Origin of the sequence: Paenibacillus sp. B1-35 (assembly GCF_050474385.1) — a bacterium.
Taxonomy (GTDB): domain Bacteria; phylum Bacillota; class Bacilli; order Paenibacillales; family Paenibacillaceae; genus Paenibacillus_B; species Paenibacillus_B alvei.
Window position 1 is genome coordinate 173,014 of sequence record NZ_JBCHVJ010000004.1, and the last position, 57,671, is coordinate 230,684.

The following is a 57,671-nucleotide window of genomic DNA, read 5'->3' on the forward strand; positions in this document are numbered from 1 at the left end:
AAGCGATTGTGCTCATACTCATCCTGATCTACTACCTGAACCTGCCCATCCGTCATGCGAATGACATCCAAATCATAGTCAATATAAGTGAAAATATTGCCACACCGATACGGAGGCGATGCTATATTGCAATAATACCGAACACCGCATTCCTCAATTAGAGCAACTACGTTGAACCACTGCTTCGGGATAAAAAATGTAACAGCAGGAATCTTGCTAACCCACTGCTTCCCATCCGACTCCCGAATCGGCGTCTGACTGTTGATGAGGACATACATGTCTTCCTTCACATGATCAGGATGCCGCATCGTTGCAGGCACAAGCCAATTTTCGAGCCATACCCGATGCAGGTGACCGTCGTGCTTGAAACTTTTCACAAGAGCTTCCTCATAACGATTCATGCTAATTCCTCGGCTTTGCGTTCATTTCGCTTTATTAATAGAAAAGCATATCTTTCACCCGAATGCAACGGTTGAGAAGATATGCTTCCTTGTACAATGTTTGGCTATAATCAATCGTGTATCGCCACTCTGTTCCGAGTGAGGCCAATTGCAACCTCGCAATTCATCTGCAAGTAGAATTGCGCAGCGTTAGCCTGCAACAATACGCAACTGTGAAAGGGAGCGCAGCATATCCTTTGCTCCGTATCCCAAAGCCTCAAACCATGGCAATACGACTTCTGTATGCTCGTCCACAGCAATCATAATGTTTTTGACGCGGCGTTGTTGGAATTTCTGCTCCAATCCCGCTACCAATGCTTTGCCTACTCCGCGATTGCGATAATCCGGATGTACGGCAAGGCGGTAATAGTAGCCGTTGTTACGATCAACGGTTCCGATGACAAGTCCGACAATGGCTTGCTCTCCGCTAGCTTCTTCATGTTCTGCGATGAGCACAAGCTCTCCGTCCAACGATAACTGACGCGCGAATGCTTCCAGCGTCTTCTCACAACATTCATCTGACAGCGATTCCTTCAACAACTGGGTTGCCGGAAGATAATCCGACAAACGAAAGGATCGAACATTCATGACTTACTCTCCCTCATCCTGAGCTTGGTTTCGTGATCGGTTGTCTCTCTGTCTAACACCTTTCTACGCCTTTACATTAAATCTGTATCTTGTGGGTTATCTACAATAGATTGTGCAATACCTTTACAAATACGACAAAAATCGCGAAAATCCTTCTTTATCATGCAACTTCCATAAAAAAGATCGAAAAATCTCCCGAATTCTCTTGTAAACGCTTTATTTAAAGCGTTTACATTACATAAAGAATGAAAACATTATAGAAATTGTAAAGAATTCGCATTCATTTCAAGTCATAATCAACCCTTCCCCAACAGAACATTTGTTTGAAACCACCCATTTTCGGGTAATATGATAGCGGTGGCGGTCAAACAACAACTGTTCGCTATCGAAGGCCTTTTTTTCAACGCCTACTTTTGCAACATTTATGTTGATTTATTCTTCCGGTTCATGTTTAATTAGGTTAGAAGTAGATAAGATGCTACATAATTAATTAGGAGGTATGACACAATGGCACATCAATTACCAGCTCTTCCTTATGCCAACAATGCTTTGGAACCACATTTCGACGAAACAACAATGATGATTCACCACGATCGTCACCACAACACCTATGTGACGAACTTGAACGCAGCTTTGGAATCTGCTCCAGAATTGCAAGATAAATCTGTAAACGAACTGATCGCTAACTTGGATGCTGTTCCTGAGAACATCCGTACAGCGGTACGCAACAATGGCGGCGGCCATGCGAACCATTCCTTGTTCTGGGAAATCATCGGCCCTAACGGCGGCGGCCAGCCTTCCGGCAAATTGGCTGATGCCATCAACAATGAGCTTGGCGGCTTGGACAAATTCAAAGAAGATTTTGCAAAGGCTGCAGCTACACGCTTCGGCAGCGGCTGGGCATGGCTTGCAGTAGATGCTGACGGCAAATTGTCCGTATACAGCTTGCCTAACCAAGACAGCCCGGTTATGGAAGGCAAAACGCCTATCCTTGGCTTGGATGTATGGGAGCATGCATACTACTTGAAATACCAAAACAAACGCCCTGACTACATCGCTGCATTCTGGAACGTTGTGAACTGGCCAGCAGTTGAAAAACGTTACGAAGATGCTTTGAACAAGTAATCGGGAATAAAAAAACAGCCGTCCCCTGGCAGTCTTTTGCCTCAGGACGGCTGTTTTGTTGTCTACAGGAAGCCGACTCAACTCTTAGTTCTCGAACAGCGGCGTTGACAGATATCGCTCCCCCGTATCCGGAAGTAGCACCACGATCATCTTGCCTGCATTCGACGGTCGCTTTGCCAGCTGTGTTGCTGCTGCCAAAGCAGCGCCGGAGGAAATCCCAACTAAGAAGCCCTCCTGCTTCGCCAACTCACGCGCTGCAGCGAATGCTTCTTCATTCGTCACGCGAATAATTTCATCAACAATATTGCGGTCGAATGTATTTGGAACGAAGCCCGCGCCAATCCCTTGTATCATATGCGGCCCCCGATTCCCACCTGATAGAACCGGTGAATCAGCAGGCTCAACCGCTGTAATTCGTACCGATGGCTTGTTTTCCTTCAAAACACGGCCCACACCGCTGATCGTACCGCCAGTGCCGACCCCAGCAACGAAAATATCCACTTCTCCATCTGTATCGCGCCATATTTCCTGTGCTGTTGTCTTCTGGTGCACTTCTGGATTCGCCTTATTATCAAATTGTTGCGGAATGAACGAATTCGGGATGCTTTCCGCAAGTTCCTCTGCCTTCCGAATAGCACCCTGCATGCCTTCTGACCCAGGTGTAAGCACTAACTCCGCCCCTAGCGCCTTCATCATCTTAATGCGCTCTACACTGTACGTATCCGGCAGCGTTATAATAATTCGATATCCAAGTGCAGCCGCGGCACTCGCCAATGCAATGCCCGTGTTGCCGCTCGTCGGTTCGATAATAACCGAGCTGCGGTCGATAATCCCCTGCTCTTCGGCAGCCCTGATCATCGCATAGCCAATCCGATCCTTCACGCTTCCGCCTGGATTGAATGCTTCCAGCTTCGCGACAATTCTCGCCCCAAGGTCATGCTTGCGGTTATAATTGTTTAGCTCCATTAAGGGTGTATTGCCAATGAGCTGTGTAATGTTTGATACGATGTTGGACATGTTCCACTTTTCCTCCATAACAATATAATCGCGATTCTTATGCCGCTACGTGCGACTACGCCTTGTCCGGCTTCTCTCTACGACTCGATGTATTCCATAAATGCCAGCTACATACACGGCATATAGAAGCAAAACGACCGGAATCCTTGTCCAGTCTTGAAGCAATTGCTCCCCGACATAGGCAAACAAGAACATAACGGGCAGCTTCCCCAGTACCGTTGCCACCATGAAGGTTCGCAGCGGGATAGCTAGCATCGCCGCATACGCATTAATTGCCACAGCCGGGATAATGGGAATCATCCGTCCGATAAGCACAGCTGCGAACGCGTTGTGTTCCATTAATTGATTAAAGCTTCGCAACAAGTGAATTCGTTCCATAGCTTGTCTTCCCTGCTTAGACATTCCGCATCGCACAGCCAGGAACATGAATGCAGCACCTAATGTCGAGGCCGCCACATTGATCCAGCCCCCGATCCAGAAACCATAAGCGGCGCCAATAATTCCTGCCACAACACCGAAAGGAATCACAGGAACTAAGGATATGGCGACAGCAGTCAAAAACAAAATGACGAGCGTACCTGTACCAGGCTCCAAATGGCGAAGCATAGCAAGCAGCTTCTCATGGTACATCAAGATGATTACAGCAGCGAGAACATACAGCCCGAGAGATATTCGTTTATCCAATGTACCCCCTCTGGCATCGGCTCCCGCTTCCGGTTGCACACGCTGCCTGCTTTCTTACGTTAATAATTCCATATTAATATATAGAAGCCCCCTGCCACAAGTTTACTGAACTTTCTACAGCCTTCCTTATATACGTAAACAATGAAGGCGGTTACATCAGAATGCAGCAAAAACCTTCATTTTTTAACATGAACGAGAATTACACCCGCATCTCCACATTTCCCATCCCCTAATCGCAAGCCCGTCATCATAATTTCAAAATAGAATAAACTCCTTTTAAGAAACCATTCCCCCTCAATTTATCGCACTCATTACATACAGTCAATTATACATTTTCGAAAAGTTTATTCCAAAATGAAATTAAGTACGATATACTAACGCTATAATACGATTGAAACGAAGGGATGAGGAACTCCATGAACCAACACGATCACCGTCCCGCGCTGCACGTGAACAAGCGCTCTCTTCTCCTTCAGCTATTCTTGACCTTTAGCAAAATTGGGCCGACTACCTTCGGTGGCGGTTATGCGATATTGCCCGTCATTGAGCGAGAAATTGCGGAGAAGCGTCAATGGCTACAAGAAGACGATATGGGAGAGATTACAGCTCTTGCGGGGGCGGCCCCTGGCGGGATAGGCGTTAATGTCGCCGCTCTTGTCGGCTACCGAATTGCTGGGTTATCTGGCTTAGCTGCTGCAGTTATCGGCATCTCTTTGCCTACCATCGCAATTATGCTGCTTTTATGCATAGGAGCAGCTGGATTTCGCGACCAACCGTATGTTCAGGCTGCGTTGACCGGTATTAAGCCTGCTGTCGTTGCACTCATCGTGTATGCAGCGATTCGACTTGGCTCACGCACTTTGCACCATGGCTTCGCTTGGGGAATCACTCTCACCTCACTTGCGCTGCTGTTTTGGACATCGATCCATCCCATTCTTGTCTTAGTCCTTGGCGCATTCGCCGGTATTGTACTTGAATGGGTGAACCGCGGCAGCTTTCTGCGAAATCATCCGCATGACCACTCCAAGCCCCCACGTTCAGGCAGCAGTGCATCTCGCTCCCGCCAGACTAAGCAACGCAGCAATCGAGCGGTATAAGACGCTGTATCAGCCTCCCATATTCGAACGAGAAGGAAGGATGCACCATGCTATGGGAATTATTTTGGACTTTTTTTAAACTCGGATTCGTCTCCTTCGGCGGCGGTTATGCGATGCTGCCCGTCATTGAGCATGAGGCATTGTCCCATCAATGGATGACAGCCGAACAATATACCGAGGCTATCGCGCTTGCCGGCATGGCTCCCGGACCCATTGCCATGAACAGTGCTGTATACGTGGGGTATACTGCATCAGGCTGGATCGGCAGCATCGTCGCATCGCTTGGCGTAGTCTTGCCTTCGGCCATCATCATGCTGCTTATTGCCACTATTTTCTACCGCGTGTATGATAATCATTGGGTGCAGTCTGCACTTGACGGCATGAAGCCAGCCGTAATTGCCTTGATCGCTTACGCAGCGGTCAATATGGCGATGCCTTCCGGGCTTGCAGCAACGTGGACATTGTCTTCACTTCTTCCAGTCGCAATTTTCGCTTGCGCGCTGCTTGCGCTGATGAAGTTGAAGCTCCATCCAATAGCCGTCATTCTATTGTCAGGAATAGCGGGGATTGTTATTTATGGATAAATCTTTGGAACAACATATCGCTTCCTCCAAAGCGAAGGAAGTATTTCAATTCATCCGACGCACTGATGAAATATCAAAGCTGGATTTACTTCAGTACAGCGGGCTTACCGTTAGTACGCTGACGCGTGTACTGGAGGAACTGACTGCGCTCGGGTTAATCGCGGAGTGCGGCTTCGGTGCTTCTACCGGCGGGCGCAGACCCATTCTGTACCGTGTCGTTCCTGACTACGGATATGCCTTCGGTCTGGATATTTCCCGCACCTCTTCCCGTCTTGTCATGCTCAATGCAGCAGGAAACAAAATCGACACGGCGGAATGGCCTATGACTGCCCATATGACGCCGGAATATGTAATAGTGGAAGTAACGAAGCAGATTAAGCAATGGATGAGTACGCATAAGCTCAGCACGGACAAAATTATCGGTCTTGGCATTGGCGCTGTCGGTCCGCTGGATCGATTTGCAGGAACGATTCTGCAGCCAAGCTTCTTCCCGTCTTCAGGCTGGGAGAATGTCTCTATTGTCAGTGAACTGGAACGTCAATTGAACATCCCCATTATGCTCGATAATGGAGCAAATACAGCGATAAAGGCAGAAGCATGGGCCAATCGTTCCAGAGATGTACAGCATATGCTGTATGTGCATGTTGGCATTGGACTGCGCTCTGCAATGATGTCTGAAGGGAAGCTTATTTACGGTGCTGTCGATATGGAAGGCTCGCTTGGACAAATGATCATTCAGGCTGATGGCATTCCCCCTCGTACTGGAGACGGCAACTACGGCTGTCTGGAGTCCTATGCCACTATATATGCCATCGAACGGGAAGCGAATGCGCTCATCCGTATGGGCCGCCGCAGTCTGCTTGAGCAAATAGCCGGTTCAGGGAACACTGTCACCTATGCACATATTATGGAGGCTTTGCAGCGGCGTGATCCGCTTGCCACAGAGATCGTTACGCAGGCGGCTACTTATTTCGGCATCGGGCTTGCGAACCTGCTCAATATACTCCATCCGGAGAAGGTGGTATTAGGCGGGCCGCTCATGAGCGCGAATGATTTATTTTTCTATACTGCAACGCAAACTGCGATTCGCAAAACCTATCATTATCCGCAATATCAGGTCGTATTCAGCAAGGGCAGCTATGGCGATGAGGCGCTGGCCATCGGTGCGGCCTTGATGATACTCGATAAAATTACTGCATAAGAAGACTTGCGGCAGGTATATAAGATACTCTCCCAAAGCTGATGCGGACTAAATAGTTAATTCATCCTTGCTGCTCTTGCAAAGGTTCATTTCACCATTCACCTTGAACGGAGCAGCAAGCCTTGCTCTATCGCTAGCAGCTTGCAAGAACGATACAATAGCGATGTTCCGCTTCTATAGTGGGGCTGCTGCCAACTTCTATCCCAGCTTCAAATTTCCCGTGTATTAGGAACGGATTGAATAATGGGTTACGGTCGGAAATCCCCGTATGTACGAAAAAAGGACAGTGCTCCCGCACCATCCTCACCTCAACCCTTCCGTGCTTCTTTATATATAACCCCGCCGCTTCAATAATGAAAGACACCCTACATAGTACTCGTTATCCAACGTGCATACTTCGGCAATGAGTTTAATCGATGAGTTGCTTGCCGATATTTGAAATGCATGAACGATCCCCTTAGGCATGCTGTTCGGGTGATGCCAGCTTTAATGCATGGAGCAGCGGCAAATGCTGATGATTCGCTCCATGAACAAGATAGTCATCCTCGACCCGATCAATGAACAGCACGCCGTCCAAATGATCCATTTCATGCTGGATGCAGCGTGCGAGGAAATCTTCGCCTTCTAAAGTAACGGTCTTACCGTCTCGGTTCATCGTTGTTATTCTAATATACTGGTATCGCTTTACTCTGCCGTAGTATCCAGGATAGGACAAGCAGGCTTCCATCCCTTCTTGCTCGCCGGCCGTCTCTACCACCTCAGGGTTAATCAGTTCGATCAAGCCATCTCCAACGTCCATGACGATGACACGACGCAAAATCCCGATCTGGGGTGCAGCGAGTCCCGCTCTCCCCTTCTTCGCATATAAAGTATCCTTCATATCATTCAGCAGCGATATCGTGCGTGCATTCAGCTCCGTTACCGGCTTGCACTTTTTGCGCAATATCGGATCTCCGAAAGGAAGAATAATACGCTCAGCCATTTCATGTCGCCCCTTTATCCTCTGTCATTTCATTAATCAAGCTAATCGATTCGATAGAGTGCATCGCCTGCACACCTCGTTGTGCTGCGATCCATTTTCGATTAGTTGCTCTTTCAATTCTTATTTATGTGATGCTTCTCGCTTCATTTTACGCTGTTCATCAAAGTACATGATAATCAGAATATAATCAATATAACATAAATGAAACGTTATTATATTTTAACCCAATTACATTCCTGCCCAGTGCCTTGATAAATCAAACAAACATGGCATAAAAAAAGCCTCCCAACTTCCCACCGACCAAAGTCGGCGGGAGTCGGAAGACTCGATTAAATCTTTGACACCTATTATTGGGCAGACACATTCTTAATGCCTTGCACCTCGAAGCCGTAAATACGAGCTGCTGTATCTCCGCCTTGTGTTGCTTTCTCTACGTTAAGGCGTGCATAGCGTGCTTTTGTTTTGGCAATCGCATGCTTGGATGTACCCTTCTCGTTGTCCGTTACCTTCACAGCATCCGTCCAATTCTCGCCGTCTGTGCTGAGTTGGATCGTAAATGCGCGTGTGTTGAAGGAAGCGGATTCACCGCCTGCTTCCGCATGGTGCACGATAAATTGCGTTACATCGTACTCCTTGCCCAAATCAACCTTCAGCCAATGCTTTTCATCGCCGACAGCACACCATTTTGTATGTATTTCGCCATCAACGGCGAACTGGGGCGCCTCACTATCATTAACGAAGCTGGATGCTTCCGTTTTTGCACCCTTGGCCAAGTCCTCAGCACGGAAAGCTGCATCCTTCGATACCGTAATAAGCTGCGACTTCGTCATCACATCTTCACCGACCGCGTTTTTCGCGATCAACTTCACTTCGTACGTGCCTTCTTTCGCGAAGCTTACCTTCGGATTGCGTTCCTTGCTCGTTTCAGGTGTTCCTCCCGGGAAGCTCCATTCCCATTCTGTTGTCACTTCAGAGGATTTATCCGTCAACTGAACTTCTTCCCCTGGCGCCACGAACGTCTTATCGGCCTCGAAGTCTGCCTTAGGGGACGGGTATTCAGGCCAATCGAACGAAGTCATTGCCATTCGTCCTTCTTCATAGTGACGGTTCACAGGAACAACTGCCAGTTGTGTCGTCTCCTCCATACCGTTGCGCTTCATTTCAGACACATAGTAATAATTGTTGCCTGTTGCGCCCATGAACTCACGGGAGCCGTCCGGCTTCACGCGATACACTTGATAGTACTGCACATCATCGCCAAGCGCTGTCCATGTCAAGCGAGCATCTGCATAAATGCCGTCGCGAACGTCATTTTCGATCACACGAACATCTGATACTTGACCGAGAGCAGGCGCCTTGTCATTCTGATCACGAATTGTAAGCTCTCCTACATTCGCTTCGTATAGATTGTCATTGACCTTGCCCTCTACTTGAACGGATACGCCAACGATTTTTTTGCCAGCATATGGGCTCAAGTCATAGGTAGCCTGAGTCCAGTCGCCCTTCGCGCCAGCAGCCTTCGTTGTAGAAGGCTTCACGAATGTATACGTATCCGGTGCTCCCTCAAACGCAACGCCAATGTTCAAATTAGCAGATTTCGGATCGTTTGACCGATATGTAAGCGACATTTGCAAAGTAGAAGTTGCCTTTACATCCGTCTTGTACAGCTTCACATTGGAGGATGTGCCTTCTGCAACCTTGCCTTGAAGCTTCAAGGAACTGCCGCCATAGAAGGAATCCGTGAAGTCGAAACTAGGTGCAATCTTCTGACCTGATTCATCCACCATCCAGCGCCAAGTCGGTAAAATGTCCTGCAAACTGCGGTTAAACCATTCACGGTCGCGAACCTTCTTGCCAAACACGCTGAACTGCGTTCCGTTACCCGTATTGAAATGCGTCACGAAATCCGATTTCGTAATGACCGTCTTATCTACGATATCATGCGCAATGCCGCGCCAAGCCCAATCATTGGCCTTCGTCTTGGAAGGATCGAGGCTGTCGCCTACCCATAGACGCTGCTCCTTTTGCATGAATTCATCATTCGTCTTTGTCGTATTGAACGCCCAGTCCGGGCGATACAAACCAAGCGATGTCACCGCATCCTGTCCTTCCGGGAACAATACCGGGAAGTTGTACTCGCCTTGATATCCGCCGCCGCCTTCCAAGTCCATGCCCGCAAACAATTCATGGCGATCCCGCTTCAATTGCTCAGCTATCTTCGGCGAGTTCTGGAATGGCGTTATGAAATCATACTTGCCTTCCTTCTTGAACTGCCAACGGAAATCGATGAACATATTGTCCGCTACGCGCTCTTCCCCGTCTTGGAAGAACATTTTATTATTGTCCGTCAGTCCACCTTGCCACTTCACAGGACCATCCTTCACCATGGAGTCATACCAGATAATTTCCATATTAGAAGGCTTAATTTTCTGCAAATATTTCAAAAACTTCTGCATGTTCTGCGCATCTTCCGGTGTGCCGCCCTGTGTCTCCTGGTTAATGAACCAGCCATCGAAGCCATAATATTTTGCAACTTCAATCAGCTTATCTGCAACCGGGAATGTTCCGTCCTCACGCTGCTGGATCAGATCACGCATCCATTCGATTTTTCCGCCGTGCTCCTTTTGTGGAAGAAATACAGTGCCATATACCGGTACACCATTCTTGTGCGCTGCATCAATTACGTCCGCACTCGGAGGAACGATCAAGCCTTCCCCGGCAGAGCCGCCCCACATAATCAGCTTGTCTACATACTGCCAGTAGCTGAACGCATAGCCATGGAAGTTGTCATTGCCTTGCGATGGCGCACCGCTCGTATTTTTGTACATCGAAGCAAGCGCCATAACTTTCGCGTCTGTCTTCGCATTCGGGTTCACCTTCGCTCCCTGCACACGGGAAGTGTCCAGCTTTACAGAGCTGCGGTTGAATGCCGCATCCTTGTCAGTCTGTGCCGACCACGACAAGAGCGTATTCGGATACCAGTATGAGGAAAGCGGCTGCGCAGCCTCCGCCTGACCTGCAAAGCCTACAAGCGACCCGGCGATCATCGCCGTGCTGAGCATCAAGGCAAATTTGCGTTTTATCTGACCTCGGGAAAGTATAGTCGGTTTCAATCGTTTCATTTAGAATCCCCTCCAAAGTGACGATCTTTCTCTTGATGTCGACAAATCCAATGTCTCAACGAGCGTATCCGAAGTATCTCCTAACTTTGGTAACGCTTCCACAATGTTGTCGTGACCATTGTAAACGTTTACGAAATAGAAAAAAAGGGAACTTCCGCCTAAACGGCAAGCACCCTTTAATTTGTCTAGTAAATCTTTAATATTTACACCAGAATATATGCCACGAAAGTAACTAAATGGATTACTGAAAGCGATTTTTTAACAATCGGACGAATACATTCGGAAAAGCAAGTTCCTTCATCTCTTCCGGGCCCGCCCATGTATATACTGTATTGTCCTTCGGCTTCAAGCTACGCAGAGTACAGCGATATACGCGCATCTGCCAATGGATGTGACTGAACGTATGCTCTGCGTCCATCCAATGCTCAATCGGCACAACGTCTAACCCTTCTGCCAACAAAGAATGATGCAGAATCGCGAACGACTCTGTGTCGCTCATCCCGACAATGCCCACCTGCTTCGGCACAAGAATATGAGGCAGCTCCCACATTTTTGCCAGCAAACCGGTATCCGGCCGCTGACGCACGAGCACCTTGCCCTCATGCTCCCCTGTACCCTCGATCAATACTGCATATCGCAGCTCCGGTTTCGGCGGCTTGGCTTTTGTCTTGATCGGCAGAATGAGTTCTTCTCCAGCCATGCGGCCTTCGCAATGCTCCATAACCGGGCAGAGCAGACATGAAGGGGATTTCGGCGTACATACTAACGCGCCAAGCTCCATCAATGCCTGGTTAAAGTCCGATGCGCAGCCTTCCGGAATAAGCTCCTGCGCTAAATGCTCCATATGCACGCGCGTAGATGGCTTCGCAATATCGTCATGCAGACGGAAATAACGCGACAGCACCCGCATCACATTGCCATCCACGGCCGGCTCCGGCCGATTGAAGGCGATGCTCATAATCGCACCGGATGTATAAGGCCCAATGCCTTTTAACGCGGACACCTTTGCTTTGTCATCGGGGACTTGTCCGCTGTATTTTTCCTTCACTTCCCGTGCCGCAGCCTGTAAATTACGCGCCCGGGAATAGTATCCGAGCCCTTCCCATGCCTTCAGCACTTCCTCTTCAGGCGCATCCGCCAATGCCTCGACGGTAGGGAATTTCCCGATAAAACGTTCGAAATACGGCTTTACTGTCTCTACACGCGTCTGCTGCAGCATAATTTCAGATACCCATGTGTAATAGGGATTCGATTGACGCCGCCAAGGCAGATCCCTCTTATTCGCCCGATACCAGAGCAGAAGCTCGCGGCTGAAATATCTCTTTTGCTCGTCCATGACGGCCTCCTGTCTCTTATCTCTTTTCTATACAATTTCTAGCAGGTCTATATGGTATATTCGTAGTCTCCCTGCCCATTATACATGAAGGGAGCCAGTTGTGAACGTTCTGCCAACAATCCACATCAGAGCTTGCAGGAGGGGTACTGGAATTTCTATACTTATAGTAAAGAAATGTCCCAATAGAAATGGAGGGCATCGTTCGTGCCAAAACGTCGAATGTACACACGCTTCATGCCAATCATCGCTGGTATTGCCCTGCTTGGACTGCTTGCCGGATGCGGCGGTGGAGCAAGCGGCGGCAATGAGAGCAGCTCAGGAAATGCCAAAGAATCAGCGGCGCTTGAAGGGCCGGAAGAAGTTGTCACGCTATATAAAAACAATTGCATGCAGTGTCACGGCACTGAGATGCAGGGGATGATGGGGCCAGAGTCAAACCTGCAAAAGATCGGCAGCAAGCTGACGAAGGATGAAATTGCAAATACGATTGAAAATGGCGGAAAGCTCATGCCTGCACAGGGCGGACGTCTGGAAAAGGAAGAGATCGACAAAATTGCCGATTGGCTCGCCAGCAAAAAGTAGTTCATACTTCTGCACTAGAAATATCTTGGCAATGTAACAAGACGGCGGAAAGCCGTCTTTTGCTTTGATTGGCCTTTATTTCCAACTATAATAGTAAAGAGGCCAAGACGGCCTGCCTCCCCACCCCGCTCACGATGAGGTGATACAGCTTATTCGCGAAGGCAAGAAAGTATCCGCCATCAAAAAAGCTCGAGAACGCTCGGCATGTCACTCGTTGAAGCGAAGCAGTATGTAGACAATCTTGAAGCGAAATGATAAAGCATAGAGCATTACTTGTATACATAACATGATGAAATTAAAATAAAGCAAGGGAGGCTCCTAAGGAGGCTCCCTTATCTATTGATTCTCAATTGTTGCCCTGATTGATCAGAATGGCCAGCCTCTACCTGTTTAGAGCTCATCGCAAATCTAGCTGCTGCTGCGGCATCCTCCCTGCCAATACCATAAACGAGATACTTATCATGCTCACAATGAATTCGATTTCATTTATTCTTTATAATTGCTGCATTGTTATACAATTGCTTTGGTGCACTGCATCACGTTCTGTTCCTGATCATGCATGCTTGGTATGCTTGAGTTCTACGCTTTTCCAATCATACAAGTATAAATCCTAGGTAGCTCTTGTGCTCGCCAATGGATTGTCTCATATCGTTCAAAAAGTGGGTCTGCTTGTCAGTTAGTTTGCTGAAATCTGCATAGGTACAATGGTATATATAGGAATATACATGCCGAAAATCAATGAAGTCATTCAATCGTGGTGTAATTAGGTTTGTGGAGCGAAATCGTGAATAGCCTTCCATCAATGCGTGATAGAACTGTTCGGCGAAGTTTCGCCTCTCTTCTGGAGCTTGCACAGTGGAGACTGCATGATAGATGGCAATTGCCACATCATAGGCGTACCAATGATACTCGCTGTCTCCGAAGTCTATGATTACCGGGGAGTTCCGTTCGACGAGAAGATTATTCTGATGAAGATCCCCGTGAATTAATCCATATTCGGCTGAGGTAACAGGCTGCTCAGACATCCATCTGCAGCATTCCTTCCATTTTGCCAGTACAATGGGATCGACTTGCAGATCCTCCTTCTTGTACAGTTCATGCTCATGCCAATGCGGGCGTACAAGAGAAGGCCCTTCATAGGCTTCTGCAGCCGTATGCAACTGCGCTAGAGCTGCTCCCCAATCTTTGAAAAAGCGTTCGTTCCACAATTGTTCGTTCTGGTGATGGATAGGCTGGCCTAAGGCTTTTTCATATATAGTAAAAAAATGAGTCGGCAAAGAATGAACAAGCTGGCCTCGCAGCAGCACCGGTGGAGCAACAGAAATGCCGCGTTCATGGAGATATTGCACCCATTCGACTTCAGACTGAATTCGCTCTGCATGATGAGTGCCATACTCATACACCTTCACAATAACGGGACTACTCCCCACTATAGCGGCCTCAAAGACGTTATGAAAATATCCTCCAATTTGACGCAGCTCCGATCTGTCACATCCAATGTAGTCGCATACCTCCAGAAGCACTTCTTCCTGTATCATCATCTTGCCTCCCCCATTTTCACTATGTATCAGACGTACGCCATTCTACTATAGCCTGTGCCGACGCAATGCTCGGCTGATGCGAGATGCTGAGGTGAATTCGATATTCGCTGCTGGACAAGCCAAGCCGCTGCCATGCAGCCTTACTGAGACGGGCTATCGGCTTGCCAAGCTGATTCGGCAAAATTTCGATATCCTGAAAGGAGATCACTTCCCCGATACCTGTGCCAAAAGCCTTGACGATCGCTTCCTTCGCAGCAAAACGACCAGCGGCAAATTCAACCTGACGTCCACCCTTAGCCGCATAAACTGCCTGTTCCCGCTCTGTTAGTATGCGAGCAATAAATCGTATACCTATATGATCATGCAGCAGCTTGTTTACACGCTCGATTTCGATAATGTCATGCCCCAATCCATGTATCATCCTGAACCTCTCCTTCCATGCAGCTTCTAGATTTAATATTCATCGCAAAACATGCACTTCCAAATCTATACACAACATCATCTATGCGGTAATTGTATCACATGCAAGAGGCGCTGCCCAACCTATAACGGTCGTCAGCGCCTCTTGCGGAACAACATGTGAATCCTATTCTCCGACACGCCATTTCACTAAATAATGAATGGCAAGAATCGATGCAATGCTGTACCCCAGCAATACGATGCTGTTCTGCATGACATCTGTCGTCCAGCCTGTCAAAAGCACGCCCCGCATCGCCTCTGCCGCATAGGTAGTCGGGAAAATATAGGACGCCCACTGCAACATTGATGGAAGCTGATGCATTTCGACCATGACAGGCGACAGAAATGTAACGAACATCATAAGTACCTGAACAAGCATATTGGTCAGTTGATGATTCGGCGACCAGAAGCCGATGCCTACGCCTACGCCGACAACACTGGTCAAGGACAATAACACAACAATCGGCAGCGCCCATGTAATTTGAAAATCAATGCCGTACCCCCATTTTCCAACTGCTGCAAGCAATACAAAGGAAGGAAGGGTGCTCATTAAGCCTTTCAGCATATTGGCGATTACGAAGTTCAGCTTGGATATCGGCAATGAAGAATAGTACGTAAAATGACCTTGATGCTTCTGCCACGATATCTCCTGCCCCATGGAGTTCATCCCCGTGACGATAATACCGAAGATGAGGTTGCCGGCAACGATTCGAACCAACGCTTCATGACTCGGATTGTCTGTAAAAGAAATCATGAAAAGCATGGTCGTAAATGGGAATACCGTTGCCATCAAAAGAACCCACGCCCACGAATCGCGAATGTTGGCGTATTGAATTCGGGTAAGGATCATGAACTCTGTCAATTGCCGACCAATTCCTCTTGTGCCTTCCAACGGGACTGCCGCTTTGACCGCAGACTGGCTGACGATATCAGGTCTGCTTGCTGCTTCTGATTTCATACTTTCTGCACCTCCTGCTCTGCTTGACGATCTATATGGAAATATACATCCTCCAAGCTTGGCGGCTTTACCGCGTACTCTTCGATCGGTAAGTGAGGAGAACGAACAATATAATCAAGCACAAGGCTCGCTTCTGATTTGTCTACGAGCAAACGAAGCCGGTTCTCGCCATCAACATGAAGCTGCCCCCATTGTCTCAAAGCCTGCTCAGCAGCCTCACGGCAGCCGAATTCCGTGGTCAGCTCGAATTTGAGCCGCTGATCGACCTTCTGCTTCAGCTTCGCAACCGCATCAATTACTAGCAAGCGTCCATGATTGACCACTGCAACTCGATCCACTACCTGCTCTGCCTCAAGCACGTTGTGTGTAACGAGGATAATGGTTGCTCCTTCACGATTGCGCTCCTTAATTAGATTCCATACGAGGCGGCGGTTCGTGGGATCCAATTCATTCGTCGGCTCGTCGAAAATAAGGATTGGCAGGCGGCCGATCAATGCAGTTCCGATGCCAATCATACGCCGTTGCCCGCCAGACAAATGCTTTAGCTGCTTATGGCGAGAGTCAGACAATCCCATCATCTCCAGCAGCTCCGCTGACTGTCTTAGGGCTTCCGATTTTGTCATTCCCCGCAGACGTCCAGTAAACTCCAGCGCTTCTTGTGCTTTTAGCGCAGACAAAACATGCGGATCCTGCGAAAAATAGGCAACCTGCTGTGCCACATGCTTCGTATGGCGCGATACATCCATACCCTTGAATAGCACCCTTCCTTCCGTTGGCTTCAGGTGCCCGATCATTTGCTTAATCAACGTCGATTTACCTGCTCCATTCGGACCCAGCACGCCCAAAATTTCTCCGTCCTGTACTTGCAAAGAAATATCTATATTTGCTTTTACCTTGCCGCGTTTATACATTTGACTCACATGGTCGAGTTCGTAAATAACAGGGTTCACGATTCATCCCTCCTCATATGTCAAATAATACCTAATCATCTCTACGACAACAAGCGCCCCCCGAATGATCTTTCATTCGTTCTCCAGGTGAATAAGCTGCTCCGTCTGTAGATGTAGTCTAGTCTGAATTGATCTTTCTTCCTCAAGGGCATTGCTATGAGGGGTTACTTTTGTTAACCTTTAATTTATATAATAGGTTAACAATTATGGGCGCTGCATGAACATTCGTTGCTAAGGAGCTGGTAAGAAAATGGAAAATGAAAGAAGGAGAGCGCTTCTGCACAAGGATCGAATCTATGTCTGGCATCCATTCACCCAAATGAAGGAGTATGCCGAACGCGATCATGTGCTGATTGAGCGAGCTGAAGGCATGTACCTGTATGATGCGGAGGGGAGGCGTTACTACGATACCGTGTCTTCATGGTGGTGCAATTTGCACGGACACGGGCATCCCCGCATCAAGGCAGCTATTGCTGAGCAGTTGGAGCAATTTGACCACATCATGTTCAGCGGATTAACGCATGCCCCTGGCATTGAGCTTGCGGAAAAGCTGGTGCAAATCAGCCCGGAAGGACTCAATAAAGTGTTCTATTCGGATAATGGCTCGACTGCCGTGGAGGTGGCCATTAAGATGTCCTTCCAATATTGGCAGCAGATCGGACGCTCGTCGAAGACGAAGTTCGTCTATTTGGAAGGCAGTTACCATGGAGATACATTGGGTGCGGTAAGTGTAGGCGGCGTACCGCTCTATCATTCGCTGTTCAAGCCGCTTCTGTTCCATGCCCACCGTGTGCCTGCGCCGGATATGCGCGCCGCGCGCATGTCCGGGCCTGCTGGCGAACAGGAGGTCGCAGAAGCGGCACTCGCGCCGGTGCGCGAGCTGTTCGAGCGCGAAGGAGATACGATCGCGGGCATTCTCGTTGAGCCGATGCTGATGGGTGCAGGCGGCATGATCATGACGCCTGCAGCTTATATGCAGGGCTTGCGCGAGTTGTGTTCGGCGTACGATGTCCATCTCATTGCGGACGAGGTCGCAACAGGGTTCGGGCGAACAGGCAGGATGTTCGCCTGTGAGCACGCCGGGGTCAGCCCCGATATTATGTGCCTCAGCAAGGGGCTGACCGCAGGCATCATGCCGCTCGCGGCTACGCTGTGCCGCGACAGCATCTACGCCGCGTTCTATGATGATTACGCGGCGCAGAAAACATTTTTCCACGGCCACAGCTTCACCGGCAATCCAGTGGCGTGCGCCGTGGCCCTTGCCTCCCTGCGCCTGTTCGAGGAGGAGCGTACGCTCGAACAGGCGCAGGGCGCCATAGCCGCGCTCAGCGAGGCTATGCGCGGCATTGCCGATCTGCCCCACGTGGCAAATGTGCGGCAGATCGGCCTCGTTGCGGCGTTCGACCTGTACGAAGACGCCGAACGCCGCAAACCATTCCCGCACGAGCTGCGCATCGGGACGCGCATATACGAGGCGGGGTTCGAGGAGGGACTCATCCTCCGCCCGCTCGGGGACACCCTCTACTTCTGGCTGCCGCTATGCGCCACGCCAGACGATGTCCGCGACATTGTCGCACGAACGATCCGTGTGCTCCACCGCGTACTGCAGCCTGCTTCCTTCTAGGATGCATAGCTACGTCGGATAAATAGCTACATCGGATAGTTTCACGAGCAGACATAGCGGAAAATCGCCTTAAAATGAACGTAAATAGACATCGATTAGAAACCATAGACGGTTACGCGATTAATGTACAAAATAGATGCCATCGACAATTACACCGTTAGTATGCAGAAGAGCACCATATACTCTATAGACGAACATGCCGATAATCATCCGAATAGGTATGCAGACAGTTACGTGGTTAGACACGATTACCGTGTCGAAGCAATTGAGCATTTATTAACTATGCGAACATATCTAGTTATACCAAGATAAGTAGGTATTCATTTTGTTTGTGCTATGTATCTATAGGGAGGACAAACCACAAAATGTCCATACAAAGGTGGACATTGTAGCATATGTTATTTGAGTAAGGAATTTTTCTATATATTGCGCATAATTAAAACAAAAACACTATATATAGAAGTCAAACTGTAAGGAGAAGTTTATCTCTTTTCTAAAAGTGTGTCCACTTTACAATGGACATTCCGCCACTTTTTCCATCAAATGAGGACAACGAACGGAGAACAAACTTCATTACACATGAAGAGCCCTATAGGTGTGCCAGAGATATTCCATTCAAGCTGAAATTGCACTCTGGTGTCCCATAGGGCTCCATCCATTTAAGTATTCAGTTCGCGATGCCGTACCTCTTCTGCTGTTTTGGCTGTTTTGGCTTTTGGGTCTTTGCAACTCTTTGCAACTCTTTGCAACTCTTTGCAACACCTTGTAACATCTTGCAACACCTTGCAACACCTTGTAACATCTTGCAACAGAAAAGGGGCGAGATACTGTTTACACACAATTTATCGACTGATCGATCTATTCGTCTTCGCCGATAATGCGCACTTCGGTTTCGAGTTCGACGCCGAACCGTTCGTTGACTGTTTTCTGCACGTGGCGAATGAGCGAGATATACTCACTTGCAGTCGCGTTGTCTACATTGACGATGAATCCAGCATGCTTAGTTGATACTTCCGCACCGCCAATGCGCGTCCCCTGCAAACCGGATTCTTGAATGAGCTGACCGGCATAATGCCCTGGAGGACGCTTGAATACACTACCGCAGGACGGGTACTCAAGCGGCTGCTTAGACTCGCGCAAAAATGTCAGTTCATCCATCTTTGCCTTAATTGCATCATAATCCCCTGGCGTAAGCGAGAATGTCGCTTCCAGAACCATATATCCATTCGGGCCGATGTTGCTGCGACGGTAACCCAGTTCGAGCTGCTCCTTCGTGAGTCGAACCAGTTCACCTTCAGGAGTAAGCACTAATGTACTTTCCAATACATCTGCAATCTCACCGCCATAGGCTCCTGCATTCATGTACAATGCTCCACCTACGGAACCCGGAATGCCACAAGCGAATTCCAATCCAGACAGATGATGCTCTCGTGCCGCACGCGACACGTCGATAATCGCCGCACCACTTTGCGCAATGATCTGATCTCCACTGCGCTCAATCTTGTTTAACTTGTTCAAATTGACGACAATGCCTCGAATTCCTCCATCTTTGACGATTAGATTGGAGCCAAACCCAAGAATCGTCAACGGCAGATCGTGCTGTCGCGCATAGTCAATGACAACCTGCAGTGACTCATAATTATCTGGTGTTACATACAAATCAGCCTTGCCACCCATTCGGGTATAAGTATGTTCCTTCAGCCATTCACCTTGTTTGATCGAATCTTCCGCAATCCATTTCCGTAATTCATGATACCGTTCTATGAGGTTATTCATGCGATTCCATCCTTACCTATCTTTTTCATACAGCGTTCATATTTCATTCATTTACTTTACTTCCATTATAGCCAGTAACATCACTAGAGCGTTCATTGATGCCAAGCTCTTTGCCATTAATAATCTATACTTATCCTTGCATACACTCCAGTATAACAAATTTTCGAAGACAATTAAGATGGCAAAAGTCACCCCTTGTCCGAACCTGTATTTATGTCCCTAGTCTTATGAAATGGAGCTTTGCGGGATGCCTCTGCTTCAGCATATGCACGGACATGGGCGAATGGCTACAACAATTACTGCTGGTATCACACAAAACCAAGGGGCAGCAAGTTGAAGCAACCAAAATATGCACCTATAAAAAAACCGCCTATCATATAGGCGGACTTGATAATTGCAGTTGCTTTATTATCCTGCTACATCTCTCTTGGTAAAGGTGAGCCATGAAACGACATGGAAAACAACAAAGTAAACAAGCAGTACGGCTATTGAAAATCCGAGCGTCATATCCGGGCGAAGCGGCGTCCCCTCGAAATACGGTCGTAAATTGATGTTTGCGAACAATATATATTTCCCCCAATTGTAATGGGCGAACAATGCCGCCATATTGCCTCCAACGATCAAGAAGCACAAAGAAAAGGCGATAGCCATGGACGAGCTGCGGAATGCGGCAGATATCATAAATGCCAATGTCGTGAACATCACTAGCTCAATGATACCGAAGCCATAATCTTGCACCAAGGCAAGCAGCCTTGAGTTTTCCACAATCGCACCCTCTTGTCCGATGCTGATGAGAGGTTGAGAGAATTCGCCGAATCCCTCAATAACGCCGCCTACCAAGAAGGAAAACGCAATGTTAACGATAGTAAGCATTACTGCGAATAGGAGAGTCGCTGCATACTTACTACATAATATGCGAGTGCGCGAGGCGGGCCCGACTAGCAGCAGCTTGATTGTCCCCCACGAATACTCTGCGGCAAACATGTCTGCCGCGACTACAACAGTGAATAAAATGACAACAAACATCAGCTTCGAAGAGAGATTCACGATGCTCCATATGTTCAACGCATACGGATTGCTCTGATGCTCCAAATGGTATTCATTAAGGCGAATCTGATTCGCAATCTCCATCTTCGCTTCTGGATCTATCTCTCCACTATTATCCGCCAGCTTCTGCTTCAAATGTTCATTTGTTTGAATCAAATTTTGCTGCCAGCCCTCTCCCCTGCGCGGATCTTGGTCAATTTCCATAATGGACGTCAGCAGCACAATGGCTGCCATTAATAGCCCAATCATGACCCACGTACGCGGACGGCGATAGATTTTCATATTCTCGTTCTGAATGAGGCTGTAGTAGCTAGACAATATGCTCTCCTCCTGTCAGCTCCAAGAATTGATCTTCCAGTGACTGATTCGCCGCATGAATGCCATAGACATCGATGCCTGCATGCACAAGCGCCCTTGTCAGCTCTGGAACTTGCTTGCGCCCCGCTGAAACGTGAAGCTGCCCGCCATCGATCTGCATACTTAGATCGGCCATCATCATCGACAGCAGCGCTCTGGCTTCCTTCGGATTGTCGACATCAATCACGATATGTTGATTGTTCGCCTGCTCCTTTAATTGCTTAATAGATCGAACATCAATTAACTTGCCCGTCTGAATTATTGCTACTCGATCGCACATCAGTTCCATCTCAGACAATAAATGAGAGGATACGACGATACTGATGCCTTCCTTATGCGCCAAGTTGCGCAAATAATCACGCAGTTCGCGGATTCCCGCAGGATCCAGGCCATTTGTCGGCTCGTCAAGAATTAGAATGGAGGGCTTGTGCAGCAGCGCTTGAGCAACCCCAAGCCGCTGACGCATGCCGAGTGAATAGCGCTTAACTTTTTCATGAATGCGATTTTCCAACCCTACGAGCTTCACTACTTCATGAATCCGTTCGGTTGTTACGCCAGAGTGCCGTCTGCCGTAATACACAAGATTTTGATACCCTGTTAAAAACTTGTACATTTCTGGATTTTCCACAATTGCGCCAATATGGGTCATCGCCTGCTCGAATTGCTTATGTACAGGAATTCCTTTCACATAGATTTCGCCAGATGTCATTGAGATTAAGCCTACAATCATACGAATTGTTGTGGTCTTGCCAGCACCGTTGGGCCCGAGAAATCCAAATACCTCTCCTGCCGGGACATCAAAGGACATCTGATCTACAATCGTGCGCTTGCCAATTCGTTTGGTAACATTGCGGAGCTGAAGGACTGCTTCTGTGCTCATACGATACGAACCTCCTGTCAGTGAATCTCTTTTATGGAATTCTGCCGCGAGATGGAAGTGTAAAGAACTTACCATCTCATTCCCTCCAACCTAGAGTCTAACTCGCATATGAGTAAGGGTACGAATGATCAGGTAACCAATAGCACCACCAAGTGCTGCTCCAACTATATAACCGGTTCTCCCTGGCGACAGCGCATCATATCCGATACTACCGCCAAGCAGTAAAGCACACAGGACAAAGCATAAAATGAATGCTTTCTCAATAAACGGGAAAATAATGAGTTTTCCGTTATTTTCAAGTCGATTACGCGAATAAAACAACGTCCCTATGATAAAAAGGACGATACTGATAGCCGCCACTACTGTGTAAGGGTAGTTACCATTTTCAAATAAAATCTTACCATTTTCATGTAAAACCCAGTTTGATATATTGAAATTCTCCCACACCGTACCTCGAGTCTTTAAAGTGGTATACGACGGAGTAATCATGAAAATAAAAAGGAGTTGCTGCAGCATCATTTTGAAGAATTCAAATAGGAACAAGCTAATAATTGAAAGTGAAGCCTGCATCGTCCATGAACCTGTAAACGAACCAATAAACATTGAAAACGTAAACGTAGACACTGCAACAAAAACCATATGAAATCCGCGTATAATGAAACTTCCAACGTTCACATACTCCCCTATTTCCGACAGCTTGATTATGGCAATATCGAGTGCAAGGATAATCGCGACAACAAATACAATATATGTGCAGCCAACCATCCATTTCGTTATATACTGCAACCATCTTGGATAAGGAAGCGCAAAAACCTGTTCACTGGCATAATTGCGTCGTTCATAGCCTAATTGCCAAATTGACAATAAAAATCCTCCAAATACTAAGAACAACAACATGGTACCACCATAATCTCTCAATAGGTCCCAAGCAACGTCATCAGGATACCTTTTTATAAATCTTACAAATGCATCCTTTTCCTTAGGTGTAGAGAACCACAGCATCCGCATGTGTGGATATACAATTGACATAAAGCTTGCCAGCAGCATGAGCCACAGCAATACCCGCGTATGGCGATACTCCTTCCACCAGAGCGCCTTTACGAACAGCCTATGCTTCATCGTCGTTACCTCCCGCCTTTCCGATAAACCAATCCTCTAATGTCAATGGGAGTTCATCGACGAGAAGCGGATTCAATTCCTGCAATGCGGCCATCGCCTCATCGGTTTCCAAGATGACCGTATTTACCCGACCAACCTGCTGTAAGACGAACACATCCGGTCGATGCAGCCACATTGGAGGCTTATCTCCATTGAATACGACCTGCAGCTTTTTCATCCGCTCACGCAGTCGCTCCAGCTCCCATACATCATCCGTTCTTCCCTCCTGCAGCAGCACTACAGTATCCGCCATCCGGTCGAGCTCACCAAGCATGTGTGAGGAAATCACAATGGAGTTATGTTCATCAAGCGAGTTCACAATTAAGCTTAGCAGCTGCTTTTTAGCCACAGCATCCACACCATTGGTCGGCTCATCAAATAAGATTAATTTCGCCTTGGTCGCCAGTCCAAGCGCCGTACTGAACAGCATTTTCATCCCTTTGGACAAGGTGCGAACCCGCTTATTCATCGGCAGCTTGAATCGTTCCATTGCCGACGTGAAAAAGAACAGATCGAAGTTCGGATAGATCATTCCATACCACGCAGCACATTCACGTATCGTATACATTTCGAGCGCAGTGGGGGCATCGGGTACGAATACCACCTCCTGCTTGCATGCTGCGTGTTTATGAATATCCATGCCATGAAACAAGACACTGCCATGATCCGGATCGTAAATCCCGACCAAGGTACGCAGCAGCGTAGTTTTTCCAGCACCATTGCGTCCTACTAATCCAGTGATCTTTCCAGGTTCTATCGTAAAGCTTGCCCCGCGAAGGATCGGTTTCCCATCAATCGCTTTATGGACATCTGTCACTTGCATCATGATTCATCCCTCCACCATTCCACAGAAGCTTGCTCCACCATCTCTATAAATTCTTTCCGAGCAAGCCCCAAATGCTTTGCTTCAACGGCAATGCGGTTCAACTCATCCTTCAGCTTCGCCATTCGTTCATGAGCCATGCGAGGAGCAGGTGTATCCGCAATGAAAGTGCCCTTGCCCCGAACCGTTATGATGACTCCTTGGCGCTCCAATTCTTGATAGGACTTGCTTACTGTATTTGGATTCACTAACAGCATTGTTGACAACTCCCTTACGGACGGCACCTTGTCTCCACTTTGCAGCGCTCCCTGTGCAACCAGAGCTTTCATCTGTTCGACGATCTGCTCATAAATAGGGGTAGCGCTGTGTTCTTGTAATCGAAACATGGCGGCCTCCTTTCATATATTCAATCGATCCTGATTAAATTTTAGAGTGTACTACTTAAACTAGTACACATAGTACACTCTTCAGCCTAAAAATGTCAAGACATATATTGGAATGACATGCTCCATTCTTCTAATTTTGTGTTACAATATGGCTGGATATAGTCAGACCAAGGGGGTCGGATTAATGAGACATTCATTTACGCTCACATGGGAAGGGCAAGATCGCATATTGCGCGGCGATGCCTTCGTTCCTGGCAGCACCTTCGTTCCGAAGGAGAAGTCAAAAGCAGGTGTACTTCTTGTAGCCCATGGCTACAAGGGATTCAAGGATTGGGGCATGTTCCCTTACGTCGGCAAGCAATTGGCTGAACGCAGCGGACTTCTGACCCTAACCATTAATTTTACATATAACGGTGTGGGCCCCTCACTCGATCGATTCGATGAGCCTGAGCGGTTTGCTGTGAACACCTATCAGCGAGAGCAAGAAGATATAGACGTTCTTTTCAACTGGATTCGTTCAGAAAAATTTGGCCAGTGGATAATATCTGAGGGGATTGAATATGATGTATTGCCAAATACACCTATTTACCTGCTCGGCCACAGTCGTGGCGGCGCCACCTGCCTGCTCTATGCACTTGATCATCCCCATGCAGTTAGCGGCGTGATTTCGTGGAACGGAGTTACGAATATGGATCTGTTCACGGAACAGCAGAAGCAGGAAATGAGGCAATCTGGACGTTCTGCCGTAATTAATGCCCGCACTAAAGAGGCTTTGCCATTAGATCGAGCTATGCTGGAGGATTTGGAGTCCAACGTGGAAAGATACGCACTGATAGAACGTATCAAGGATGCTGATTTTCCGCTTATTCTTGTCCAAGGTTCCGATGATCTGCCTGGATTCCGTGAAGGATCGGCGAAGCTTGTTCAGAACTATACCGGGGCAAAATGGATAACCATAGACGGCGCCGGGCATACCTTCAACACCGTCCATCCCTTCCAAGGCACGACCCCAGCGCTTGAAGCTGCAATCGAAGCCACTGTGGAATGGCTTCACCACTGTGTATCCGGCCAGCCGGCAAGGAACGACAGTACAACTTGAACGTAATCTGCTAAAAATCATTGTGATGTATGATTTGGTTGCATCATTGATGCAGCATTAGAGTGATAAGACAGGAGTTGCCTAATAGCCATGTTATCCAAACAACAGCTGATTACGGTCATTATGACTACTATTGCAGGACTGACTGCAGCTTACTTGCTTCATATTCCACTCCTTATTGGATTTGCACTCGGCTTCATCGTTCTTACATACTTATCTCGCCGGCAAGGCAACGCATGGACATCCCTGCTTCGTTATATGAGAGATGGCGCCAAGCACACACTGGGAGTAGCCTGGATTCTTATTATGGTTGGTCTCATGATCCCGGCATGGACCATAAGCGGAACAATTCCTTATCTCATTGAACAAGGATTGTCTTGGATTGAGCCTGCTTACATGATAACACTTACGTTCTGGTTCTCCACGATCTTCTCCATGCTGCTCGGGACATCAACTGGAACACTTAGTGCCGTGGGCATTCCTATGATGGGTGTGGCTGCTATTGCTGGCGTTCCCTTACCGCTTATGGCAGGGGCACTCATTTCAGGTGCATTTGTCGGAGACCGGACTTCGCCATTCTCCAGCACGCACCGTCTTGTTGCGGATTCAACAGGAACAAGTGTCGGTCGGCAATATTCAGCTCTCGTGCCTACTACGCTGCTTGCGTTGGCTTCAGCTACCGTATTCTTCATGTGGTTCGATACCCAGGGCAAGTGGACTGTACCCGAACAAGCTCTGCGCATGGAATCATTCCACGGCCACTTCACCTTTAGTCCGTGGTTGTTCGCACCTGCTGCTGTCTTAATTATTGCGATCGTATTCCGACTGCAAGCCCGCATCGCCTTTACCATGTCCATTATTGTCGCGCTCGTGATCGGTACATGGCTGCAAGGCGCGACGCCTGCAGAGTGGCTGAATGGATTCTTGTTCGGATATGAAAATGCCAAGCTCCCTTCTCTTCATACGAAGGGCGTGCTGCAAATGATAGAGCTTGTCCTATTTATTATGATCGCTGGCGCATTCAATGGCGTTTTAGAAGCTACTCGTTCATTAGAGCCATATATCGCCGCCTTTATCGGCCGGAACAGCTCCCTGCCAGGAGCAACCGTCCGGGTCGGCTTATTTGGATTGTCATTAACCCTTGTATCGTGCACGCAGACACTGCCGATTATGATGGCAGGACGGAGCGTGATGCCGCTGTGGTCGGAGCGTTTTCCCAAAGAACAACTGGCAAGAGTGATCGCGGACAGCGCGCTCGTCTTTGCCGCAATTATTCCTTGGAACTTGCTTGCAGTACTGTGCGGTACAATATTGGGCATTCCTGTCCATGCTTATGCACCGTTTGCAGTCTTCCTTTGGGTTACTCCAATTTGGACTCTGCTCGTGTCATGGATGATTCGGCACAAACGTCCACGCAAGCTGACGTCCGCACCTGCTTCAACGGTGCAAGGATTACAACCGTGACTCTATTGTAAGATCATGGCGAAGAGAATTGTCTAAAAAGCGACAACAATACAAATAAACCGGTTCTACTATGCCAGTAGGAACCGGTTTATTTATTTCTGCTTTTATCAGTTCAATACAGTGTGATATCGAATATGTGACTAAGCTTGCCTGCAGCCGATGTTCACGCTCTCTTGTCTTTCAAGCCGCAATTCCGAAGCTTCCCAATGTTCGCCAAGCTTATTGCTTGCCATGAGTAACCTGAACGGGATCCGAATTATTTCTTGCTCCGACCGCCTTAATAACAAAGCGGTAGCTTTGTTTAGAATCCACCTTCTTAAGCACATAACTATAATCGGCTTGACTTGGAAGGGCAGGGACATACAGACTCCAATTTTTCCCCACCTTATCATCCTGCTCATAAATTCGAAAACCTCTTACATCCGACGTAACAGCAGGAAGACTCCACGACAGAATTGCATTTCCGCTTTCGAACTTTAGGCTCGCTTTCTCTACTTTGGCAGGCTTGACGTCCGTTCTCTTGATGCTGTACTCATCGTACTTCTTAATTCCCTCGTTCTTTGCCGCCGTATAGGACGTGAATTTCAGAACATCATTCGATATCGAAACATCAGTGAACATCTTTTTGAACGGTTGTGCGTCAATGACTGCAAAATAATCGTCATACCCCGGATGTTTTTCGTAAAATTTTCCCCCTACTGAGTTTGTCATGAGGTATACGGTGCCTTTTGGATCGACAACATTTCCCTCTTTGTCCTTCACCACGTTTTTGATCGGCTTATCATTGAGCATTTGGTAGGATCGCATATACATATGGTCATGGGCTTCGAACACAATATCAATTCCCATCTCATCCAAAACGGGGATCAAGTATTTTTTGTAGAATCGGATACGGCCGTCTTCCCACTGTCCCGCATTGTCACCTGCCGAGTAAGGACCTTTGTGGAGCGAAACGAATTTCCATTTCTTATCGGTTCTCGCAACCTGATTTCTCATCCAATCCAATTGGGCGTTGAATTCGGGATCTACCCATTCCAATTCTCCTTTTTTATTCAATCCTCCCTCAAATTGAGAGTTAAATTGCATGAAGAGCGCGTCCCCGTATTCGAACGCGTATACAGAACCGTCATGAGTACCTTTTACAACATCCTTCGGCAAATGAAAATGGTTGTAGAAGTTGTTATTGTCCGTAGTTTCGTCTCCATCGTAGTCTTTCACCTCATGGCCGCCAAGCACAGGCACGAACGGCACTCGAGCAAATTCCTGTTGAGGGAGACCCAGAAACCACTGCCACTGCGATTCCAAATCACCATTGTCGACTAAATCCCCAGTTAATAGAAAGAACTTCGGATCCCCAATATGCTCGATCGCTCTGCGGAATGTATCCTGCCAGAGCTCGAATGTCGATTTGCTGGAGGCTTGCGAATCCGATCCTACGATAAAATGAAATTCCCGATTATCCGCTTGATCCGTCGTAAATGATCCGAGAGCCCCCCATCCATCCGCATCTCCGTTGCCTGCCCGATAATGATATAACGTTCCCGGCTTTAGATTATTGGCAATGACCTTATGGCTTGCGAATTTCGTTTTTTTATTGGAGGATCGATCGCCTTTTACCATGAATGTCTCGATAATGTCGGAACTTCCGGTATAAGTAATCGCCTTTGCTTCCGGAAATGCGCCGTTCACCATTTCGGAGGCTTCGACCACCTGCAGCTTTGTGCCGGTTATCTCCTTCGGCGTATACCAAGCAAACGCCAAGCTTGTCTTGGTATCTCCGTTAAAAGTCATGCTTAATAACTGCGGCGCCTTGAAAGAGCTGTTCGTTTTGGGTACCCCATAAACAACGATATCCTTGATCCGGCTTGAACCGGTGTCGCCGATCGAGCCGCTGCCTGCTACTCTGGAGTCGGAGTTTACAACCCAACGAATATATAATTGCTCCTGATCGGCTGCTCCGCTTGGCAGCGCAATACCGTTTAACGATCCGGCAGAACTGTATTCCGTGCTAAGTACAAGCGCTCCTTTTTCAACGTCTGTCCATTTGGCCAAATCCGTGCTGATTTGAAGCTTGAAGTCCTTAGGCCCAGTACTGGAGGACTTCTGTTGCGAAGATACCGTAATTTGCTCCAATCCTTTCGTCGACAAGGAGGCTAACCAAGCCTTCTTGCCTTTGCCCTTGTCCCATCCTTGATAACGGATGCTCTTTTCGCTCTCATCAAATGTAAATCCTTTTCTGGAGCTCCCGCCAACCTCTTGGAGCGTAGCGGAGCCTTTGAATAAACCGGACGATGCATAGAAGGTGCCCGGATCGTTCTTTATGTTCGCAAATTCCCATTTGGCCGCAATCTCTGCACTTGCGGACGCATTCAATTCTTCCTGTGCGTAAGCAGAGCCCATGCTGGAAACTACCAGCATAACCGCTACCCATACCGAAAACACGCGATAACCATTCGTTAGCAAAAAACGCTTCCCCATTCCATCGCCTCTTTCCATTCAATAAATGAAATGCCTCGATATTGAATAAACAACAGGAAAATGCCAAAGCCAGTCACTTATATTATACATATTATGGAATAAATGGGCTATTGATTTATTCACTGTGCTGCCACACCGACACATCCTGTTCACTTGTTTTTTCGGTTCAATCTGATAGAATACGGGTAATTCTCAGATAACGCTCTTCATCGCAACAGCGCACAAACGCTGTATGCAGACACAGTCAGCAAGGAGGATACCTATGACTACTCTATATTCGGACACACGCGCGAACGCTAATGTCAAACAATCTATTTCCACACTTCAGAATCTTCTGGTGTCACTCACTCATCAAGAAGTCATTTCATGTCATCTCCCATTCATCGAGCATACGCTTTATCCTGAAAATTCGATTTTTATATATACAGAACAGCAGCTTCTTCATCCAGAATCCCCATTTCGTCTGAAGCGCAAGCTTCAAGAAGATGAGATCGTCATCGCCTATCTGGAATCCCGCGGATTGCTCGTAGCCGCAGGCTCAGAATCTGCATTGTCTAAAGCTTGCCTGAAGCTAGGCAGCTTGCTTGCGGAACAATGCGCAGCACTGACGCAGGCCGCGCGCCCTCGCTTAAAAGGAGTATTCTGGCGGGGTGTATCCCAAGATGTACATCCTCGCGCGATATAACCGGAAGTGAAAGCGCAATAAAGTTGGCATGCCGTATATCGTAAAGTCCGGAAAGCCCAATAAATACAAGAAGGCAAGCATCCAGAGCGATGCTTGCCTTCTATACGTAGGTAACTGCTTATCAGCGGTTTGCCTGTTATTCCGTTAGATGCCCGGAATCGGAGAGCGCTTGTGCTCTGTCTTCCGGTATTGGCGCTCGATTTTTTCACGTACGTCATCTGGAATTGCTTTGCCTTCGAGATAATCGCTATTATGCTCGTACGTAATGCCAAGCTCTTTCTCATCAGTTTGACCTTCCCACAAACCTGCTGTTGGCGCCTTGTCGATCACACTTGCTGGGACACCGATATGCTTGGCAAGCAAGCGAACCTGACGCTTGTTCAAGGATGACAATGGCGTAATATCCACTGCGCCATCTCCCCACTTCGTATAGAAGCCAGTCAGCGCTTCAGATGCATGATCCGTACCTACTACGAGCAAGTTCATATCAAATGCAAGCGCGTATTGAACCACCATTCGCGTACGAGCCTTCATGTTCCCTTTATTCGGAACACTCAGTGTACGTGCATTCGGCAACTGCTTAAGCGCTGCTTCTACCTCTTGAGCGGCTTCATCTACCGCTTTCGCAATATTCGTTTCTACCGTGTGCTGCAAATTGAATGCTTTCGCAGTAGCGTAACTGTCTGAAATATCCGCCTGCGTGCCATATGGCTGGAACACGCCAAGCGTCATGTATTCCTTGCCCGTCTCCGCAGTCAATTCATCTGTCGCCTGCTTGCACAGTCCAGTAGCTACCGCACTGTCAATCCCGCCGCTAATCGCGATTAGAAGCCCATTCGTCCCTGTATTCAACACATACTGCTTCAAGAAGTCGACCCGCTTGCGCACCTCGGCATCTGGATCGATCTGTGGCTGTACATTGAAACGCTTAATAATCTCTTGCTGCAAACTCATGATTCCGTCCCCTTCCTACAAGCATCAGTGCTTGGCCTACAATTCTATAGAAATCCCCGCATCAGCTAGATGCGGGGCATTGTGAACTTAGCGGCAGAACTTATCGTACGCAGCTGTCAGATCAGCAGCGATCTCTTCAGCAGAACGATTCTCCACATTATGACGCTCAATAAAATGCACCAATTCGCCGTCCTTCATCAACGCAATCGATGGAGAAGAAGGCGGATACGGCGCAAAGTATTCGCGAGCCTTAGCCGTCGCTTCCTTGTCTTGCCCTGCAAATACCGTAAACAAGTGATCCGGTACAGCATCGTGCTCTAGCGACTTGCGCACACCTGGGCGGCACAGTCCAGCGGCACAACCGCATACTGAATTGACAACAACAAGAGCTGTTCCCTTCGCTGTAGCAAGCTTCTCTTCCACTTCCTCTGGTGTACGCAGCTCAATGCAGCCGATGGAAGTTAACTCGTCACGCATAGGTTGAACCATATCACGCATATATTGCTCAAAAGACATGGACATCCTTACTTCACTCCTAACTCTATAAATAATTCCGTTGCCAGTGGATGAGTACCATCGGACACTGTCGCTACTATTGTAACCACTTGTAGGGAAGTAAAGCAAGGGAAAGCCGAAACCGATATCGGTTCCGGCTCGCTGACTTCTGCCAGTTAGGCCCTCATTGCTGAGGAAGCTTGAAGCCCTTGGACATATCCTTTCTACGTAGAAGGACGGTTCGGGCCGTTCAACTTCTTATCGACTCCGCAGGTATCATTTGCAGCGCTGTTTTGCTTGTCTTGCTTGCGCTGTTCCTTTGAATCTTGGCTCATCGCATAGGCCTCCTTTTCACAAAGTCGGTTCTATTATGCGCAAGCTGGAATCGACCTATCCTTGTGAAGCTGGGGGCTCTCTCATTTCTGCCATCTTAGAGGCTTCATCCTGCACATCCTGATGCTGTATTTCTCGTTCCCTATAGCGAGTTACGAAGTATCCTGCCACTAGCATCGCACTGAAAATCCATTGATCCACAGTCAGGAAAAGCCATGGCGTTCCCTCCCCGTATGCATAACTTCCAAGCATTCCTACCACTCCACACACCACTAAGGTGATTTGCGCGTCAATTAACAAGCCTAACTTTCGCTGACGGGCCCATAGCAAGGCAAGGAGTACAATGCAGCCGAGTGTCTCTGCCGGCGGTATTCCCCCCACTTCGAAGCCGCTAATTTGCAGAAGCGGTGTAAATCCGGGAGCATGCCCGCCATTGATCGTATAGATCCAGCCATAAGCTGCAACATAAGTCAACATACTATGCGCAAGCAGATCGATCAGAACAGTATAAGACAACTGATGTTTGCGTATGTATAAGGTCGTCCACACGATGATGCCGAGGATAAGCAGAATATTCCCCTCTGTGGAAGTGCCTGTTATGTACAGCAGCGAACGTGGCTGCTGCCACAAGATTGAAGGCGTATCCCACAAAAATCCGAATTTCTCATTGAGGATGATGACGAGGATAACTGTCATTGTCCAGTCTCCATAGCGTCGAGAGATGCCGCCTTCCGCCCGAGCCCGAAGCGTCATAGCCCCAGCTGCCAGAAGCAAAGCCAGCAGGCTGACGAGCAGTCCCCAATGAATCGTAATATTGCCAAGCTGCATGACGCTCACCTGATCCACCTCCAAGCTTCATATTAACGAAAGTCTATACGGGGTTCAATGCCTCTTCTTTATCCGGCTGCTGTAAATGATTCATCTGCACCTGTTGACTCCTGTTAGCGGTCTGTTCTGCTGCAGGAGTATGAAGGAATGAGCGAGCCTTCTCTGCGAGGCTAAAATTCACCTCAAAAACTGTTCCACCCTCTCCCGTATTCACCTTAATCGTTCCATCATGCTGCTCGACGATGCTCAGGCACAACGGCAGACCGAGACCAGTTCCTTTCGATTTCGTTGTATAGAATGGCTCGAACAGACGTCCGACGATATCGGCTGGAATACCCGGCCCTGTATCCTTGATACGAAGCTGTACGTGGTCTCCGTCTAGCCGCGTTTCGAGCGTAAGCACGCCTCCGGACATCATTTCCTCCATAGCTTCCATCGCATTGCGGGACAAATTGAGGATAAGCTGCTTCATCTCCTTTACATTTACTGGGAAAATCGGCACATCCTCTGAAAGCTTCAATGCTACTTCTTGCCCCCTCATATTGGCATCCGCCCATAGTAGCGGCGATAACTGACGGATAATATCATGAAGATGAACATGCTCTTTCTCTACAATTCGGTTCTGTGCTAATGCAAGAAAGTCATTAATAATGCTGTTCGCTCTATCGATCTCCTCCATAACGATTCGATAGTATTCTCTAAGATGGTCTGGACTTTTCTCTTGCAGCAGCTGCATGAATCCACGAATTACCGCCATTGGATTGCGAATCTCATGAGTGATGCTTGCTGCCATCTGCCCGACCAGACTCAATCGTTCCATTCTGCCCAGCTCTGCACGCAGCTTCGACAGTTCTGTTATATCATGCATCATTCCGACAGCACCGGTAATCGCTCCAGTTGCTTGACTACGAATTGCGCCGGCGCTCACTACGTATTCCCTTTCATCGAACCTAACCACGATACCTTCTACCTTCTCACCGCCGAGCGCACGATACATGCCTTCATATAAGGATGGAAAGTCTCCCACCTGCGTGACTAGACAGCGGAACGGACGACCAAGAATATCCCCCTTCGTCACGTGAGGCGCGGTATTCCGCATGCTGCGCAGCATCATATCATTAACTGCTGTAATATTCGTTTGTGCATCAACCGCAATGACACCGAGCGGTGTTGTATTAATCAGTTGATTCATCTTCTCTGCTTCCTCGCGGTATTTCGCGGAGACGATTTCATACCCTTGTTCAAGGAACAGCTTCTCCCTTGTTTCCTCCATATAATACACGACTAAGTAAGCAGTAAGAATAAAAGCCGCTCCCAGCATAATCATCAACAGAAGCACGCTTCCATCTATCACTCTTTCATGACTCCATAGCAGAACACCATAAACCACTGAATATAGAATGATTCCTGCAAAGGAAAAAGACAAAATAATAGCGACGCGTTGACGGAAGCCGGAATGACGGAAAGAATTAATAAAAGCAAACATTAGAGGGATCATATAAATGAGCGCATCGCTCCATAACTTCTGAGGATGTCCATCTTGATAAAAAAATCCAAGCATGCTCAAATAGAGCCCGATCATGAGCAGTCCAATTCGGTGCCCGCCATACATTACACCAAGCATAAAGGGTAAAAATCGAAAATCAAACGGCTGGGGTGTTTCCGTATAAAAGGAAAATACGATACAAAGCAGCATGGACACGGCAGAAGACAATCCAATGACGAGAGGAGCGCGTGGCACTCGCTCCGGCTTCATGGAGCATACTTGATAAGCAATCGCGGGTATGCAAGCAATAAGGCTTTGCAATAAGATTTCCTTAAGTGCTACGTACATACAGTTCTCCTCTTGATATGATAGAGATGGTAGGATTGGCTTGATTAAAGCATAAAATATTTGTCTTTTCAATGGAGCTGTTGAACGTTTTAGCGAAGTTTTAGTTTTTGCGATACAATAGGCTTCAGTACCCGAATACGCAGAGCGTATTTTAGACCTGTCAAAGGAGTATGAAATGGAAAGAACCGATGTTATCGTCGTGGGCGGCGGCCCCTCTGGTCTTATGGCTTCCATCTCCGCTGCGCGCAGTGGAGCCAAGGTGGTTCTCGTGGATAAGGGAGATCGACTTGGGCGCAAGCTGGCCATATCCGGCGGAGGACGCTGTAATGTGACGAACAATAAACCACTGGACGAGCTGATTCAGCATATCCCTGGAAACGGGAGGTTTTTGCACAGCGCGTTCAATCATTTCAATAATAAGGATATCATTGCGTTTTTTGAAAAGCTCGGGATTGCTTTAAAGGAAGAGGATAACGGCCGCATGTTCCCTGTGTCAGATAAAGCCAAAACGGTCGTTGAGTCGCTGCTAGGCGAAGTACGCCGATTAGGTGTATCGATTCGCGTTAATCAGCCTGTAGCCAATTTGTTATTCGAGGATGGTGCCGTCCAGGGGGTTTTCTTCAAGGATGGAACAACACTATATGCGAACGCAGTTGTATTGGCTACCGGAGGCAAGTCTGTTCCACATACAGGCTCTACAGGAGACGGCTACGCGTGGGCAGAAGCTGCCGGTCATACAATTACAGAGTTGTATCCGACAGAAGTACCGTTGACCTCCAACACGTATTTTATTCGCGAGAAGCTGCTGCAAGGCCTATCCTTGCGCAATATTCGCATTGCGGTATGGAACAGCAAAGGGAAGAAATTGATCGAGCATGAGGGCGACCTCCTCTTTACCCACTTCGGTATATCCGGCCCCGCTGCCCTTCGCTGCAGCCAATTCGTAGTGAAGGAATTGAAGCGCTCCGGACTTCAGACAGTCCAAGTCACTATCGATATAAAACCAGAGCTGTCGTTGGACGAGCTTGTCCGTGATTCGCTTCACATCTGTGCCCAAGAGCCGAAGAAAGCAATCAAGAATGTGCTTAAGCATATACTCCCTGAACGCATGATTCCACTGCTGCTTGAACAAACCGGTATCGATGAGGGAACAACCTATGACCACATTCCGAAGCAGCCATGGCAGGATATGTGTCGATTGATAAAGGCTTTCCCTGTGAAGATAAACGGGACGCTATCTATAGAGGAGGCCTTCGTAACTGGAGGCGGTGTGCATCTTAAGGAAATCGATCCGAAGACAATGCAATCAAAAATAATGCAAGGACTATACTTCTGTGGAGAAATACTAGACGTGCATGGTTATACGGGCGGCTATAACATAACAGCAGCCTTTGCAACCGGATATACAGCCGGTATGCACGCTACCGTTCAAAACATGCATCAGTTCTAATCATGCGAACAGCCTGCTCAAGGGAGCAGGCTGTTCATCTTCTATCAGATATGGATGCCGCCCGGAAAATGATTCGTGGGCTCATCATCAAACATTCCATAAGCTTCCTCATCACGATGCGACAAGTCATCATGACTCGGGTTGCGTCTAACGGAAGCATATCGATCATCATCCGCCCAATCCTCATTGACCATATGAGCGGGGATTGGAATGTAATTCATACCATAGGCTTGATCCATCACAGACATCTCCGTCATATTCGCTTCATCTACAAGCTGACCGCCATGCGCCTCTGCTATTTCGAGCGCAGAGGTCAAATCCTGTTTATCGACATGAATATGCAGTACTGTGCCGCTGGCACTGTCGTAAGCAGGTGTGTAACCCAGCTCCTCCAGCGTATCAAACGCCAGTCTTGCACCTGCTGGATCCGAGAATCGGAACCGAATTGCAGTCGTATCTTGCATCCTCGTTCCTCCTATTCGAATATACTTCCTTTAATATACCCGTCCGCCAGAAGGAACATGCACATAATCTGGCTGCAATTGGCTGAACTCAGAAATGGAGGTAAATGGCGTCTATTCCTTAGAAAATACATTTCCTTCCGCTTCTTTCTCCTCCGCCAGCTTTTTCTTCTCCTTCCAGCCACGCATCATTACAATTACGGAGCCGATATAGGCAGCCATTAGACCACCGCCCGCAATATATAAAGGCAGCATAATCGGTGAGGCGGCAAGACCTGCCGCAAGCCCCCACAGCGCACCCGGCACCGCGCATAATACACGTGCCATATGTGCCGATGCCTGCTGCAGACTCTCCGAGCGAAAACGGAACATCGACGCAACGTCACCTTCTATGAACTCCTTCCAGTACAGACTTAGCCAGTATCCAAGGATGACGCACAATACTGGTCCAATCAGTATGAACAGTCCATGAAGCGATGTGATGAAGGATGCCGTTACTCCAACCAACAGCAGCTGCAAATAAAACTTGCGCTTTGTTCCGCTTCGAAGAAGAGATTTGACGGCAATTGCCCCAATGAGGCGCCCTGAATCGTTGGTGCTCATGATGTAGCCTGATTTCGGAAACAGCAATGGTCGTGTCCGCTTGCGCCGCTGCGGCTTCTCCACACTTCGCGATAGCAGCAAGGCAGTCAGGCGCATTTTGGCCTCCCCTTCCCGCTCGACATCTTGTTCGAATGTATGCTGGACATGGATACGCCAGCGAACTAACGGAACGCTGATGAACAAAAGCACCACACCATAAACGAATACGACACTGATATTAAATTCCAGCGAGTACAAGATGATTCCAAACAATACGATAGCAACTAAGGCTATAATCAAATCGATCAACAATCGCTTCCATCCTGAATAGACGGCATTATTATAGTTGCGTATAAGTCCAGCTAAGAAGGACAAACAGCAGACCGTAAAGCCTATCACGATTAAGTCTATAGGGAGGAAAGCATAACCGCGAATGAGCCAAGGTGCAAGCAGCAATAGGATAGCTGCGGTTATGATTGCACTTCGCAACAGATATTGACATAGCCCAAAGCGAACAAGCGGGTACCACCAATGAGGACGCTGTCGCAGAAATAAAATATCTCCACCCTCAACCCATGTACGAAGTGTCCCGCTTAAGATGGGCAGCACAAGTGGCAGCAGCCAGACTACAATAGACAGCTTCAACCACGCGGCGTCCAGTGGTTCAACCCACCAGCCCCAATAGAATTTCATCCCAAGCAGCAGTATCGGAACAACAATATATAGCCATACTGTCCAATCCAATGCGATTCGCAGCGCTCTCCACTGATACACTGTATTCGCGCAAAATCGACGGAAGGCAAGCGTTCGTGGTGATGTTACCTTCATCGTAGACAATGGGCGAGTTGGAAGAATCCTTTCCTCATTGTCCATTATGTCAACACCTCAAAACAATCGAATAATGTCCCATCCGGCAGGCCGCTCATTTGCCGCACTTCTTCAAATGTTCCCCGTGCCACAACACTGCCTTGATGCAGCAGAATGAAGCTGTCACACACACGTTCTGCGGTGTCGAGTACATGCGTACTCATAAGCACACCCGCTCCACGCTTGCGCTCCTCCTCCAGCATACGTAGAAATTTCCTTGTTGCACGCGGATCCAAGCCAATGAAAGGCTCGTCTACGATGTACAAAGAGGGTTTCAGCATGAAGGCGATTATCAGCATCAACTTCTGCTGCATTCCCTTCGAGAAGCTCGTCGGAAACTGATGCTTCACCTCTGTCATCTGAAATTCTTTCAGCAAATACTCAGCCTGCTTCTCAAACTGTTCACGCGGCAGATCATGTGCAGAAGCAGCAAGCTCTATATGCTCCCATAATGTCATAGAATCATAAAGTACGGGTTGTTCCGGCACGTATGCATACGTGCCATTGCCATCCCCTATCCGTACAATCCCTTCGACATCCCGCATAATGCCTAGCACAGACTTGATAGTGGTGCTTTTCCCCGCTCCATTAGGTCCAATAAGACCAACTAATTGTCCCGCTTCTACTTGAAATGCAATGTTATTTATTTTGGATTCGCCCTTTTCATATCCTGCAGATCGTATCCTTGCATCAAGAACAACCATGGGATCCCCCCCTTATTCTTAGATCTAGCCCTGTTCCCCATCATATCTTACTCCTAGCCATCAGTTTACTCTATCAACGAGAATCTTGCACATATCCATATCTCGATGAAATGCCATAAAAATTCATTCAAAATGGCCCTCAACAACCATTTTGAAGTCTGAGCATACCTGAGCAAGGAAAAACGCCCACCCTAAATTTGAACAATTCAAAATTTTTTTGTTCAGTCTTTCACAAGTGTGACAAATGACATTTAATCTCCCGTCACCTTCGATATACGATGATAGGGTAAACCAAGTAATGAGGGGGATTCGTATGTCTGAACGAATCGATCACGAGACCGAAGCTGCCTTGCACCTATTCCGTGTCTTCTCCAAAGCATTCAAAAGCGTTACGGATCACTCAGCCGCCGGGTGCAAAGTCGAAGGATACAACCCAACTGATTTTGCTGTACTTGAAATGCTTTATCATAAAGGGCCTCAGCCCATTCAACAAATCGGTTCTAAGCTCCTGCTTCAGAGCGGCAACGTTACGTATGTCATTGATAAGCTGGAACGCAACGGCTTGCTTCGCCGCCATCCTTGTTCGACTGATCGACGTGTCATTTTTGCCGAGCTGACAGATAAAGGACGTGAGGAAATGCGAGGGGTATTCCCGAAGCATTCCATACTGCTGAAGCGTGCCATGAGCGGTCTGACACTTGAAGAAAAGAACGATGCTATTCAACTGCTCAAAAAGCTTGGGATACAAGCTGAACGGCTGAGTCTGGTCACAAAGAAGGGGTCATAATCACCCATTGCAATAATGGGCCACAACAACAGGCAAAGGCGGAAGAGATTATACTCTTCCGCCTTTGCCATTTATGACGTAATGTCCATTGTTTTGAACAACGCACGTGAATATTGTAATATGACACGCCTCTCTTGCTGCAGTCCCTGTTCAATCAATTTCTCAATCTGATTAAGAATCACATCCGGCAATGTATTATTCTCAATTCCTCTCTGCTTTACACTGCGGTACCATTCGGCTGCCTGCTTATCGAGAGGGGTTGGTCGGAACTCTTTCATCTTCGAAGCCAGCTCCATATATAATCGGTCTGCCTGCTGCCCACCTAGAAACTGACTATGGCGTTCTTGATCCAGCAATACCTTGCGAGAAGGCAAATAAGCAGCCACTGTCGAATCATCTGTCACTCCGTAAAATACACTCTTCATGAACGACCATGCCAGCTCCTTATTTCTAGCCTGTTCAGGCATAATGAGCGACGAGCCTGTGTAATAGCCATACAGTTTCATTGGCAGTCGTGTCGCTCTCCACAATCCTTTCGTATGCGGAGCCCACTCCTCCAATTGCCGCTCCCCCCAAGATCCTAAGTACACCATGGCCAGTTTCCCTTTCCTAAGCGCTTCGGTTCCCGCTTCTGTCCACACCCCTACATTGGCATCCAGCCCTTGCACATTTACACGCTGTGACAAAAGCAACCCTTGGGCAATCATTGCATTGTTTCGATTAAATTGAAGGCGGCTGTTTAATAGCGGGAACATCGACTCATACCATTGCAGCGGCTCACGATCCCATTGCAGCAGGTAAATTCCATGCTCCTTCAGCCGCTTCGCCATTGCAAGCCATCGATCTGGATCCTCCATGTAAAGAGCTAGCTTTTCTGGCTCTGAAGGGAACCCGTAACGCTCCATAATATCCTTGCGATAAAAGGTGACGAGCGGCGAAGTTGTAATCGGAAGGGCAATGAGATGCTTGTTATCATAGGATAATCCCGTGTCCCATAAGTCTGGAGATATATCAGGCTTCAATTCGCTCGCTTGAAAAGGGGGGGCGTTTAAGTCAACCAAGCCCTGTATCCCATTGAATTCCCCCAGAAATTCATGGCCTACCTCCATCACATCCGGTGCATATCCCTGCTCCAAGGCGTCCAAGTAGGCTTCCGCATGATCCTTATATGAGAACCGCTTCACATTTACGGTTACCCCTGGATGCGCGGCTTCAAATTTCTTGGCATAGTCGGCGTACTGTTCTTCGAAGCACCATACCGTAATCGATAAAGGCGGCTTAGCCTCCGCGATGTGCTCATCATCAGCCTGCACCTGATGCATAATCGAAGGTTGTTCATCACACCCGGAAGCCGTAAATAGAAATAGGATCAAAAATGATAACATCTTAATTTTATGAAATGATAAGCCCTTTCTTTTCACGAATCAACCCCCATATGCTGCAATTGAGTCTGGGCGACTTCTTAGCTGGCTAGAAAAGTCAGGGAATCTGGCAGCGAACTCATCGGCCGCAAGAGGAGGGCTAATATAATAGCCTTGAAATTGCTTGCAGCCTAGCGCTATCAACTGATCGAGCTCTTGGGAGGTTTCAATTCCTTCAGCGGTTACTTTCAGATTCATGCTGTCTCCCATTTGAATGATCGCCTGTACTATCGAGGCGTTCACTTTATCGGCGAATAGATGCCTTACGAAGGAACGATCAATTTTCAGAACATGCACTGGCAATGTTCTTAGACGATGCAGCGAGGAATAACCGGTACCGAAATCATCAATTCCAATCTGTACGCCTCGCCTCTTCAAATTGCTTAATACCTCATTGACCTGTTCAATTGATTTACTCATATATCCTTCGGTTATTTCTAAAATCAAATCACTCGGATAAAGTTCATAGTCTCTAATAATTCGATCAATGGTACTTACAAAGTCCTGTACGAGCAACTGCCTTAATGAAACGTTAATCGATAATTGAAAGCTGGGCATGCCCGCATCCATCCACATTCGATACTGCATGCAAGCAGTCCGCAGCACCCATTCGCCAATCGGCACAATGAGACCTGTTTCTTCTGCGACCGGAATGAATTGTGCCGGCGAGATGAAGCCGCCCTCTTCAGGTAACCAGCGAAGGAGCACCTCTGCTCCCGTGACTTCTCCAGATACATCAACAATCGGTTGATAGTGAAGCAGCATTTCTCGACGCTGCAAGGCCTTATACAATCGAGTTTCCATAAACATGCGCTCAGGATGCAATTGCGGCTGCAGTTCATCATAGAACACTACTGAATGGCCTCCTCCGTCTTTGGCCGTATACATGGCTGTATCAGCCTGCTTCAGCAGATCCGTATAGGCGTGTCCATTATCCGGGTATAAGGAAACACCGATGCTGGCGGAGACGAACAGCTCATGACTCTGTACGTGGAAGCTTTCCCGAAGCCGGTGCAGGATCCGATTTGCTACTGCGCTGATCTCCTCCCTGGAGCTGTCCTCCAGCATAATGATGAACTCATCCCCTCCATATCTCGAAGATAAATGACGTCCGGACAGCTTGGACAGACAATCAGACAAGCGCTGCGCAACTTGTACGAGCAGCATATCCCCCACATTGTGGCCAAGCGAATCATTAATATGCTTGAATCGATCAATATCGATGAACATCAGTGCCAGGGAGCTCGCCTTGTTCTCTGCAGCGTCCAAAGCTCTCTCCACATTCATCGTAAAGAAATGACGATTGGGAAGCTGGGTCAATGTATCATAATATGCGATATGCTGCAGCCTCTCTTCCGATAGTTCCAGCATCTTTGTTTGATCCAGCAGCTTCTCATTCATGCGCAGCAATTCCTTGAACACTTCAGTTAAGCGATCACCCATCGCGCGGAAGTTGAGTGCCAAGGAGCGAATTTCCCCGATTCGAATACACGGCCACTTAACAGAAATATCTTTCAGCAATCGATGGTGCATGCCCGCTGTCGCTTTTTCCAGATCACCGAGTGAACGGACAATGAAGCGGCTTACAGCAAGAGATACCCCGGTAGCAAGCAGGCAGACCATGAACAGCATAAGAAATTTGCGCAAATACACATCTATCGTCGTTTGCAAAAAATAGGAGATTGGAATAAAGCCAACCACCTTGGCGATCGGATGATCTGTCAGCCTATCCTCCAGTACATAATAACCGTCATTCCACCTCCTTGTTCCATAATCATAATTTCGATCCGGAGGCAGTATGCGGGAAAAGGAAGATCTCACTCCATAAGCATCTGTTCTCATCTGCGAATGATTGGCAGGCACGCGGACAGGAGACTTGTTAGGGACATTGTCACCCACATACCCACCATTTCGTTCGAACCATACCTCATCACTAGATGCGACTAACTGACCCCTTTTATTATAAGCAGCCAGCTTCAACAATCCGTTCTGGGAATGGAGCTTTAGGTTATCGCGAAGCTTTCCCGTCTCCATAATCGATCCGAGGTTAATGCCTTGGCGCTCCTTCTTCCCCATCCCCAATAAAGTATCCGTAATTTGAGCGGTCTGCAATTCGATTCTTGTGATGGAATCCCGCTCGATATCTCGCTGCATATCACGGCTATCGATTAACATATTCAGCAGGAATGGAATAAATACAATTGCGACGGAGAGATGCATCAACAGTTGATTGAGATACACTGACTTCGTTCGCAAGTCAGGCATCAGCCGCTTCCATGGCATGTAAGTAACGACCACATCTGCGATTAAAGCATTCAATAGTCCGCTCATCGCGAACATAAAATATTGAAGCAATGCCTCTGCATTGAATTCGTTCGTCTGCAAGTAAAATAACATCACTGCAAGCGGAGCACCGATTCCAAACCAAAACAGACTGTCCCAAAGGAGAAGAAGTCCTCTCTTCCGTTCATACATATATCCAACCAAAATCATTTCCAATCCAATAAGCAGCAATATAAATGAACCATTACCAGAAAAATAGAAGCCTAGTCCAACAATAAGCGCCATAATTGCCGCCCAATGCGAACCGTACAGAACAAGCATAATGAGCAGAGTGGCTCCGCACAGCATGAATTCTGCACCGTATGAAAATTCGAGCCCAATGACAGAGAACACTGCAGTGAGAACGGTCAGTATCACGAACAGCATACTTGTGCGCAGCGAAGCCAACGGGTGTAACGTACGTGACATGGCAGAGTGACTCCTTTACAGTTGGAAGCAGTTCATTTCTCCTATTCCGAAAATACTTCGACACAAATCCAAAATTTCCTACTTTTATGGAGAATAATGTAGAATGATTTATTTGCAACGTACAACAAGCACATTATTCTTGGCTACCGCCGCGATCAATAACCGCGTATGATCCTTTAAATAACAAATCTTAAATAAAAAAATCCGCCCTCCCATACAGTTCAAGCTGCAGGAAGAACGGACTTATTACCGTTTTTGACTAAAATGCCTGGGAGATCAGACCCATTGAATTTAGTATCAACGCATTCACTCTAGTGAGACGGTGCAGAAGGTTGGTTATGCTTGGATGACCCCTCCGATGCAGCTGGCTTTGGCATGAACAGCATGCACACGAGGCAGATCACAGCAATGACTGCCATTAAGAGAAATACTTGACCTAGACCCGTTTCTAAGAAAGATCGCAGCGTACTCATTAAATCAGAGGACAGCGAGTGTGCGCTTTCTGGATTCAACAGTTTGCTCAAATCATCACTTGAGACACGCGAGGATATGTCTGAACCTGCACCCGATACCATTGACGCAATACTCGCGTTCAAGAATGTACCAAAAGCAGCAATGCCGAGTGTCTGCCCCAATGCCCGCACGAACGTGTTCAACGCAGTAGAAGCTCCTCTCATACTCCAGTCCACAGATGACTGAACGATAATCGTGAACACCGTGAACGACAAACCAAAGCCCAGACCCGCCAATGACATGATTACGACAATAATGAAGATCGATGTCTCTCCTGTAATCGTTGCAAGCCATATCGAAGCCATTACGATCAGGATCATTCCGAGCGTCGAGGTCACACGTGCGCCAATTTTGATCAGCATACGGCCGCCTACAATAGAGCCAATCAACCAGCCAATCGACATAGGGGTTAACGATAATCCCGAGCTGGAGGCATTTTGCCCAAGTACGCCCTGTGTCCACAACGGCATGTAGGAGCTAATTCCAATCAGCACGGCACTTACAAGGAAACTGACGAGATTCGACACTGCAATGTCGCGAATGCGAAACAGCTTAAGCGGAACCATCGGCTCCTTCGCCTTGACTTCAATTCGGAAGAAGAGAATAAGGAACACTGCCGCTACGCCAAGGAGCACGAACATCCAAGGAGAATTCCACGCAATCCCCTGACCTCCTGTAATAATCGCAAACAAAAACGCCGTCATTCCAATGGAAAATGTCGCTGCACCCGCATAGTCAATTGGCTTGTCCTTGCGTTCCACCTTCTCGTGGAAGCATACGATGATCATCCACACCGACACGATGCCGAACGGAACATTGAAGAAAAAGATCCAGTGCCAGGATAAGGAATCGACGAAAAATCCGCCAACTAACGGACCGACCAGCCCCGCAATCCCCCATATCGAGCTGAATAGGCCTTGGATTTTGGCCCGCTCCTCATAGGTGTAAATGTCTGCTACCATCGTAAAGGTAACAGGAAGCACAGCCCCCGCCCCTATTCCTTGAAGAGCACGGAATATGATCATTTGCGTCATATTGCCCGACAATCCACACAGCATCGATCCGCCCACAAACAATGCGGAGCCAATGATAAATATGTTCTTGCGGCCATACAAATCAGCCAGCTTGCCGAACAGCGGCGTTGAAATCGCAGTCGTGAGCAAATACGCTGCATATACCCAGCTAATCAAGGAAAGTCCACCTAAATCAGCAACAATCTTCGGCATTGCTGTACTTACTACGGTTACCTCAATTGCCGCCAAAAAGGTCGACAATAAAAGCGCGAGCGTGACGAGCTTACGACTTCGTCCCGCTTGCATAGAAGCCTCGTTCCCCATGAATACCCATCCTTCGTGTTCTAAATCGTACTGCTTTTCCGAATAAATAAAGTTCCCTTTATACGTCAATATGGAGCGAACCCCGATCCATCTTAGCATGCACCAACCGAGGGTGATTTACGTCTTGCCAAATGCCATCATGTGTTGCAACAAGCAGCGCTCGCCCCCGCTCGGCTTGACTCAGACACCAGTCGCGAACGAAGGCTGCATGCGCTGCATCCAGTGAAGCTGTTGGCTCGTCCAGCATAATAATCCCCGGTTCGTGCGCAGATGCGATCGCCAGACTCAGCAGCCGCTTCAATCCAGCAGGCATATCATGCGGATGCACATGCTTCACATCCCATAAATGATATTGCCTCAACCGGTACTCCACTTCCCGCTCAACCTGTTCATATGCATATACGGCTTGCCCTTCCATCATCTCTTCCTCAATCTGCAATTGCCCGCACTGATTCGCTGTAAGGAGTGCATCTCGCAGCTCCTCCTGTACAGATGCTGCAAAAAATCCGGATTCCGGCTGCTGTGCGGCAAATCCTATAAGCCGCGCCAATTCATAGGTACGAAGCTTCGATACAGCTTTCCCTACTATTTGAATTTTTCCCTCTATCCTTCCCGAGCGTTTCAACAAGCTGCCTGTAAGGATGCGGAATAACGTCGACTTCCCCGATCCATTCACTCCGGTCAGCAGCATGCACTGCCCTGCCTTTAGTTGGAAGGAAACCTTATGGAGCGCGTTCGTTCCGGAATCTTTCCTATTCTGGTCCGCATTTCGATGATAGCAATAGTTCAAGTTGGATACGGACAGTACCACTTTGTCCTCGCATGCTGCGCGATGATATGTTTCTATCTTACGATCATGGCAAAAATGTTCGCCTTCATCTTTCTGTATACCACATGGCGCCTGTATCGTTATATCCAATGTAGTTGCGCTCCGTCCCCACTGGGGGGGAACAATTCCTGCCTCACGGCAAAGTTTCAGGATACGCAAATCATCCTTCATACGTGGTTGATCATTCAAGCCAGTTCCTGTTGGATACGCAGGCATCTTTCCATCATACACCATTCTCCCATTGTGCAACAGTAGCAGATGTGCCTCCCGAATCCAACCATGCTGCCATTCCGCAGCAAGCTCATCCAAACGTGACACGGCTAATATAATTGTTCTGCCTTGGCCATGCCAAGCTTGAAGCTGCTCCGACAGACGATTACGGGATTCCTTATCCATCTGGCTCCATGCATCATCAATAAGAAGCACATCTGGCTCCATTGTCAGAACAGACGCTACGGCTGTCCTTTGCTGCTCACCTCCGGATAGCTGCTGTACCTGACGCAAGCGGAGATCACGTAAATCAGCCCTTTCAAGCTGCTCCTCCACTCTATTTACAATGACTTTGCGCGGCAAGCCAAGATTTTCAGGAGCAAAAGCAAGCTCATCCTCAACGATCCCAATGACGAACTGCTCCTTGGCCTCTTGCAATATGAAGCCCATCATAGGCGCCGTCCCATCTTGATTCATGCCATAAGTGATTTCACCCTGCAGTTGGCCCTCATGAGACTGCATTGTACCTGCCATCAGCTTGAGAAGCGTTGTTTTGCCGCTCCCATTTCCTCCTGCCACCAACACAACCGAACCCGACTGAATACAAAAACTGCATGAATGAAGTGCAAGCTTAGACTCGCCAAAATAAGTAAAGGCCACACGCTCAGCGCGCATGACCTCATTAGACTGTTGGATTCCCATTACAACTGGCCTCCTCTACACTACTGCCCACGATACGCTCTTCCTAGCGCATATGGACGCAAAGCTCTCGTCGAGGCTAATCGGTCACCAATGATTTTGGTCAGGGCGCCGCACAGCAGCATACCACTAATACAACGGATTATAAGGGTAGCAATAAGTACCCACGTCTCATAGTGGATATAACCGAACATAAAAGCCGACACGACGAACCACAGCGGCACCGCGGCCGTACCTACGAATAGCATGGATAACCAATTGTACTGACGATATCGGAATAAATAAAACAATGGCTCAATAATAACTGCATAACAGGCTGCTGCGGCAATACAAGACCATGCCCCATATGCCGAACCAATCAGTATTTGAACACACGCTCCAAGTGCATATGTTACCAATGCTGCCCCTGGCTTGCGGATAACATATATAGCAAGAAGGCCATATATCATGTACAGTCCTACAATCGTAGAAGTCAGCATTGGTCCTCCAACGGAGTGAAGCAGCTTATTAACCCAGGATAATCCGCCCGTCATAACACCATTCACTGCTGCGAGGAGTGCCATAAGCACCCAGTCCGCCAATGTAAGAGAACGCAGCGAGAAGCAATCATTCACTGCGGTTGTTCCATTTTCCATCTTCATAGATGACTCATCCCCAATTCTTTCTTCAGCTTATGTAATGCTAATGTTAATTATATGTTAACCCATAACACATGAATCATCATTAACGTTACAAGGGATAGCCCGGAAATGCAAGTCAAATCTCTCAACTCTGTGAATGATATTTTTTGGAGTTATCCTATTAAGATAGTCACAGTCATTGCAGCAACTGATAATGCTGCAAAACAAATGCCAAGCCCAGTAAAACGCAAGGTTCGCCATGACGTTCGTGCATATTTCGATCCGAATTGCTTCGCCTCCATTGCCGTTGCTACATTTTGCACACGACGCATCGCTCCAGAGATGACAGTCGCTGCATAACGGTTCGTTAGGCGCAAGCGTTCACCGATTCCCTGAGGTGCAGCAAGCTGACGTAGACGCTGCGCCTCGCGGATGCTGCGCGCCTCTTCAGCCAGCAGGGGCACAAATCGTAGAGCAATCGCGACGGAAAATGCGAAACGATCCGGCAGGCGCATATGGTGCGAAAGCGCAGTAACAACATCGCGTGGTGCAGTTGTTGAAGCGAACAGCAGCGATGACAAGAACAATGTCATTGCACGCAGTGTGAGCGTCAGGGAATTACGGTACGCTTCCTCGGTTAACGTCATACCGAAAATCTCCAACTTAATACTCTCCCCCGGCAAAACAAGACATTGGAAGATGAACAGCGGTAGTGCGAAGCCAATCAGCAAAGTTATTACCATTCTCCAGCGAGAGATTGTCCAACCAGATCCTGTCAGACCGATAATTAGCAATGATGAAAACCAGCCACATTGCCAAGCCAGCTTCATACTCACCATCACTGCAAGGCCTGTCCCGAAAAGCCATATTCCCTTCGTAATCGGGTCAATTCTGTTCAACCACGCTTGCATGTCCGTTCCTCACCCTCTGTACTGCAGGTGCGCTCCAACAAAACGAGAATTTCCCGTGCGGCCTGCTCAATGCGGGCATCCGGCATCGAACACAGGAACAATGCCATCGCTCGAGCATTTACCGTTTTGCTGCCTCCTCTTAATATTTCCGACTCCAAAGCCGTATACGCCTGCTCGGCTTCTTCGCGCTGCTTCAAATTGAAAGGTGCGCTCATCACCACTTCCTTCAGTACCCATACCTGATCCAATAATTGCTGCTGGGAGGTGGACATGCTTACATGCCCAGAACGCATAAAATCATTCATGAGCGCCATCGTGAGTACGGGTTCGGACTGTTTGTGGACAAGTGCTTCGGCAGTCGCATCCAGAATATTCACAATAAATGTGCATACTCGATCAAAGTCCACATTTTTCCGATCAAATGTCGCATAACTCATGAACTCGATGGTCATACCACTAATAATTGTTGCTAGGTCCATCCAATACGGTTCTGCTTCCTGGCCGTATACTTCAGCTACTACTTGGCGGAAGGTAAAGAAGCGTTTAGCACGAAAATCGAACACCATATCCCGAATTTCACGCTTCTTGTACAAATGCGCCTCCTTGCGCTGCAGTGTAACGAACAGCTTGAATCTGCCGAACTGTTCAAGTGAAATATGGATAAGCTTGCTGAGTTTTTGACGAGCCGGCAAATTATCTGCCAGCGTGTCGCGTGCAAGTTCGTACATCATCTGATGATAATGGTCAAATATCGTGAACAAAATTTCTTCCTTTGAACGAAAGAAGGAGTAGACCGATCCTTTGGCAATGCCGATTCGCTCAGCAATTTCTTGGATTGATGTTTCATGGTACCCTTTTTCGGCAAACAGCGAGAGCGCTGTTTCCATAATGAGTCGTTTTTTCTCTTCCATGTTCCGTCCTCCGTATGTCATGACTTTCGGTTCAATCTTTTTTGACCGTCTAGTCAGCATCGTGTGATACGTTATTCCTACCATACCACAAACATTATATTATGAAAAATATTTTAGTTCCAAAACAATTGACTTCGCGGTCAAACCGATTTATAGTATCAACATGCTATTTTTTGACCCGAAGGTCAGTCACTCAAAAAATAATAAAAGGGCATGAAAGAAAGGTGATAATAAATGGCCACAGTGAAAGACCATGCGGCATCTCGCCGCAATATGGTGTTATTCGGTCTGATCATGGGGATGTTCTTCAGCTCCCTAGAGCAGACGATCGTCGGCACGGCCATGCCAACGATCATTAAGGATCTCAACGGATTCGCTATCTTCGCTTGGGTAACGACCGCCTACATGATCTGTTCAACTGCAGTCATTCCGTTAGCCGGGAAATTAGCGGACTTATTCGGCAGCCGGTTCATTTACTTGACCGGATGGCTTATTTTCGTCGTCGGTTCAGGCTTGTGTGCAACTGCCGTAAATATGGAACAATTAATTATTTATCGGGCCATTCAAGGTATTGGCGGCGGTATGCTGATGCCAATGTCCCAGACGATTATCGGAATGATGTTCAGCCCGCAGGAACGCGCCAAGTGGCAGGGAGTATTCGGTGCTATATTTGGTCTTAGTTCCGTTATCGGTCCATTCTTCGGCGGATTTATTGTTGATCATATTAGCTGGCACTGGATCTTCTTGATTAATGTCCCGTTCGGCTTGTTGTCAACAGTCTTAATCTTTATCGGTATGAAGTCACTTGATGAGCCGCGAGATAAGAGCAAAAAGATCTCGATCGACTGGCTCGGCATTTTCACTCTTATCCCCGGTATTGTCTTACTGTTGCTCGGGCTTTCGCTCGACCATGACAAATACGCTTGGGATTCTCCTACGAGCATTCTAGTCTTTGCAGGTGCACTGCTTCTGTTCGTTCTGTTCGTATTCATTGAACGTCGCGCAGCAGAGCCAATTATCGATATGTCGTTATTCAAGAGCCGTATTTTCAACGTATCTGTCGCACTCGGCTTCCTCGTAGGCCTCGGCATGTTCGGTGCTATTATGTTCGTGCCAATGTTCATGCAAGGAGTGCTTGGTGTAACTCCAACGCAAGCAGGATCTACGATGACGCCAATGATGATCGCTTTGATTATCGCCAGCATCTTGGCAGGACAGCTGGTTCTACGCATGCGTTACCGTGTGGTAATGGCGACTGGTATGGTTATTAGTGCCGTTGGCTTCTATCTCATGAGCACGATGGGGGTCAGCACTTCAACTTGGATGGCATATTCGTTCATGGTCGTACTTGGCTTCGGTATCGGAATGGTTATGCCAATCATTACACTGGTTGTGCAAAATGCATTTCCACGCGAGCAGCTTGGTACAGTAACTTCCGCTACGACGTTCTTCCGTTCTATCGGATCAACAATCGGGGCGACATTATTTAACGTTATCATGAATAGTGTTATTGCCACAAATATTGCGGATGCAACAGCGAAGGCTGATCCAGGAACGCAAGCAGTTTTGAGCAAAACCGGTACAGATTCGAATACACTGTATCAAATGCTCATTAACAGCGATATGCTGAAACTGCCTGAAGACTTGAAGTTGAATGTGTTGAATACGATCAAGGATGCTTGGTCTTCTTCCTTCTCCACGGTGTTCCTGACAGGCCTTGGCTTCATCGTGTTCGGTATCTTTGTTGCACTGCTTATCGGCAACGGACGCATTTCCCGTGAGGCGATGCAGAAGCGCAAACCAGGCTCCACTGGCGAAGGATCGGATGACACATTAAGCGCACAGCCACAAGCTTCTTCGAATTAATCATAAGATGCAAATAAAAAAGCAGCAAGCCTTTCCCGTCAGGGATCTGGCTTGCTGCTTTTTTGCTTGTGGCTAAATAGAGCGCCATTAGTTATACAGAGGGTGACATTGTAAATATTTCTTGGTAATACACAGCATAAAAAGGACAGCCCCTTTTAATTGGGAACTGCCCTCGATAATTGACTGATTTATTGCTGCTTCATGTAAGTGCGGTACCATAAAGCGAATACGTGCAATGTCCATATTTTACGGGAATAATCGCCTTGTCCATTCTTATGGCGGCGGAACATATCCTCTACCGCTGTCAAATTGACGAGGTGGTCAATGCCGCTAGCGGACAGCTCTTCCCACAAAATATTCGCACGATCCGTGCGCAGCCAGTCGCGCATTGGAACCGGGAAGCCGAGCTTCGGACGGTTCAATACCGAATCTGGGATAATGCCCTGCATCGCTTTGCGAAGCGCATATTTTGTCGTGCCTTCCGCGATACGATAATGTGCGGGAATGCTGCGGGCAACGTCGAATACTTTGCGATCCAAGAATGGAACGCGCAGCTCAAGCGAATGCGCCATCGTCAGCTTATCCGCCTTCATCAAGATATCACCAGGCATCCACAGGTTCATATCGATATACTGCATCCGTGATACCGGATCCAGGTGGCGTGTACGGTCATAATAAGTACGTGCGATATCGAACGGCTTCGTAAACCCGGCAATCTCCGATTGCGTTGCGCGCAGAAGCTCTACCTTCGCATCATCTGTCATAATATTCGCGTTGCCAAGGAATCGCTCTTCAAGCGGCGTCGTTCCACGGAGCAAGTAGTTTTTACCGTAGAAGCTGAACGGAACTGCCTGCACCATCTTGTGTACGGCGCGCTGCATGCCTTCAGGCATCCAAGACAAGTAACGAAGCGAATGCGGCTCGCGGTAAATGCGGTATCCGCCGAACAATTCATCCGCACCTTCACCGGACAATACGACCGTGACATGCTCTTTCGCCAAACGCGCAACCTCATACAACGCGATTGCTGACGGATCCGCTACCGGCTCATCCAAGTGCCAAATAGCACGCGGCACAGCGTCGAAGTACATCTCCTGTGTAATGATGCGGTCATAGTGATCCGTGTCCAGTTGTTTTGCCGTATCACGCGCAATAATCGTCTCATTGTTCGCGCCCTCAAAGCCGACACTGAATGTCTTGATCGGTTCCATCGAACGCATCAAAGTCGACGTAATCGTCGAGTCAATTCCACTGGACAGGAAGCAGCCGCGTTCCACTTCACTATGAAGGTGGTGCTCTACGGAATCACGCATAACATCGCGAATTTCCTCGATTATTTGTGTCAATGGACGATCCACAGGCTCGAACATTGGATCCCAGTACTTCTCGATAACCGGTTGTCCGCCAAAAGGAATCGTAATGCAGTGTGCAGGCGGCAGCTTATGGATTCCTTGATACATCGTGTTCGGATCCGGCACGTACTGGAACGTCAAATAATTATAGAAGCTGTTCATGTTCACTTGGCGCTGAACACCAGGAACCGCGAGCAAGCTCTTTATTTCCGAACCAAAGACGAACATCTCGTCATTTTGATAATAGTATACAGGCTTAATTCCAAAATGGTCGCGCGCAATAAACAGCTCCTGCTTGTTGCGATCCCAAATGGCGAAGCCGAACATCCCCCGCAGATGATGAACGCACTTCGAGCCGTGCTCTTCATACAAATGAAGAATAACTTCCGTATCCGTATGTGTTTTGAATTGATGTCCGCGATGAATGAGATCCTCGCGCAGCTCTTGATAGTTGTAAATTTCTCCGTTGAAAATAATCCATACCGAATCATCCTCATTGCTGAGCGGTTGCGCCCCAACAGCGACGTCGATAATGGACAAACGGCGGAAGCCTAGTCCAACACGATCGCCAATCCATAGCTTCGCGTCATTCGGCCCGCGATGGTGAATCAAGTCCATCATCGAGCGGACTACTTGTTCAGAAGGTTGTTGATCATGAAAATGATATATTCCAGCAATGCCACACATAATTGTTCCAAATCCTTTCGCTCGTTGCATATGGCGTGAAACGTCTCAAGTTCCCGCTCAGAACAAGGCAATACCCCGCAAAAGGCGGGGCTTGTCCATGCAATCATTATAAACGTTTTTGACGAAATGCGACACAGGCTTACAGTCAATTCGACGCATTTCTATGTTCGATACTTATGAGGATACGATATAACCGCTTGGAGCAGCTACCGGCTTTCATATGTATACAATTTCAAGTTAACCACGACATTTGCATTCGTTACTAATTACCACGTTCCATTGTAACGGACAATGGACTCAAGTACAAATAAAGAACAGTAGACAATACCCATTTAATCACAGCTCGAATCTGTATCTGAATCTGACCCTCACCATTCAAATGATATTTTCGACAACCTGAGCCGTCAATTTTATCCTACACCCTCTATGCACATCCTACATTCCTTCGTAATGATTGCTCCAGATTCGGTTAATAAAAATCCATAATGCACATCCTAGATGTATCCGCGGACAACCTGCTTGAACCCAATGATACGTGATTGGAGGTCTGCCAGCAATGCTGACGCCGATTGTATCTGGAATTATCATCTTTTTAGCACTATCTGCCTGGCTCATTCCGCATTATGCCGTTCATTATATGACGCGTTCCAAATGTTCCACCTATGAGCGATGTCTGGAGATGCTTGAGCAGCAAGGCGTACTTACCCGTCAACAATTCGAAGCCTGCAACAAGGAAGAAGTCAGCATTCGAAGCCATGATGGCATTATGCTGTATGGTTGGTATGTGGAAAAATATCCACATTCACGTCGAATTGCTTTAATTGTTCACGGCTACACAGGAGCCCTTCCTTGGTCGGCGCAATTCATGGATATGTTCATCGAGCAAGGATTCAATATTTTGCTCGTCGATCAGCGGAGGCATGGTCAGAGTGAAGGAAAATATACCACTTTTGGCTACAAGGAAAAATACGATTTACAAATGTGGGTGGATTGGCTCATTTCCCGGAAGGGGAAAGATTGCATCATTGGATTGCATGGTCAATCGCTTGGTGGAGGCACTGTGCTTGAATATGCGGCAATCCGCAGGCCACAAATACAATTCATTGTCGCAGACTGTCCTTATTCCGATCTGACGCAGCTCATTCATTATCAAGTAAAGATACTGAATCAAATGCCTGCTTGGCCAACCATGGCTCTTATCAATCGATTACTTCAGCGGAAGGCAGGATTCCGTATGGAGCAAGTCAGCCCAATTCGCATTATGAGAACATGCAACTTGCCCGTCTTATTCATTCATGGTAAGGAGGATCGCTTCGTGCCTACATGGATGAGTGAGCAACTGCATGAAGCGAAGCGCGCTACTTCCTCCCTGATTCTCATTGAAGGCGCTGGTCATGGTACTGCTTATGCTACGAATAGAGAACGTTACTGGCAAGGAGTGACGAGCTTTGTTCAAGCAATAATCGGGTCGCCATCTCCTGAGGAATTGACGCAGCCATTCCATGAAGTGTATGAGACAGTCGACGTCATCGAGGAGCCCGACCCACAGCCAGAGCTCGGAGTTGATCTTATTCCTGATCTAGTTCCTGCAGAGTCCGAGGGGATGATTCCTGTAACGTAAAACAAAAGAGAGCAGCCTTTCACTTGTTAGAAGGCTGCTCTCGCTTACCATCGCGATTGAATGAAAATTAACTTATAAAGACGGTTCTGCCACAAAGCTAATCTTGTCACCTGGACAATGCAGTTCCAACACGACAATGTGATTTTCACCCTGACGAAGAATAGGGGCTGGCACATATAGAGTCTGCTGCGGCCCTACCTCCCAATAACGCCCTAGGTTAAAACCATTAACGAACACAACGCCCTTCTTCCATCCATCAAGGCGAAGGAAGGTATCTTGCGGCCCATCCTGTATCAACAATGCTGCCTCACAAAAGACAGGCTGCTCACCCTCTAAGCCGGTATTAGTTGCCTCGAAGTGCAAGCCATCTAATGTATCCAGTTCAAGATTACGTACTTCCCAATGGAAAAGAAATTGACCGTTCAAACAGACACCATGTGTAATCCCTTTCCGATCAAGCAGCTCCGATCCATAGTTGATTCGCCCCATATTCTCTACAAGAATATCCAGCTGTGCTCCGCCTTCCGGTATCATAATCGATAGCTGCTGCGGATCCCAACGCTCAACAACCCCGACCAGCTTCCGATTAAGGAATACATGGGCACGATCACGGACATCCTGAATCGTTAAGAAGCATTCTGAACGAGGACCTGAAACCCGTGTGGAATAAAGAATGAATCCCTGATTTTGCCCATACTTCTCCATTGGCTCTGGGCAGACACTCGTCTTCACATCAGTCATCGAAGCAAGCGTATCGAACAGCTTCACAGAGCGGTTCACCTTCACCTCTCCATAAGCTGCCTTCGGCGTATTTTGCGGCATATCATCTTCCGAAAGAGACACATATTTCCCAATCACTTTTCGGAAAAGTTGATATTTAGGCGTAATATCACCTGCTTCGCTAATCGCGCTATCATAGTCATAGCTGGTTACAGTTGGCTTGTATCGTCCGCCATGGTTAGCGCCGCTGCTAAATCCGAAGTTCGTTCCGCCATGCAGCATATAGAAATTCACAGACGCCCCCATACTAAGCATTTCATCCAGCACCTGCGCCGCATCTTCCGCACTGCGGGTATGATGTTCCTCGAACCAATGATCAAACCACCCGTTCCAATACTCCATACACATAAGCGGTGCATTCGGCTGGTATTCCTCTAGCTTGCCAAAGGCTTCCTTCGGTCTGGAACCGAAGTTGACGGTTGCCAGCACGCCCTCTGTCATACCTCCCTGCAGCATATCATCGGCAGGGCCATCTGAAGTGAACAGCAGGACATCAATGCCACGCTCTACGAGCATATTGCGCAAGGCTTGCAAGTAAGCCTGATCGTTACCGTAGCTGCCATATTCATTCTCAATCTGCACCGCAATAATAGGCCCTCCAGAAGTCGAAAGCAGCGGCTTCAACTGCGGTATAAGCGCATCATAGTACGCGGATACCTTCTCAAGGAATCTGGGATCACTGCAGCGCAGCCTTATGTCTTCCTTTAGCAGCCATGCCGGCATGCCACCGAATTCCCATTCTGCACATATATAAGGGCTTGGACGAACAATGACAAGTAAATCAACCCGCTGTGCAATCCGGATAAATTCAACAACATCCGCGATTCCATCAAAGTTGAACTGCCCTTCGCGCGGCTCATGCACGTTCCAAGCAATATATGTCTCTACACAGTTACAGCCCATCGCCTTCACCTTTCGGAGTCGGTCTTCCCAATATTCGGGCACAATGCGGAAATAATGAACGGCACCAGATATAAGCTGGATAGGCTTTCCTTCAAGCATAAAATGCTGATCCTCGTACGAAAGCGCTGTCATGAAACGTTCTCCTCCTGCCTTTTACCGTGAATTAAGAACCAAACAATTAAGCATACTTACCTCCATCATACCGACTTCTCTCCAAATGAACATACATTTAACAGACCTGTTTATGAATAAATGTCACAAAAAAAAGACTTGCATCAATTATTGATGCAAGTCTCAATCCGATAATCTATAAACTAGCTTTTAAATGCAGCTGTCTGTACCTGTAAGCGCTGCGCTTGGTCACGCAGCACGTCAGATGATGCAGCCATTTCTTCCATTACGGCTGTCTGCTCTTGGGTTGCACTTGCTACTTGACGAGTTCCTTCTGCCATTTCATTGACGATGGAAGCCATTTTGCGCGTTTGCTCTAACGTGGAAGCGAAGCGCTCCGTCTGCTCCTCG

The 57,671-nt window shown here is 47.8% G+C and carries 49 protein-coding genes (2 of these 49 only partly in view); 13 read left to right on the forward strand and 36 right to left on the reverse strand.

Features of this window, described 5'->3' with window-relative positions:
• Window positions 1-401 carry the 5' portion of a DUF402 domain-containing protein gene (locus ACQ5BJ_RS15055; protein ID WP_005543328.1) on the reverse strand. The gene continues 157 nt to the left of window position 1, outside the view, so 401 of the gene's 558 nt are visible here — the first part of the coding sequence; its start codon is at window positions 399-401; its stop codon lies beyond the left edge, outside the window.
• Between the two features lie 189 nt (window positions 402-590).
• A complete protein-coding gene (locus ACQ5BJ_RS15060; protein WP_005543330.1) occupies window positions 591-1,028 on the reverse strand; it encodes a GNAT family N-acetyltransferase in 438 nt (145 codons plus the stop codon).
• 507 nt (window positions 1,029-1,535) lie between these two features.
• Between ACQ5BJ_RS15060 and ACQ5BJ_RS15065 the strand changes: the two genes are divergently transcribed.
• Window positions 1,536-2,153, forward strand: coding sequence for a superoxide dismutase (locus tag ACQ5BJ_RS15065; RefSeq protein WP_171416668.1), 618 nt, complete (start codon window positions 1,536-1,538; stop codon window positions 2,151-2,153).
• 84 nt (window positions 2,154-2,237) lie between these two features.
• On the opposite strand, the gene cysK is transcribed toward ACQ5BJ_RS15065, so the two are convergent.
• Window positions 2,238-3,170: a cysteine synthase A gene (cysK, locus tag ACQ5BJ_RS15070; RefSeq protein ID WP_430111248.1), complete on the reverse strand. Its 933-nt coding sequence runs from the start codon at window positions 3,168-3,170 to the stop codon at window positions 2,238-2,240.
• 45 nt (window positions 3,171-3,215) lie between these two features.
• The gene (locus tag ACQ5BJ_RS15075; RefSeq protein WP_157266553.1) at window positions 3,216-3,854 is read right to left on the reverse strand and encodes a TVP38/TMEM64 family protein; all 639 of its coding nucleotides are present in this window, start codon (window positions 3,852-3,854) and stop codon (window positions 3,216-3,218) included.
• Window positions 3,855-4,270: 416 nt separating this feature from the next.
• Here ACQ5BJ_RS15075 and ACQ5BJ_RS15080 point away from each other — a divergent pair, with 416 nt between their 5' ends.
• The 3 genes from ACQ5BJ_RS15080 to ACQ5BJ_RS15090 are packed head-to-tail and all read left to right on the forward strand — an operon-like array spanning window position 4,271 to window position 6,736.
• The gene (locus ACQ5BJ_RS15080; RefSeq protein ID WP_171416670.1) at window positions 4,271-4,951 is read left to right on the forward strand and encodes a chromate transporter; all 681 of its coding nucleotides are present in this window, start codon (window positions 4,271-4,273) and stop codon (window positions 4,949-4,951) included.
• A 47-nt stretch (window positions 4,952-4,998) separates the two neighbouring features.
• On the forward strand, window positions 4,999-5,535 hold the full coding sequence (locus ACQ5BJ_RS15085; RefSeq protein ID WP_268598965.1) for a chromate transporter: 537 nt from the start codon (window positions 4,999-5,001) through the stop codon (window positions 5,533-5,535).
• A complete protein-coding gene (locus ACQ5BJ_RS15090; protein WP_197266280.1) occupies window positions 5,528-6,736 on the forward strand; it encodes an ROK family protein in 1,209 nt (402 codons plus the stop codon). Before ACQ5BJ_RS15085 ends, ACQ5BJ_RS15090 begins: the two co-directional genes overlap by 8 nt.
• A 457-nt stretch (window positions 6,737-7,193) precedes the next feature.
• Here ACQ5BJ_RS15090 and def read toward each other — a convergent pair whose 3' ends face one another.
• The 3 genes from def to mutY all read right to left on the reverse strand — a co-directional run bounded on the left by def (window position 7,194) and on the right by mutY (window position 12,176).
• A complete protein-coding gene (def, locus tag ACQ5BJ_RS15095; RefSeq protein ID WP_430111253.1) occupies window positions 7,194-7,718 on the reverse strand; it encodes a peptide deformylase in 525 nt (174 codons plus the stop codon).
• A gap of 347 nt (window positions 7,719-8,065) precedes the next feature.
• On the reverse strand, window positions 8,066-10,840 hold the full coding sequence (locus ACQ5BJ_RS15100; protein WP_430111256.1) for an endo-beta-N-acetylglucosaminidase: 2,775 nt from the start codon (window positions 10,838-10,840) through the stop codon (window positions 8,066-8,068).
• Between the two features lie 241 nt (window positions 10,841-11,081).
• Entirely contained in the window at window positions 11,082-12,176 is a 1,095-nt protein-coding gene (gene mutY, locus ACQ5BJ_RS15105) for an A/G-specific adenine glycosylase (RefSeq protein ID WP_430111258.1), read from the reverse strand.
• 204 nt (window positions 12,177-12,380) lie between these two features.
• Between mutY and ACQ5BJ_RS15110 the strand changes: the two genes are divergently transcribed.
• Window positions 12,381-12,758: a c-type cytochrome gene (locus tag ACQ5BJ_RS15110; protein WP_163974427.1), complete on the forward strand. Its 378-nt coding sequence runs from the start codon at window positions 12,381-12,383 to the stop codon at window positions 12,756-12,758.
• A gap of 593 nt (window positions 12,759-13,351) precedes the next feature.
• On the opposite strand, the gene ACQ5BJ_RS15115 is transcribed toward ACQ5BJ_RS15110, so the two are convergent.
• The 4 genes from ACQ5BJ_RS15115 to ACQ5BJ_RS15130 all read right to left on the reverse strand — a co-directional run bounded on the left by ACQ5BJ_RS15115 (window position 13,352) and on the right by ACQ5BJ_RS15130 (window position 16,666).
• Window positions 13,352-14,299 (reverse strand): phosphotransferase enzyme family protein, encoded by a 948-nt coding sequence (locus tag ACQ5BJ_RS15115; RefSeq protein ID WP_430111261.1) that lies wholly within the window; start codon window positions 14,297-14,299, stop codon window positions 13,352-13,354.
• 19 nt (window positions 14,300-14,318) lie between these two features.
• Window positions 14,319-14,720, reverse strand: coding sequence for a holo-ACP synthase (acpS, locus tag ACQ5BJ_RS15120; RefSeq protein WP_005543344.1), 402 nt, complete (start codon window positions 14,718-14,720; stop codon window positions 14,319-14,321).
• Between the two features lie 165 nt (window positions 14,721-14,885).
• Window positions 14,886-15,716 carry an ABC transporter permease gene (locus tag ACQ5BJ_RS15125; RefSeq protein ID WP_268620939.1) on the reverse strand — a complete coding sequence of 277 codons (831 nt, stop codon included), beginning with the start codon at window positions 15,714-15,716 and terminating at the stop codon, window positions 14,886-14,888.
• On the reverse strand, window positions 15,713-16,666 hold the full coding sequence (locus ACQ5BJ_RS15130; protein WP_268620938.1) for an ABC transporter ATP-binding protein: 954 nt from the start codon (window positions 16,664-16,666) through the stop codon (window positions 15,713-15,715). The genes ACQ5BJ_RS15125 and ACQ5BJ_RS15130 overlap by 4 nt, the downstream gene beginning before the upstream one ends.
• Window positions 16,667-16,916: 250 nt before the next feature.
• On the opposite strand from ACQ5BJ_RS15130, the gene bioA reads away from it, so the two are divergent.
• Window positions 16,917-18,290 (forward strand): adenosylmethionine--8-amino-7-oxononanoate transaminase, encoded by a 1,374-nt coding sequence (gene bioA / locus ACQ5BJ_RS15135; protein WP_430111266.1) that lies wholly within the window; start codon window positions 16,917-16,919, stop codon window positions 18,288-18,290.
• Between the two features lie 858 nt (window positions 18,291-19,148).
• Here bioA and murB read toward each other — a convergent pair.
• The 6 genes from murB to ACQ5BJ_RS15165 all read right to left on the reverse strand — a co-directional run bounded on the left by murB (window position 19,149) and on the right by ACQ5BJ_RS15165 (window position 24,717).
• The gene (gene murB / locus ACQ5BJ_RS15140; protein ID WP_430111269.1) at window positions 19,149-20,066 is read right to left on the reverse strand and encodes a UDP-N-acetylmuramate dehydrogenase; all 918 of its coding nucleotides are present in this window, start codon (window positions 20,064-20,066) and stop codon (window positions 19,149-19,151) included.
• A gap of 408 nt (window positions 20,067-20,474) precedes the next feature.
• Window positions 20,475-21,431, reverse strand: a complete 957-nt coding sequence (locus tag ACQ5BJ_RS15145; RefSeq protein WP_268620935.1) for an ABC transporter permease — start codon at window positions 21,429-21,431, stop codon at window positions 20,475-20,477.
• Entirely contained in the window at window positions 21,424-22,350 is a 927-nt protein-coding gene (locus ACQ5BJ_RS15150) for an ABC transporter ATP-binding protein (RefSeq protein ID WP_005543350.1), read from the reverse strand. The genes ACQ5BJ_RS15145 and ACQ5BJ_RS15150 overlap by 8 nt, the downstream gene beginning before the upstream one ends.
• A gap of 90 nt (window positions 22,351-22,440) precedes the next feature.
• Window positions 22,441-23,469, reverse strand: coding sequence for a hypothetical protein (locus ACQ5BJ_RS15155; RefSeq protein ID WP_005543351.1), 1,029 nt, complete (start codon window positions 23,467-23,469; stop codon window positions 22,441-22,443).
• Window positions 23,459-24,334 (reverse strand): ATP-binding cassette domain-containing protein, encoded by an 876-nt coding sequence (locus ACQ5BJ_RS15160; RefSeq protein ID WP_430111274.1) that lies wholly within the window; start codon window positions 24,332-24,334, stop codon window positions 23,459-23,461. The genes ACQ5BJ_RS15155 and ACQ5BJ_RS15160 overlap by 11 nt, the downstream gene beginning before the upstream one ends.
• Window positions 24,331-24,717, reverse strand: a complete 387-nt coding sequence (locus tag ACQ5BJ_RS15165; RefSeq protein WP_005543353.1) for a GntR family transcriptional regulator — start codon at window positions 24,715-24,717, stop codon at window positions 24,331-24,333. Before ACQ5BJ_RS15165 ends, ACQ5BJ_RS15160 begins: the two co-directional genes overlap by 4 nt.
• 184 nt (window positions 24,718-24,901) lie before the next feature.
• On the opposite strand from ACQ5BJ_RS15165, the gene ACQ5BJ_RS15170 reads away from it, so the two are divergent.
• Both ACQ5BJ_RS15170 and ACQ5BJ_RS15175 read left to right on the forward strand, forming a co-directional pair.
• Window positions 24,902-25,816, forward strand: a complete 915-nt coding sequence (locus tag ACQ5BJ_RS15170) for an alpha/beta hydrolase family protein (protein ID WP_430111277.1) — start codon at window positions 24,902-24,904, stop codon at window positions 25,814-25,816.
• 90 nt (window positions 25,817-25,906) lie between these two features.
• Window positions 25,907-27,280 (forward strand): Na+/H+ antiporter NhaC family protein, encoded by a 1,374-nt coding sequence (locus tag ACQ5BJ_RS15175; protein WP_430111280.1) that lies wholly within the window; start codon window positions 25,907-25,909, stop codon window positions 27,278-27,280.
• Window positions 27,281-27,499: 219 nt separating this feature from the next.
• Here the strand turns inward: ACQ5BJ_RS15175 and ACQ5BJ_RS15180 are convergent, their stop codons facing one another.
• Window positions 27,500-29,758, reverse strand: coding sequence for a metallophosphoesterase (locus tag ACQ5BJ_RS15180; protein ID WP_430111283.1), 2,259 nt, complete (start codon window positions 29,756-29,758; stop codon window positions 27,500-27,502).
• Window positions 29,759-30,020: 262 nt separating this feature from the next.
• On the opposite strand from ACQ5BJ_RS15180, the gene ACQ5BJ_RS15185 reads away from it, so the two are divergent.
• The gene (locus ACQ5BJ_RS15185) at window positions 30,021-30,443 is read left to right on the forward strand and encodes a hypothetical protein (protein ID WP_005543358.1); all 423 of its coding nucleotides are present in this window, start codon (window positions 30,021-30,023) and stop codon (window positions 30,441-30,443) included.
• A gap of 144 nt (window positions 30,444-30,587) precedes the next feature.
• On the opposite strand, the gene nadE is transcribed toward ACQ5BJ_RS15185, so the two are convergent.
• From nadE to ACQ5BJ_RS15210, 5 genes are all read right to left on the reverse strand, one after another.
• Window positions 30,588-31,397 (reverse strand): ammonia-dependent NAD(+) synthetase, encoded by an 810-nt coding sequence (nadE, locus tag ACQ5BJ_RS15190; protein WP_197266271.1) that lies wholly within the window; start codon window positions 31,395-31,397, stop codon window positions 30,588-30,590.
• A gap of 87 nt (window positions 31,398-31,484) precedes the next feature.
• Window positions 31,485-31,919, reverse strand: a complete 435-nt coding sequence (locus ACQ5BJ_RS15195) for a BrxA/BrxB family bacilliredoxin (RefSeq protein WP_005543360.1) — start codon at window positions 31,917-31,919, stop codon at window positions 31,485-31,487.
• A gap of 197 nt (window positions 31,920-32,116) precedes the next feature.
• Window positions 32,117-32,227, reverse strand: a complete 111-nt coding sequence (locus ACQ5BJ_RS15200) for a hypothetical protein (RefSeq protein ID WP_005543361.1) — start codon at window positions 32,225-32,227, stop codon at window positions 32,117-32,119.
• Window positions 32,228-32,282: 55 nt separating this feature from the next.
• Complete coding sequence (locus ACQ5BJ_RS15205) at window positions 32,283-33,053, reverse strand: hypothetical protein (RefSeq protein WP_278000066.1); 771 nt, start codon at window positions 33,051-33,053, stop codon at window positions 32,283-32,285.
• 43 nt (window positions 33,054-33,096) lie between these two features.
• Window positions 33,097-34,887: a nitrogen regulation protein NR(II) gene (locus tag ACQ5BJ_RS15210; RefSeq protein WP_367667711.1), complete on the reverse strand. Its 1,791-nt coding sequence runs from the start codon at window positions 34,885-34,887 to the stop codon at window positions 33,097-33,099.
• 175 nt (window positions 34,888-35,062) lie between these two features.
• On the opposite strand from ACQ5BJ_RS15210, the gene ACQ5BJ_RS15215 reads away from it, so the two are divergent.
• A complete protein-coding gene (locus ACQ5BJ_RS15215) occupies window positions 35,063-36,337 on the forward strand; it encodes an NAD(P)/FAD-dependent oxidoreductase (RefSeq protein WP_430111289.1) in 1,275 nt (424 codons plus the stop codon).
• A 44-nt stretch (window positions 36,338-36,381) separates the two neighbouring features.
• Here the strand turns inward: ACQ5BJ_RS15215 and ACQ5BJ_RS15220 are convergent, their stop codons facing one another.
• From ACQ5BJ_RS15220 to ACQ5BJ_RS15230, 3 genes are all read right to left on the reverse strand, one after another.
• A complete protein-coding gene (locus tag ACQ5BJ_RS15220; RefSeq protein ID WP_005543367.1) occupies window positions 36,382-36,801 on the reverse strand; it encodes a hypothetical protein in 420 nt (139 codons plus the stop codon).
• Window positions 36,802-36,912: 111 nt separating this feature from the next.
• Complete coding sequence (locus tag ACQ5BJ_RS15225) at window positions 36,913-38,253, reverse strand: ABC transporter permease (protein ID WP_268598861.1); 1,341 nt, start codon at window positions 38,251-38,253, stop codon at window positions 36,913-36,915.
• The gene (locus ACQ5BJ_RS15230; RefSeq protein WP_430111293.1) at window positions 38,253-38,951 is read right to left on the reverse strand and encodes an ABC transporter ATP-binding protein; all 699 of its coding nucleotides are present in this window, start codon (window positions 38,949-38,951) and stop codon (window positions 38,253-38,255) included. Before ACQ5BJ_RS15230 ends, ACQ5BJ_RS15225 begins: the two co-directional genes overlap by 1 nt.
• Before the next feature lie 313 nt (window positions 38,952-39,264).
• On the opposite strand from ACQ5BJ_RS15230, the gene ACQ5BJ_RS15235 reads away from it, so the two are divergent.
• Complete coding sequence (locus ACQ5BJ_RS15235; protein WP_005543371.1) at window positions 39,265-39,738, forward strand: MarR family winged helix-turn-helix transcriptional regulator; 474 nt, start codon at window positions 39,265-39,267, stop codon at window positions 39,736-39,738.
• Between the two features lie 71 nt (window positions 39,739-39,809).
• Here ACQ5BJ_RS15235 and ACQ5BJ_RS15240 read toward each other — a convergent pair whose 3' ends face one another.
• The 7 genes from ACQ5BJ_RS15240 to ACQ5BJ_RS15270 form a co-directional block, all read right to left on the reverse strand.
• Complete coding sequence (locus ACQ5BJ_RS15240; protein WP_289356949.1) at window positions 39,810-41,159, reverse strand: ABC transporter substrate-binding protein; 1,350 nt, start codon at window positions 41,157-41,159, stop codon at window positions 39,810-39,812.
• 3 nt (window positions 41,160-41,162) lie between these two features.
• Window positions 41,163-43,910 carry an EAL domain-containing protein gene (locus tag ACQ5BJ_RS15245; RefSeq protein ID WP_430111297.1) on the reverse strand — a complete coding sequence of 916 codons (2,748 nt, stop codon included), beginning with the start codon at window positions 43,908-43,910 and terminating at the stop codon, window positions 41,163-41,165.
• A gap of 311 nt (window positions 43,911-44,221) precedes the next feature.
• Window positions 44,222-45,760 (reverse strand): MDR family MFS transporter, encoded by a 1,539-nt coding sequence (locus tag ACQ5BJ_RS15250; protein ID WP_367667165.1) that lies wholly within the window; start codon window positions 45,758-45,760, stop codon window positions 44,222-44,224.
• Window positions 45,761-45,818: 58 nt separating this feature from the next.
• The gene (locus ACQ5BJ_RS15255) at window positions 45,819-47,501 is read right to left on the reverse strand and encodes an ATP-binding cassette domain-containing protein (RefSeq protein WP_430111301.1); all 1,683 of its coding nucleotides are present in this window, start codon (window positions 47,499-47,501) and stop codon (window positions 45,819-45,821) included.
• Window positions 47,502-47,521: 20 nt separating this feature from the next.
• The gene (locus ACQ5BJ_RS15260) at window positions 47,522-48,139 is read right to left on the reverse strand and encodes an ECF transporter S component (protein ID WP_412071023.1); all 618 of its coding nucleotides are present in this window, start codon (window positions 48,137-48,139) and stop codon (window positions 47,522-47,524) included.
• Window positions 48,140-48,291: 152 nt separating this feature from the next.
• Window positions 48,292-49,029 carry an energy-coupling factor transporter transmembrane component T family protein gene (locus ACQ5BJ_RS15265; protein WP_430111305.1) on the reverse strand — a complete coding sequence of 246 codons (738 nt, stop codon included), beginning with the start codon at window positions 49,027-49,029 and terminating at the stop codon, window positions 48,292-48,294.
• Window positions 49,014-49,940 (reverse strand): TetR/AcrR family transcriptional regulator, encoded by a 927-nt coding sequence (locus tag ACQ5BJ_RS15270; RefSeq protein ID WP_005543386.1) that lies wholly within the window; start codon window positions 49,938-49,940, stop codon window positions 49,014-49,016. Before ACQ5BJ_RS15270 ends, ACQ5BJ_RS15265 begins: the two co-directional genes overlap by 16 nt.
• Before the next feature lie 234 nt (window positions 49,941-50,174).
• On the opposite strand from ACQ5BJ_RS15270, the gene ACQ5BJ_RS15275 reads away from it, so the two are divergent.
• Window positions 50,175-51,806 carry an MDR family MFS transporter gene (locus ACQ5BJ_RS15275; protein ID WP_268593648.1) on the forward strand — a complete coding sequence of 544 codons (1,632 nt, stop codon included), beginning with the start codon at window positions 50,175-50,177 and terminating at the stop codon, window positions 51,804-51,806.
• Between the two features lie 188 nt (window positions 51,807-51,994).
• On the opposite strand, the gene asnB is transcribed toward ACQ5BJ_RS15275, so the two are convergent.
• The gene (gene asnB, locus ACQ5BJ_RS15280; RefSeq protein ID WP_005543390.1) at window positions 51,995-53,845 is read right to left on the reverse strand and encodes an asparagine synthase (glutamine-hydrolyzing); all 1,851 of its coding nucleotides are present in this window, start codon (window positions 53,843-53,845) and stop codon (window positions 51,995-51,997) included.
• 556 nt (window positions 53,846-54,401) lie between these two features.
• Here asnB and ACQ5BJ_RS15285 point away from each other — a divergent pair.
• Window positions 54,402-55,466 carry an alpha/beta hydrolase gene (locus ACQ5BJ_RS15285; RefSeq protein WP_005543391.1) on the forward strand — a complete coding sequence of 355 codons (1,065 nt, stop codon included), beginning with the start codon at window positions 54,402-54,404 and terminating at the stop codon, window positions 55,464-55,466.
• Window positions 55,467-55,538: 72 nt separating this feature from the next.
• Here ACQ5BJ_RS15285 and ACQ5BJ_RS15290 read toward each other — a convergent pair whose 3' ends face one another.
• Window positions 55,539-57,281, reverse strand: a complete 1,743-nt coding sequence (locus ACQ5BJ_RS15290) for a glycoside hydrolase family 35 protein (protein ID WP_430111311.1) — start codon at window positions 57,279-57,281, stop codon at window positions 55,539-55,541.
• Window positions 57,282-57,463: 182 nt separating this feature from the next.
• Window positions 57,464-57,671, reverse strand: the final stretch of a protein-coding gene (locus tag ACQ5BJ_RS15295; RefSeq protein WP_268620914.1) for a methyl-accepting chemotaxis protein. 1,067 nt of this gene lie beyond the right edge of the window; the window shows 208 of its 1,275 coding nt (coding positions 1,068-1,275); its start codon lies beyond the right edge, outside the window; it ends in the stop codon at window positions 57,464-57,466.

Coding starts and splice junctions, on each gene's coding strand:
- ACQ5BJ_RS15115 (WP_430111261.1), bottom strand. CDS start 14,299: ATGATGATACAGGAAGAAGTGCTTCTGGAGGTATGCGACTACATTGGA.
- asnB (WP_005543390.1), bottom strand. CDS start 53,845: ATGTGTGGCATTGCTGGAATATATCATTTTCATGATCAACAACCTTCT.
- ACQ5BJ_RS15215 (WP_430111289.1), top strand. CDS start 35,063: ATGGAAAGAACCGATGTTATCGTCGTGGGCGGCGGCCCCTCTGGTCTT.
- ACQ5BJ_RS15080 (WP_171416670.1), top strand. CDS start 4,271: ATGAACCAACACGATCACCGTCCCGCGCTGCACGTGAACAAGCGCTCT.
- ACQ5BJ_RS15220 (WP_005543367.1), bottom strand. CDS start 36,801: ATGCAAGATACGACTGCAATTCGGTTCCGATTCTCGGATCCAGCAGGT.
- ACQ5BJ_RS15100 (WP_430111256.1), bottom strand. CDS start 10,840: ATGAAACGATTGAAACCGACTATACTTTCCCGAGGTCAGATAAAACGC.
- ACQ5BJ_RS15090 (WP_197266280.1), top strand. CDS start 5,528: ATGGATAAATCTTTGGAACAACATATCGCTTCCTCCAAAGCGAAGGAA.
- bioA (WP_430111266.1), top strand. CDS start 16,917: ATGGAAAATGAAAGAAGGAGAGCGCTTCTGCACAAGGATCGAATCTAT.
- mutY (WP_430111258.1), bottom strand. CDS start 12,176: ATGGACGAGCAAAAGAGATATTTCAGCCGCGAGCTTCTGCTCTGGTAT.
- ACQ5BJ_RS15285 (WP_005543391.1), top strand. CDS start 54,402: ATGCTGACGCCGATTGTATCTGGAATTATCATCTTTTTAGCACTATCT.
- ACQ5BJ_RS15265 (WP_430111305.1), bottom strand. CDS start 49,029: ATGCAAGCGTGGTTGAACAGAATTGACCCGATTACGAAGGGAATATGG.
- ACQ5BJ_RS15250 (WP_367667165.1), bottom strand. CDS start 45,760: ATGGGGAACGAGGCTTCTATGCAAGCGGGACGAAGTCGTAAGCTCGTC.
- def (WP_430111253.1), bottom strand. CDS start 7,718: ATGGCTGAGCGTATTATTCTTCCTTTCGGAGATCCGATATTGCGCAAA.
- ACQ5BJ_RS15270 (WP_005543386.1), bottom strand. CDS start 49,940: ATGGAAGAGAAAAAACGACTCATTATGGAAACAGCGCTCTCGCTGTTT.
- ACQ5BJ_RS15230 (WP_430111293.1), bottom strand. CDS start 38,951: ATGGTTGTTCTTGATGCAAGGATACGATCTGCAGGATATGAAAAGGGC.
- ACQ5BJ_RS15160 (WP_430111274.1), bottom strand. CDS start 24,334: ATGATGCAAGTGACAGATGTCCATAAAGCGATTGATGGGAAACCGATC.
- ACQ5BJ_RS15165 (WP_005543353.1), bottom strand. CDS start 24,717: ATGTTTCGATTACAAGAACACAGCGCTACCCCTATTTATGAGCAGATC.
- ACQ5BJ_RS15245 (WP_430111297.1), bottom strand. CDS start 43,910: ATGTCACGTACGTTACACCCGTTGGCTTCGCTGCGCACAAGTATGCTG.
- ACQ5BJ_RS15170 (WP_430111277.1), top strand. CDS start 24,902: ATGAGACATTCATTTACGCTCACATGGGAAGGGCAAGATCGCATATTG.
- ACQ5BJ_RS15195 (WP_005543360.1), bottom strand. CDS start 31,919: ATGTCCATGTCTTTTGAGCAATATATGCGTGATATGGTTCAACCTATG.
- ACQ5BJ_RS15260 (WP_412071023.1), bottom strand. CDS start 48,139: ATGAAGATGGAAAATGGAACAACCGCAGTGAATGATTGCTTCTCGCTG.
- ACQ5BJ_RS15225 (WP_268598861.1), bottom strand. CDS start 38,253: ATGGACAATGAGGAAAGGATTCTTCCAACTCGCCCATTGTCTACGATG.
- ACQ5BJ_RS15275 (WP_268593648.1), top strand. CDS start 50,175: ATGGCCACAGTGAAAGACCATGCGGCATCTCGCCGCAATATGGTGTTA.
- ACQ5BJ_RS15175 (WP_430111280.1), top strand. CDS start 25,907: ATGTTATCCAAACAACAGCTGATTACGGTCATTATGACTACTATTGCA.
- ACQ5BJ_RS15255 (WP_430111301.1), bottom strand. CDS start 47,501: ATGGGAATCCAACAGTCTAATGAGGTCATGCGCGCTGAGCGTGTGGCC.
- acpS (WP_005543344.1), bottom strand. CDS start 14,720: ATGATACATGGATTGGGGCATGACATTATCGAAATCGAGCGTGTAAAC.
- ACQ5BJ_RS15125 (WP_268620939.1), bottom strand. CDS start 15,716: ATGAAATCAGAAGCAGCAAGCAGACCTGATATCGTCAGCCAGTCTGCG.
- ACQ5BJ_RS15060 (WP_005543330.1), bottom strand. CDS start 1,028: ATGAATGTTCGATCCTTTCGTTTGTCGGATTATCTTCCGGCAACCCAG.
- ACQ5BJ_RS15185 (WP_005543358.1), top strand. CDS start 30,021: ATGACTACTCTATATTCGGACACACGCGCGAACGCTAATGTCAAACAA.
- ACQ5BJ_RS15235 (WP_005543371.1), top strand. CDS start 39,265: ATGTCTGAACGAATCGATCACGAGACCGAAGCTGCCTTGCACCTATTC.
- murB (WP_430111269.1), bottom strand. CDS start 20,066: ATGAATAACCTCATAGAACGGTATCATGAATTACGGAAATGGATTGCG.
- ACQ5BJ_RS15205 (WP_278000066.1), bottom strand. CDS start 33,053: ATGCAGCTTGGCAATATTACGATTCATTGGGGACTGCTCGTCAGCCTG.
- ACQ5BJ_RS15150 (WP_005543350.1), bottom strand. CDS start 22,350: ATGAGCACAGAAGCAGTCCTTCAGCTCCGCAATGTTACCAAACGAATT.
- ACQ5BJ_RS15155 (WP_005543351.1), bottom strand. CDS start 23,469: ATGAAGCATAGGCTGTTCGTAAAGGCGCTCTGGTGGAAGGAGTATCGC.
- cysK (WP_430111248.1), bottom strand. CDS start 3,170: ATGTCCAACATCGTATCAAACATTACACAGCTCATTGGCAATACACCC.
- ACQ5BJ_RS15180 (WP_430111283.1), bottom strand. CDS start 29,758: ATGGGGAAGCGTTTTTTGCTAACGAATGGTTATCGCGTGTTTTCGGTA.
- ACQ5BJ_RS15085 (WP_268598965.1), top strand. CDS start 4,999: ATGCTATGGGAATTATTTTGGACTTTTTTTAAACTCGGATTCGTCTCC.
- ACQ5BJ_RS15290 (WP_430111311.1), bottom strand. CDS start 57,281: ATGACAGCGCTTTCGTACGAGGATCAGCATTTTATGCTTGAAGGAAAG.
- ACQ5BJ_RS15210 (WP_367667711.1), bottom strand. CDS start 34,887: ATGTACGTAGCACTTAAGGAAATCTTATTGCAAAGCCTTATTGCTTGC.
- ACQ5BJ_RS15065 (WP_171416668.1), top strand. CDS start 1,536: ATGGCACATCAATTACCAGCTCTTCCTTATGCCAACAATGCTTTGGAA.
- nadE (WP_197266271.1), bottom strand. CDS start 31,397: ATGAGTTTGCAGCAAGAGATTATTAAGCGTTTCAATGTACAGCCACAG.
- ACQ5BJ_RS15200 (WP_005543361.1), bottom strand. CDS start 32,227: ATGAGCCAAGATTCAAAGGAACAGCGCAAGCAAGACAAGCAAAACAGC.